The organism is Sphingomonas sp. BK235, assembly GCF_004345855.1.
In the GTDB taxonomy this organism is placed as follows: Bacteria; Pseudomonadota; Alphaproteobacteria; order Sphingomonadales; family Sphingomonadaceae; genus Sphingomonas.
Genome location: NZ_SLXN01000014.1, coordinates 1 through 56087 on the forward strand (window position 1 = coordinate 1; position 56087 = coordinate 56087).

At 63.2% G+C, this 56087-nt stretch carries 57 protein-coding genes and 3 pseudogenes (1 of these 60 running past the window's edge); 35 read left to right on the forward strand and 25 right to left on the reverse strand.

What is annotated here, in order from left to right:
* Positions 1-106 precede the first annotated feature (106 nt).
* The gene (locus tag EV292_RS21050) at positions 107-709 is read left to right on the forward strand and encodes a DUF1772 domain-containing protein (RefSeq protein WP_132911241.1); all 603 of its coding nucleotides are present in this window, start codon (positions 107-109) and stop codon (positions 707-709) included.
* A gap of 1282 nt (positions 710-1991) precedes the next feature.
* Here EV292_RS21050 and EV292_RS21055 read toward each other — a convergent pair.
* From EV292_RS21055 to EV292_RS21075, 5 genes are all read right to left on the reverse strand, one after another.
* Complete coding sequence (locus EV292_RS21055) at positions 1992-3302, reverse strand: amidohydrolase family protein (RefSeq protein ID WP_132911242.1); 1311 nt, start codon at positions 3300-3302, stop codon at positions 1992-1994.
* A gap of 1063 nt (positions 3303-4365) precedes the next feature.
* Positions 4366-5049 carry a PEPxxWA-CTERM sorting domain-containing protein gene (locus tag EV292_RS23255; RefSeq protein WP_243693901.1) on the reverse strand — a complete coding sequence of 228 codons (684 nt, stop codon included), beginning with the start codon at positions 5047-5049 and terminating at the stop codon, positions 4366-4368.
* Between the two features lie 224 nt (positions 5050-5273).
* Positions 5274-5699 carry a DUF3617 family protein gene (locus EV292_RS21065; RefSeq protein ID WP_132911244.1) on the reverse strand — a complete coding sequence of 142 codons (426 nt, stop codon included), beginning with the start codon at positions 5697-5699 and terminating at the stop codon, positions 5274-5276.
* Positions 5696-6181: a hypothetical protein gene (locus EV292_RS21070; protein ID WP_132911245.1), complete on the reverse strand. Its 486-nt coding sequence runs from the start codon at positions 6179-6181 to the stop codon at positions 5696-5698. The genes EV292_RS21065 and EV292_RS21070 overlap by 4 nt, the downstream gene beginning before the upstream one ends.
* A 167-nt stretch (positions 6182-6348) precedes the next feature.
* A complete protein-coding gene (locus tag EV292_RS21075) occupies positions 6349-7452 on the reverse strand; it encodes a histidine kinase (RefSeq protein ID WP_132911246.1) in 1104 nt (367 codons plus the stop codon).
* A gap of 116 nt (positions 7453-7568) precedes the next feature.
* Here EV292_RS21075 and EV292_RS21080 point away from each other — a divergent pair, with 116 nt between their 5' ends.
* Complete coding sequence (locus EV292_RS21080) at positions 7569-8372, forward strand: LytTR family DNA-binding domain-containing protein (protein WP_132911247.1); 804 nt, start codon at positions 7569-7571, stop codon at positions 8370-8372.
* Between the two features lie 7 nt (positions 8373-8379).
* Positions 8380-8763, forward strand: coding sequence for a VOC family protein (locus EV292_RS21085; protein WP_132911248.1), 384 nt, complete (start codon positions 8380-8382; stop codon positions 8761-8763).
* A 323-nt stretch (positions 8764-9086) separates the two neighbouring features.
* On the opposite strand, the gene EV292_RS21090 is transcribed toward EV292_RS21085, so the two are convergent.
* Positions 9087-9572 carry a hypothetical protein gene (locus tag EV292_RS21090; protein WP_132911249.1) on the reverse strand — a complete coding sequence of 162 codons (486 nt, stop codon included), beginning with the start codon at positions 9570-9572 and terminating at the stop codon, positions 9087-9089.
* Between the two features lie 99 nt (positions 9573-9671).
* Here EV292_RS21090 and EV292_RS21095 point away from each other — a divergent pair, with 99 nt between their 5' ends.
* From EV292_RS21095 to EV292_RS21110, 4 genes are all read left to right on the forward strand, one after another.
* Positions 9672-10289, forward strand: a complete 618-nt coding sequence (locus EV292_RS21095; RefSeq protein WP_132911250.1) for a TetR/AcrR family transcriptional regulator — start codon at positions 9672-9674, stop codon at positions 10287-10289.
* A gap of 305 nt (positions 10290-10594) precedes the next feature.
* Positions 10595-11287, forward strand: a complete 693-nt coding sequence (locus EV292_RS21100; protein ID WP_132911251.1) for an HAD-IA family hydrolase — start codon at positions 10595-10597, stop codon at positions 11285-11287.
* A gap of 450 nt (positions 11288-11737) precedes the next feature.
* Complete coding sequence (locus EV292_RS21105; RefSeq protein WP_132911252.1) at positions 11738-13711, forward strand: GAF domain-containing protein; 1974 nt, start codon at positions 11738-11740, stop codon at positions 13709-13711.
* Between the two features lie 53 nt (positions 13712-13764).
* Positions 13765-14103, forward strand: a complete 339-nt coding sequence (locus tag EV292_RS21110) for a response regulator (RefSeq protein ID WP_243693902.1) — start codon at positions 13765-13767, stop codon at positions 14101-14103.
* On the opposite strand, the gene EV292_RS21115 is transcribed toward EV292_RS21110, so the two are convergent.
* The 3 genes from EV292_RS21115 to EV292_RS21130 all read right to left on the reverse strand — a co-directional run bounded on the left by EV292_RS21115 (position 14085) and on the right by EV292_RS21130 (position 16799).
* Positions 14085-14270 (reverse strand): hypothetical protein, encoded by a 186-nt coding sequence (locus tag EV292_RS21115; protein WP_132911254.1) that lies wholly within the window; start codon positions 14268-14270, stop codon positions 14085-14087. The genes EV292_RS21110 and EV292_RS21115 overlap by 19 nt on opposite strands.
* Before the next feature lie 900 nt (positions 14271-15170).
* Positions 15171-15806: a hydrolase gene (locus EV292_RS21125; RefSeq protein ID WP_132911255.1), complete on the reverse strand. Its 636-nt coding sequence runs from the start codon at positions 15804-15806 to the stop codon at positions 15171-15173.
* Positions 15807-15932: 126 nt separating this feature from the next.
* Complete coding sequence (locus EV292_RS21130; RefSeq protein ID WP_132911256.1) at positions 15933-16799, reverse strand: pirin family protein; 867 nt, start codon at positions 16797-16799, stop codon at positions 15933-15935.
* A gap of 116 nt (positions 16800-16915) precedes the next feature.
* Here EV292_RS21130 and EV292_RS21135 point away from each other — a divergent pair, with 116 nt between their 5' ends.
* The 11 genes and pseudogenes from EV292_RS21135 to EV292_RS21185 all read left to right on the forward strand — a co-directional run bounded on the left by EV292_RS21135 (position 16916) and on the right by EV292_RS21185 (position 27154).
* Positions 16916-17941: a LysR substrate-binding domain-containing protein gene (locus tag EV292_RS21135; protein ID WP_132911257.1), complete on the forward strand. Its 1026-nt coding sequence runs from the start codon at positions 16916-16918 to the stop codon at positions 17939-17941.
* Between the two features lie 152 nt (positions 17942-18093).
* Positions 18094-19035: a LysR family transcriptional regulator gene (locus EV292_RS21140; RefSeq protein ID WP_132911258.1), complete on the forward strand. Its 942-nt coding sequence runs from the start codon at positions 18094-18096 to the stop codon at positions 19033-19035.
* Between the two features lie 106 nt (positions 19036-19141).
* Entirely contained in the window at positions 19142-20092 is a 951-nt protein-coding gene (locus tag EV292_RS21145; protein WP_132911259.1) for an alpha/beta hydrolase, read from the forward strand.
* Positions 20093-20135: 43 nt separating this feature from the next.
* Positions 20136-20837, forward strand: a complete 702-nt coding sequence (locus tag EV292_RS21150) for a hydrolase (protein WP_132911260.1) — start codon at positions 20136-20138, stop codon at positions 20835-20837.
* A 50-nt stretch (positions 20838-20887) separates the two neighbouring features.
* A pseudogene (locus EV292_RS23260) lies at positions 20888-21037 on the forward strand (DUF1427 family protein); the annotation flags it as partial.
* 167 nt (positions 21038-21204) lie between these two features.
* Positions 21205-23049: an amidohydrolase gene (locus EV292_RS21160; protein WP_132911323.1), complete on the forward strand. Its 1845-nt coding sequence runs from the start codon at positions 21205-21207 to the stop codon at positions 23047-23049.
* 14 nt (positions 23050-23063) lie between these two features.
* Positions 23064-23960, forward strand: a complete 897-nt coding sequence (locus EV292_RS21165; RefSeq protein WP_132911262.1) for a glyoxalase — start codon at positions 23064-23066, stop codon at positions 23958-23960.
* Positions 23957-24385: a DoxX family protein gene (locus tag EV292_RS21170; protein ID WP_132911263.1), complete on the forward strand. Its 429-nt coding sequence runs from the start codon at positions 23957-23959 to the stop codon at positions 24383-24385. The genes EV292_RS21165 and EV292_RS21170 overlap by 4 nt, the downstream gene beginning before the upstream one ends.
* Positions 24386-24392: 7 nt before the next feature.
* Positions 24393-25829: an alginate export family protein gene (locus EV292_RS21175; protein ID WP_132911264.1), complete on the forward strand. Its 1437-nt coding sequence runs from the start codon at positions 24393-24395 to the stop codon at positions 25827-25829.
* Between the two features lie 10 nt (positions 25830-25839).
* On the forward strand, positions 25840-26541 hold the full coding sequence (locus EV292_RS21180) for a YoaK family protein (protein WP_132911265.1): 702 nt from the start codon (positions 25840-25842) through the stop codon (positions 26539-26541).
* Positions 26542-26578: 37 nt separating this feature from the next.
* Complete coding sequence (locus tag EV292_RS21185) at positions 26579-27154, forward strand: TMEM175 family protein (protein WP_132911266.1); 576 nt, start codon at positions 26579-26581, stop codon at positions 27152-27154.
* A gap of 23 nt (positions 27155-27177) precedes the next feature.
* On the opposite strand, the gene EV292_RS21190 is transcribed toward EV292_RS21185, so the two are convergent.
* From EV292_RS21190 to EV292_RS21200, 3 genes are all read right to left on the reverse strand, one after another.
* The gene (locus EV292_RS21190) at positions 27178-28086 is read right to left on the reverse strand and encodes an EamA family transporter (RefSeq protein WP_165927222.1); all 909 of its coding nucleotides are present in this window, start codon (positions 28084-28086) and stop codon (positions 27178-27180) included.
* A 14-nt stretch (positions 28087-28100) separates the two neighbouring features.
* Entirely contained in the window at positions 28101-29243 is a 1143-nt protein-coding gene (locus EV292_RS21195; RefSeq protein ID WP_132911268.1) for an alpha/beta hydrolase, read from the reverse strand.
* 75 nt (positions 29244-29318) lie between these two features.
* Complete coding sequence (locus EV292_RS21200) at positions 29319-30266, reverse strand: AraC family transcriptional regulator (protein WP_207913506.1); 948 nt, start codon at positions 30264-30266, stop codon at positions 29319-29321.
* A gap of 329 nt (positions 30267-30595) precedes the next feature.
* Between EV292_RS21200 and EV292_RS21205 the strand changes: the two genes are divergently transcribed.
* The 4 genes from EV292_RS21205 to EV292_RS22950 all read left to right on the forward strand — a co-directional run bounded on the left by EV292_RS21205 (position 30596) and on the right by EV292_RS22950 (position 34521).
* Positions 30596-31336: an SDR family oxidoreductase gene (locus tag EV292_RS21205; RefSeq protein WP_132911269.1), complete on the forward strand. Its 741-nt coding sequence runs from the start codon at positions 30596-30598 to the stop codon at positions 31334-31336.
* 85 nt (positions 31337-31421) lie between these two features.
* Positions 31422-32486 carry a hypothetical protein gene (locus tag EV292_RS21210; protein WP_132911270.1) on the forward strand — a complete coding sequence of 355 codons (1065 nt, stop codon included), beginning with the start codon at positions 31422-31424 and terminating at the stop codon, positions 32484-32486.
* A gap of 31 nt (positions 32487-32517) precedes the next feature.
* Positions 32518-33387 carry an alpha/beta hydrolase gene (locus EV292_RS21215; RefSeq protein ID WP_132911271.1) on the forward strand — a complete coding sequence of 290 codons (870 nt, stop codon included), beginning with the start codon at positions 32518-32520 and terminating at the stop codon, positions 33385-33387.
* 111 nt (positions 33388-33498) lie between these two features.
* Complete coding sequence (locus EV292_RS22950) at positions 33499-34521, forward strand: NAD(P)H-dependent oxidoreductase (RefSeq protein WP_132911272.1); 1023 nt, start codon at positions 33499-33501, stop codon at positions 34519-34521.
* A gap of 37 nt (positions 34522-34558) precedes the next feature.
* On the opposite strand, the gene EV292_RS21225 is transcribed toward EV292_RS22950, so the two are convergent.
* Entirely contained in the window at positions 34559-34960 is a 402-nt protein-coding gene (locus EV292_RS21225; RefSeq protein ID WP_132911273.1) for a RidA family protein, read from the reverse strand.
* A gap of 274 nt (positions 34961-35234) precedes the next feature.
* Between EV292_RS21225 and EV292_RS21230 the strand changes: the two are divergent.
* Positions 35235-36181 (forward strand): annotated as a pseudogene (locus EV292_RS21230) (IS630 family transposase).
* On the opposite strand, the gene EV292_RS23265 reads toward EV292_RS21230, so the two are convergent.
* From EV292_RS23265 to EV292_RS21260, 7 genes are all read right to left on the reverse strand, one after another.
* Entirely contained in the window at positions 36166-36597 is a 432-nt protein-coding gene (locus tag EV292_RS23265; RefSeq protein ID WP_243693903.1) for a pirin-like C-terminal cupin domain-containing protein, read from the reverse strand. The pseudogene EV292_RS21230 and the gene EV292_RS23265 sit on opposite strands and share 16 nt — an antisense overlap.
* Positions 36598-36801 (reverse strand): pirin family protein, encoded by a 204-nt coding sequence (locus EV292_RS23270; RefSeq protein WP_243693904.1) that lies wholly within the window; start codon positions 36799-36801, stop codon positions 36598-36600.
* Between the two features lie 154 nt (positions 36802-36955).
* Positions 36956-37258, reverse strand: coding sequence for a GNAT family N-acetyltransferase (locus tag EV292_RS21240; RefSeq protein ID WP_132911274.1), 303 nt, complete (start codon positions 37256-37258; stop codon positions 36956-36958).
* Positions 37259-37287: 29 nt separating this feature from the next.
* The gene (locus EV292_RS21245; RefSeq protein ID WP_132911275.1) at positions 37288-38157 is read right to left on the reverse strand and encodes an SDR family NAD(P)-dependent oxidoreductase; all 870 of its coding nucleotides are present in this window, start codon (positions 38155-38157) and stop codon (positions 37288-37290) included.
* 231 nt (positions 38158-38388) lie between these two features.
* Positions 38389-39123, reverse strand: a complete 735-nt coding sequence (locus tag EV292_RS22955; RefSeq protein ID WP_207913508.1) for a nuclear transport factor 2 family protein — start codon at positions 39121-39123, stop codon at positions 38389-38391.
* Positions 39124-39403: 280 nt separating this feature from the next.
* Positions 39404-40054 carry a hydrolase gene (locus EV292_RS21255; RefSeq protein ID WP_132911276.1) on the reverse strand — a complete coding sequence of 217 codons (651 nt, stop codon included), beginning with the start codon at positions 40052-40054 and terminating at the stop codon, positions 39404-39406.
* 240 nt (positions 40055-40294) lie between these two features.
* Positions 40295-40792, reverse strand: coding sequence for a nuclear transport factor 2 family protein (locus EV292_RS21260; RefSeq protein ID WP_132911277.1), 498 nt, complete (start codon positions 40790-40792; stop codon positions 40295-40297).
* A 248-nt stretch (positions 40793-41040) separates the two neighbouring features.
* On the opposite strand from EV292_RS21260, the gene EV292_RS21265 reads away from it, so the two are divergent.
* The 7 genes and pseudogenes from EV292_RS21265 to EV292_RS21285 all read left to right on the forward strand — a co-directional run.
* Positions 41041-41934, forward strand: a complete 894-nt coding sequence (locus EV292_RS21265; protein WP_132911278.1) for a LysR family transcriptional regulator — start codon at positions 41041-41043, stop codon at positions 41932-41934.
* A 201-nt stretch (positions 41935-42135) separates the two neighbouring features.
* Entirely contained in the window at positions 42136-43128 is a 993-nt protein-coding gene (locus EV292_RS21270; RefSeq protein WP_132911279.1) for an aspartyl protease family protein, read from the forward strand.
* Positions 43129-43350: 222 nt separating this feature from the next.
* A complete protein-coding gene (locus EV292_RS22840; protein WP_165927223.1) occupies positions 43351-43509 on the forward strand; it encodes a hypothetical protein in 159 nt (52 codons plus the stop codon).
* Between the two features lie 60 nt (positions 43510-43569).
* Positions 43570-43869 (forward strand): hypothetical protein, encoded by a 300-nt coding sequence (locus tag EV292_RS21275; protein WP_165927224.1) that lies wholly within the window; start codon positions 43570-43572, stop codon positions 43867-43869.
* A 212-nt stretch (positions 43870-44081) separates the two neighbouring features.
* Complete coding sequence (locus EV292_RS23470) at positions 44082-44345, forward strand: TIGR00730 family Rossman fold protein (RefSeq protein ID WP_347812611.1); 264 nt, start codon at positions 44082-44084, stop codon at positions 44343-44345.
* Positions 44339-44527 (forward strand): hypothetical protein, encoded by a 189-nt coding sequence (locus tag EV292_RS23475; protein WP_347812612.1) that lies wholly within the window; start codon positions 44339-44341, stop codon positions 44525-44527. Before EV292_RS23470 ends, EV292_RS23475 begins: the two co-directional genes overlap by 7 nt.
* Before the next feature lie 339 nt (positions 44528-44866).
* Positions 44867-45571 (forward strand): annotated as a pseudogene (locus tag EV292_RS21285) (alpha/beta hydrolase); the annotation flags it as partial.
* A 150-nt stretch (positions 45572-45721) separates the two neighbouring features.
* Here EV292_RS21285 and EV292_RS21290 read toward each other — a convergent pair.
* From EV292_RS21290 to EV292_RS21305, 4 genes are all read right to left on the reverse strand, one after another.
* Positions 45722-46684, reverse strand: coding sequence for a FecR domain-containing protein (locus EV292_RS21290; protein WP_132911281.1), 963 nt, complete (start codon positions 46682-46684; stop codon positions 45722-45724).
* Positions 46681-47208: a sigma-70 family RNA polymerase sigma factor gene (locus EV292_RS21295; protein WP_165927225.1), complete on the reverse strand. Its 528-nt coding sequence runs from the start codon at positions 47206-47208 to the stop codon at positions 46681-46683. Before EV292_RS21295 ends, EV292_RS21290 begins: the two co-directional genes overlap by 4 nt.
* A 179-nt stretch (positions 47209-47387) precedes the next feature.
* Positions 47388-49721, reverse strand: coding sequence for a TonB-dependent receptor plug domain-containing protein (locus EV292_RS21300; protein WP_132911283.1), 2334 nt, complete (start codon positions 49719-49721; stop codon positions 47388-47390).
* 63 nt (positions 49722-49784) lie between these two features.
* A complete protein-coding gene (locus EV292_RS21305; RefSeq protein ID WP_132911284.1) occupies positions 49785-50408 on the reverse strand; it encodes a porin family protein in 624 nt (207 codons plus the stop codon).
* A gap of 823 nt (positions 50409-51231) precedes the next feature.
* Between EV292_RS21305 and EV292_RS21310 the strand changes: the two genes are divergently transcribed.
* Positions 51232-52407 (forward strand): zinc-dependent alcohol dehydrogenase, encoded by a 1176-nt coding sequence (locus EV292_RS21310; protein ID WP_132911285.1) that lies wholly within the window; start codon positions 51232-51234, stop codon positions 52405-52407.
* Positions 52408-52556: 149 nt separating this feature from the next.
* Complete coding sequence (locus EV292_RS21315; RefSeq protein WP_132911286.1) at positions 52557-53330, forward strand: alpha/beta fold hydrolase; 774 nt, start codon at positions 52557-52559, stop codon at positions 53328-53330.
* 466 nt (positions 53331-53796) lie between these two features.
* Here EV292_RS21315 and EV292_RS21320 read toward each other — a convergent pair whose 3' ends face one another.
* On the reverse strand, positions 53797-53985 hold the full coding sequence (locus EV292_RS21320; protein ID WP_132911287.1) for a hypothetical protein: 189 nt from the start codon (positions 53983-53985) through the stop codon (positions 53797-53799).
* 59 nt (positions 53986-54044) lie between these two features.
* On the opposite strand from EV292_RS21320, the gene EV292_RS21325 reads away from it, so the two are divergent.
* From EV292_RS21325 to EV292_RS21335, 3 genes are all read left to right on the forward strand, one after another.
* Complete coding sequence (locus tag EV292_RS21325; protein ID WP_132911288.1) at positions 54045-54296, forward strand: hypothetical protein; 252 nt, start codon at positions 54045-54047, stop codon at positions 54294-54296.
* 493 nt (positions 54297-54789) lie between these two features.
* Positions 54790-55707: a trypsin-like serine protease gene (locus EV292_RS21330; RefSeq protein ID WP_165927226.1), complete on the forward strand. Its 918-nt coding sequence runs from the start codon at positions 54790-54792 to the stop codon at positions 55705-55707.
* A protein-coding gene (locus EV292_RS21335; RefSeq protein WP_132911290.1) for a S8 family serine peptidase crosses the window boundary here: on the forward strand, positions 55698-56087 show its start. Its footprint extends 1623 nt past the window's final position; the window shows 390 of its 2013 coding nt (coding positions 1-390); its start codon is at positions 55698-55700; the stop codon falls past the right edge of the window. The genes EV292_RS21330 and EV292_RS21335 overlap by 10 nt, the downstream gene beginning before the upstream one ends.

Consider the following 56087-nt stretch of genomic DNA (forward strand, 5'->3'; position numbering starts at 1 on the left):
AGGTGCACCCGCACAAGGCGCTGGGCTACCGATCACCCCGCGAGTACATCGCGCAAACCCGCGAGGCCTCGTCAGGCATTTAGGGGGCAACGACAGGGCGGGCGTTATGGCAAGCAGGCAGGGCATCACGCGAGCGTTCCTCTGGCTAGCCGTACTGACGGGTGGGCCGCTGCTCGGAGCGAAGCTGTTCGATCTCGTTGTGCTGGCCGGCGCATGGAGCGCGCATCCACCCGCCTCGCTGACTTTGATGCCCTATGGCAAGGCATGGCCGGTCGATACCGGCGTTTTCTTCATCCCCTTGTCGGCCGCAATGCTGGTGGCAGGGTTCGGCGCCCTAGCCGCGGGGTGGCTAACGCCGTGGCGTTTTCGCTGGCTGCTCTGTCTACCGTCGATCGGCATCCTGTTGCTGCTGATCCTGACGGTGGTTGCGTTCTGGCCAATGAACGCGGCGCTTTACTATCACGGGATCGGTTCGCCCAAGGACAACATCACCGATACGGAGTCGATTGTAATGGCGCGGCGCTGGGTCGCACTCGACTGGGTTCGCGTCTCGGGCGCGATCGCGGCCTTTGTCGCGCCGTTGCGCGCGTTGACGCTGCCCTGGCCGACGGAGATGGCTCGCAAGGATCCTCCGCTGGTGCAAGCGCTGCTCGCGCTTGCCCTCCTCGGCGTAGCGGGGTTTGTCATCTGGTTCGTCCAGAACCTATGACGAGCCGGTCATCGCAACGCACCTTTCTGACAACCGATTTAACTTGGGCCAAGCGCCTCGCTGGCAGTGTTCGGGCGAATGGGACCCCGTTCCCGGTTGTGGCTAGACCCAGAAGCGGTCACTCAAAGGCCACGCAGCGCTACTCAGTTTCAGACATTCATTCATCCGCGTGTCTAAGTGCCACGTGGTGGTCCTGAGACGCTCAGGAGGCGCATCGGCAAGCAACCTAGAGCATCCTGTCGTTTTCCGACATGACGCCGCGGCTCGCGGAACCGACCTGAGGCTGTGGCGCTAGGCGGGAAAGTGAACCCGCACCTCGATGCCAGGACCGCTGGGCGGAGGCGTCTCGCCTGCAAAGGCGCAGAACGCCAGAGCCATCCTCGCATTCGCAGTGATGTTGACCCTGACACTAGCCTGCCCTGGACGCTCGCCGAGCGGCGCGAACAGGTGCGGTTCCAACCAAGTCGGGACAGGCTTATAACCGTGCTCCCTGAGAAAGGCCGCGGCTTTAGCTATGGTCGCGGTAGGTGATGCACTCGGCGCTACCTTCGATCCCTCAGGAACTGTCCACTCCGTGTTGATCCGATCTCTCAGGCCTCTACGAACAGCGAGATTGTGTAGGAGTTGCGGATCTTCCTTGCCCAAGGTGTAGAACAAGTGACGCTCATTTCCGCCGCACGCGACCAGGCGAGCTTCTGGCGGCAGCATGGTGCCGCTGGTTGCCCCTACCAGATAAGCGTAGGGATCCATCCTCCGGCGTAGGATCGCCAGATTAGCCTCCTCGAGGGCCTGCTGCGACACAGGTTTTCCGCGAAACTCCGGCGGCACAAGCCCCCGAGGCGCACGATTGGGACTGGTTCGGCGCTCCTCGTCTGTTAGGTGATTGCGCTTCTGATACCGGCTCACAGTCTCCAACGATGGAGCGTGCTCGCCGGCGGTGTTCATGCGGTCGCGTTCCGCCGTCGCCGCTGGCGCAGAATCGGTCGTGCCCGACGATTGCGCGTGCCTCGCTGTGGCGAGAGCAGCCTTGAGGCTGTCAATCTGAAGAGCCTGTGCTGGAACGGAGGCGATGTGAGATAAGCAAAGTGCGATTGGCGCGAAAGCATACCGCCGCGCATGACGTATACTAGTCATGTGTTTTCTCTCATTAGATCTGAAGGAGCGCGACGCGTTTAAGGTCGCGATCCGGCTGTGAGCCAATAATGCCCTCACCTCGACGCACCGGCAAACCTCTTTGGAACCTGGGTACGATCAAGTGATCGCGCCCGCAGCAGGCAGGACGTCAGCGACACCCGGCGAACGGCACGACGGCAACTCCGTCCTTCATCACGAACCGAATGCCTCGCAATGCCCTGATTTCCTGCGACGGATCGCCAGCGACAGCGAGCAGGTCGGCGTGCGCGCCGGGGCGCAGAACGCCGAGGCCATCGTCGCGCAGCAGCCGGCCTGCCTCCCATGTCGCCGTGCGTAGTGCCTGCGCCGGAGTCAGCCCGGCATCGACATAGCCTTCGAGCGTTCCGCGCGTGCCGGCTCCTCGACCAGGCGCATACGGGAAGTAGAGATCGGAGCCGAGCGCGATCCGTACGCCTGCCTTGTGGGCGCGCAGCAGCCGGTCATGGAACATCTTCAACTGCTGCGCGATCTCACCGGGCGGCGGCTGTTGCTTCCACGACATGGAGAACTCTTTCACCATCTCGATCGAGGGATCGGTCGGAACGAGCCACACGCCTTTGGCGGCCATCAACTTCAATGTCGCATCGGATATCTCGTAGCCATGTTCGATCGACGACACGCCTGCTTCCACTGCCTCGCGGATCGCAGCATCGAAGGTTGCGTGTGCCGCAACCGGAATGTTGTGTCGCTGAGCCTCGCTGACGATCGCCTGCATCTCAGCAACGGTGAGCCGGGTACGCTGAGGTGACGCTTCAGGGTACATCTTGATGACATCAGCGCCGCGGGCGATTGCGTCGCGAACGGCAGCGCGCGCGTCGTCGGCGCCATTGATGACCCGGTACTCGCCCGAGACAAGCCCATGCGGGTCCATCGGCAAACGCTCAAATTGTCCACCAGCCGGAGCGAGACCGGGACCCGAACCGATGATGCGCGGGCCGATCACCGTGCCGTTGGCGATCGCCTGTCCTAACACGAGATCGAGGAATTGACCGGAATTACCAAGGTCACGGATCGTCGTTACGCCGGCATCGAGGTACTGCCGTGCGCGGGGTATGCCGGTGAAGGTCCGCCCGATAGCGCCACCGTGCGTGTTGTCACGATCTATGGATTGACTCAGCGGCTCGCCGAACTTCTGTTCTGCCAGGATGTGGGTGTGCGTGTCGATGAGACCTGGCAGCACGCTGCAGCCGCGCGCGTTGATCTCAGTCGCGCCTGTCGGAAGCGCGATGCTAGGCGCGACCTCCGTGATCCGGTCGCCACGGATCAGGATGTCGCGAGCCGAAAGCATTTTCCCGCTCTCCGCATCCCAGAAGCGGCCGGCATGGACGAGCGTCACCGGACCGGCCGGTCGCTGCGCTATACCTTCGGTCGCTACGGTGGCGAGCAGCAGGTGCAACAGGATCTTACGTGTGAGTTTCATTGAGACCTCTCCCCTCTTTGCTAGTCAGCAGTTCCCGACCATCACTGCGTTGTGAGCCTAGGCCGAGCGGCTACGCGTCCGGCGCTCAGTCCCGAACGACATGGATAAGTGGCACGGGTGACTTATCCGTGCAACACACCTAGCGCAGATGCCCAGCCCTGCACGATGTTCGCGACCGAGGCGGACTTCGGCGCGATGAAGATGTCTCGACGGGCTCGAGGGCGAGCGATGCCGGTTTCGCCGCCATCACGGACAGCCTACGAAGCCGGTGGCGTCGCTGGCATTCCGGGGAACAGCAATGCCAGCGCCAGGGCGAAGATCATAACAGCCCTGTTCATCACATCGAACTTTCGATCCGACCGGCCGCGACGAGGGCGAATCTTGATGGCTCGCTAGACAGCCTCGGTTCGTTGCTAGGTAGGCGGGGATCATCGTCACCTCGATCCGTGGCGCCGTAGAGCCTGCTGAAGGTGAGTGTGACGAAACGTCTGATCAGCCACTCTTGTGTGAGGTGTGACAGATGCCGCGTGCACGATTTCGAAGCGGCCGCTAGACTCCCTCGTGAGTATGAGGACGCAGGTTCGTCGCCGATGGTGGACAAGCGTGTCGGGTCAACGGCATTGATCATGAAGCGCTCGAGCGTAGTTCCCGAGAATGGATTTACGAGTTCAACCTCAGCGCGGATCCGCTTGGTCGTCTGGAACAGCGAGCCGATCAGAGGCAGCCGTGAGGCTGGTGCTGGCGTGGGGGAACTGGTCGCCGCCTCATCGATGACGATCCGCAACATCGCGGTCGGAAGCGAGGGTTCGTGGTCGGCACTGGCGAGCTCGAACGCAAGCCGCAGTCGATCGCACAGCTGATCGCGATCGCCATACCCCTTCCGTCGTCGCACCATTGTGGCGCCGATGTGGTAGCGCCGCGGAGTGGCAGGAGGCGGGCCACCGCACCACAGCACAGGCGTGCCGAGCAGAACACAGCGCCACGACACAGCGCCCCCCTCGCTCATCATCATGATCTCAACCTTGTGAAACGGGCGAGCCGCTCGCGGAGGGCTCGCCCTTGATCAGACCAGCTGGCGCCGCAGCGTGGGCGCACGTCGCCGCAACGAGGTACCGACGAGCCCGAAGCCCAGGATCATCATCGCCCAGGTCGCCGGCTCGGGTACCGCGCCGGCGCCGACCGCGCGCACATCCCACTTGATGTTGTCGATGCCGACATTCTCGCCGGCGCCGAACCAGAGATCGATGACATTGCCATACCCGGCGTTGAAGGTGACATTCTGGTGGGTGGGATAACCGGTACCAAGCGAGCCGGTCTGGTACCCGCCTGCGCCCGGGTTCACGTTGTAGGTCGCGGTTTGACAGTTTGCCAGATTGACGAAACAGCCGAGATCGAACGACTTGAGCGTGATCTCATAGCCAGCAGCGGCGCTCAGCGTGATGCGGGCGCGGGTACGAAAATCGGTCGAGCCCTTGTTGCTGTACGCCACACCCACAAGATCGCCGAAGCCGCGCTCGTAATAGTAGAGCGGGCCACTTGGAAAACCATCGTAGGTGCTGCCGAAGTTCACCGACACCTCCGCGGTGCTCCCGTGACCCTTGTCGATGGCGGCGTTGTTGGTGCAGAGTTCCCCACCGTTGCAGTAGTTGCCCTGCGTAAAATCCAGCATCTGCACCGCCGCTTCGGCCGGCATGGAGGTCAGCACCGCGAACGCAGCCGTCAACAGAGGCATGATCATCTTGCTCATTATATCTCCCTTTCTCATAGCAGCAGCGATCGCGGCGGCAGACAGCCACGAGCTTCTTGTGTCGTCATCGAAATATCGGCGGCTGAGCTTTTCGACTGTTCCGCCGCCTCGTTTACTATACCGCGCCGGTGCGGCGCTCATCTGTGCCGCGACGAAACAGGACGTCGCGGCGACGAAGCCGTCACCGATGGTCCGCGGCTCTTCGCGCGGCCGGTCACCCAGCCTCAGTCCGCCTCACAGCCGCCAGTACGCTGCCCTCTCAGCCGGATCTCCAGCGGTTCCGGTAGCTCGGGCAGGCGCGAGGACGTTGTCGCATCGAACGCGGTGGGCGAGTAGCTCCCGCTGATCGATGCCGAGCGGACCTGCGCGCCGCTACGGCATGAGCGCGCGAGATCGATCCGCCCTCTGCCGATCTGATCGCGGGCCATGACACAGTATCCCGGCATCGGCCGGAGCGCGAACAGTTCCGCGATCTCATCGGCGCTCATGCACTCGTCACTGACCTTTGACGGTGCGCCCTTGACCGTGGAGGTGACGCGATACGCGCCGGGAATCGGCGCGTCCGACGGGCTTGCAGCGCTGACGGCGCCAAAAGCAAGGTTCCCACTCAACCCGGCGCAGAAGCTGACGATCGCGATCGGGAGCCTCATGCTCCGCACTGCCGCTCAGCGGCGAGCGTCGCCAAGCGCCCAAGTCGCTCCTGCTCTGCCACGCTGTATTGAGGCGCAGTCGGTACACCCGCGGGCGCATTCGACCGCGCCAGTGCCTCAGCGGCCGATTGCCTCGCTCCCTGCGCGGCAAGCGAGCCGAGTGCCGAGCCGCCGCCCGCCGCGATTGCCACGCCAGGAACCATGACCGACGCCATCGTCTTGGCAAAGCCAAATAGGCCTCGCTTCGTTTTCGCGGCTCGCTGCGCCTTGATCGCGCGCGCTGTGGCCGCTTCCTGGAGCGCGCCGAGTTCGGCAGAAATCATCTCGCAGGAAAGCGGCTGCTCTCCGGCGAGCGGCTCGGTACTTGAGACGAGCGCCTGCTTGCTGTCTGCCGCTTGGATCGATGCCCATGAGACGGACGGTTGAGCGAGCATCAGCGCGGCGACGATCGTTGCGCCGACGAGCGGCGATATCTTCTTCATGGCGGTGTTCCTCCTCGAGCTGGGCGAGCCCAGATCGAGGAGCGCGCCAGGTCAGGGGCCCAGACCCAAACTCGGACCGACTCCCCAGAGGCGCGATGCACTTGACGTTGTTCGTCCGCAGCGGCGGCGCGACGGAAACTGATCCCGCTGCGACCAAGACGGCTTTGCTACGCCTGGCTGGTAATAGCCGGTGGGAAGCGCAGGCGCACGCGCCAGCCACCACTCGCGTCCGGCCCCGCCTCCAGCGCAGCGACACTACCGTATAGCGTTTCCAGACGCTGCCGAACGTTGGCGAGGCCCAGTCCGGTGCTCGTGATGCTGCCGCGATCGACGGCAACACCGGCGCCGTCGTCCCGAACATCGATCACCGCTAGACCGTCCTCCTCCCACGCCGACAAGGCGATCGTGACCGGCTGCCGGGCCGGGGCGACGGCGTATTTGATCGCATTCTCGACGAGCGGCTGCAGGATTAGGCTCGGCATCAGGATACGCGCACGAAGGGTACGATCGACGTTGAGCTCGATGTTGAGACGCTCGCCGAACCGGATTCGCTCGATCGCGACATAGCTGTCGAGCGCGGCGAGTTCCTGGCTGAGCGGCACGATGGCATCGACCTCCTCCTCCAGCGTCTGGCGCAGGAAATCCGACAGGCGTTCGATCATCTCGTCCGCCTCGCGTGTGCGTCCCGCACCGACGAGCGAGGAGATGGCATTGAGCGTGTTGAAGAGGAAATGAGGATTGAGCTGCAGTCTGAGCGCCGCCAATCGCGCTCGGTCCGCACGGGCGCTGACCTCGAGCAATGCCATGCGGTCGGCAGCCCGGTCGCGTACCTGCACCGTAAAGGCGATGAGCGTGATGTTGGCGAAGGTCTTGTAGAAGTGCCCCTGCATCACGCGCGCGAAGCGCTCGCGAATGATGTCGGCATGAGCGGCGTCGAAGCGCGGAATGACGCCGAGCAGGCGGTTCTCGACCAGGTTGACCATGCTTTGCAGGGACGCGATGACGAGCGCGACGAAGAAGAAAATGAGCCATTTCTGCCACGGCGTCGCTTCGTGGAGTGCCAGTACGAGCGGGTAGGCAGGAAGAACCAGCAGAGCGACCAATACGACCGCCGGCACGTCCATCGGTATGTCGTATAGCCAGCCGAAGCGACCGCTGAGGGTTTCCGTGAGCTGGTAGACGCCGAGCACGAGGAGCCAACTCGCCAGCGTCATCCAGACGACCTGCCGCCCCTCCGGCGTGATCCAAATGTCGCGGCGCAGCCTCCCCATAGACGCGATCCTGCCCGGTGCCTTCCATCGCAGCAATCCCGTCCCGGCCTCAGGCTGCGACCAAAGTGGACGAGGGTGCGACGGGGCCGCTCGTGCGTGTGGCCAAGGGTGCTAAGTTGACGCCGGCGCTGGTATGCAGCTGCACCGAGGTGAATGTGATGCGGGCAATCCTGATCGACGACGAGGCATTGGCGATCGAGCGCCTCGCGACCGGACTGGCCGCGATCCCCGAGGTCACGGTGGTAGCCACCGCGACCGGAGCGGCGGAGGGATTGTCGCTGATCGAGCAGCTGTGTCCAGACCTCGTCTTCCTCGACATCGACATGCCTGGCATGAGCGGCATCGCGCTGGCCAAGCAGCTGATGGAGCAGGCCACCTCACCAGAGATCGTGTTCGTCACCGCATTCGATCAATATGCGGCTCAGGCCTTCGACATCGAAGCCGCCGACTACCTGCTGAAACCGGTCGGCGCCGAGCGACTTCGCATGGGCGTGGCACGTGCGCTGCGTCGGCGCCGAACCCGAGTCACGGACGATGGTGCTTCCGTTCATGCGGCGTCACCCCTCACACCGATCGGCAGCTACGACAATGCGCTCTGGGTTCCGGTGAAGCAGGGCAGCGTGCTGCTGCCGGTCGAGACGATCAACCTGATCGAGGCCGCCAAGGACTATGTGCTGCTCCACACCGACCTCAAAGCGCATATCCTTCGCGCCAAGATGAGCGAGCTCGAGCAGCGCCTCGATCCCAAAGTGCTGCTGCGGGTGCATCGTTCGTACATGGTACGGCTCGCCACGGTGACGGCAGTCGAGCGGCCGGGTCGTGGCATGCTCCGGCTGCGGCTCGCTGACGACAGCTCGGTGCAGGTCGGGCCGCTTTACATGGACGAGGTCGCGGAAGCCCTTAAACTCACGGCTCATTGAGGTGACGATGGACCACTACATGACCGTGGGCGCGCGCGATCAAGCCGCGTCGGTCACCTTCTACGACGCAGCATTGGGGGCGATCGGCTGGGCGCGCCACGCCGACGTCGCCGGTTGGTCCTGCTACTCGCAGGGCGGTAGCGGGGACGGCATCGTGCTGTTCGTCGGCGCGCCCTTCGACGGCGCGGAGCCGAGCGCCGGGAATGGCCAGATGATCGGCTTTCTCAGTCCGTCACGCGAGCAGGTCGATGCGTTTCACGCGGCCGCGTTGAAGGCGGGCGGCACTTGCGCGGGCGCGCCTGGCGAGCGCGCGCGCTATGGGCCGGGCGTCTATGCCGCCTATGTGCGCGATCCGAGCGGCAACAAGATGTCGGCCGTTCATCGCGGCTAGCCGGGCGGTCCGCCGGCGGCCCTACCTGCGAAAGAAGCCGCGCATCACGCCAACGCGCTCCGCGCGACGGCGTCGAGCCAGGACCCAAGCACCGGCGGTTGCTGCGCCAGCGCCAGGATCGTGACGGTGACGAGGAAGGCCACCGCCCCCTCACGCACAGACCTGCCGGGCGTAGGCGCTGTATGCCGCATCCGCGTAGCAGCGGGACGTGGCTGATTGGATGCCCGTCGCAGCGCTCGCTGCGACAGACCCTGCATCATCTCGATCATGACATTTCCCCTTAGGCCGGCCTCGAACCTTCCGCCGACGCCGGGTGACGCCTCTCAGGTGAGCGATGCCGCAGCGCCGAAGGAGCGCAACATGGCACGCCAGTTGTCGGCCGACATCGTCGCCTTGTACTCGTCCTGCATCTCTGGCGTGAGCACCTCGATCATCTGGCGTCCCTCGATCCAGATCTCGACGACGCCGAACATGCCGCCACGCTTGCGATATTTCGCCGGCCAGCCCTCGCGCGCCGCGATCGACAGCACGGCTTGCTGGGTGAGCGACGTGCCGATCGCCGCATGCGTTGCCGTAAACGGCTCACGTCCGGTCGCTTCCCCTACTGCGTCCGCGTCACCGTCGGCTTCACGCAGAACCGTGTCGATCGGATAGACCTCGAGCGCGCTGCGGTGCTCATCCCTGGCAAGAACGATCCAACCATTGTCGGAGACCGGCGGGAAGAACAGCGCGTCGCCCGCCCACAGCTCAGCGAGCACCTCAGCAACGTGACGCGGGTCGTGCGCAGCGATGGAAACATGGAACAGCATGGTGAGATCCCCCTCTTTGTCCTGAGCGAGATAGCTTAATGGCACAGATTGTGTCAACGGGAATTTGACACAGGCTGTGCCGATTACTAGGTCACCCACATGCGTGACCACTCCACCGAAGTGCCCTCCCCCGCCACCTCGTCGCCGCGCAGCCGGAAGAAGGAAGAAGCTCGCAACCGCATCGCCGACGCGGTCATCCAGCTGATGGCGGAGGGACGGACGGACTTGAACCACGATGTTGTCGCCGACGTGACGGGGATCAGTCGCCGCACGGTGTACCGGTATTACGCCGACCGCGAGGAGCTGCTCGCCGCGGCCAGCACGCGCGTCCGGGAGCTCGCCGGCAGTCGCGTGATCTTTCCTGACAACGAGGAGGATCTGCGCGACACGCGCTCCATCTACATAGGCCTGGACCGCATCGCGCCGATCGCCACGCTCGTGCGCTCGACGCCGCAGGGCCGCGCCATGCGCCTGTCGCAGAAAGCGGAGCGACAGCAGAGTTACCGCGCCGCGACGGCTGATGCCGTGGAGAAGCTCCCGGAGCCCGACCGTACTCTCGCTACCGCGATGTTGCAGGTTTTGCATACGACGCCGTGGCTTGAGATGCGGGACCACTGGGACCTGGACGGTGAGCAGATCGCGCGTGTGACCGGGTGGGCCATCCGCGTGCTGCTGGCAGATCTTCGGACACGAGACGGTAAGCCGCTAGATCAATAAATGCTGGGGCGCAGAGACCCAATATCGGTCCCTCCTAGCCACCTGCCCGCCGTCCAACTTCGGACGCGCATTCACCTCCGTGCTCATGACATCTCAGCGGTACACGGAGCATTGAGTTGGCCTGGCTTCACTAGCATCCTGGACACTGATGGCGGGTGCCGCGCAGGTCTCATGGGTATGATCGGCGGCTTCTGCCGATGGCGCAGGTGGTATCGTGCCGGAAGGCTTCACCGCCCCGATCTTCGCGTTGCGCGTAGACGAACGATCGAGCACGCTGGCGCGGCAACTAAGGATTGAACAGGCTTATGGAAGACGTGTTCTCCGGTACTCAGTTTTCCGCCTTCTTGTTTGACATGGACGGAACCCTTCTCACGTCGATCGAAGCGTCGCGGAGAGTGTGGAGGCGGTGGGCGGCGCAGTTCGGCCTGGATGCGGACACGTTTTTGCCGAGCGCTCATGGCATGCGTGTAAGAGAGGTCATTACCGGACTATCAATCCCGGACATCGATGTCGATCGCGAGGCCGAATACATCCTTGCTGCCGAGATGGTCGATATGGACGGAGTCTCGGAGATATCAGGGGCGGCTGACTTCCTATCGGCGCTGCCAGCCGACCGTTGGGCGATTGTTACCTCCGCTCCTCGTAAATTGGCCGAATGCCGTCTGCGGGCGGCTGGCCTTCCGCTGCCAAGGATATTGGTGACGGCTGAGGACGTTCAACGTGGAAAGCCTGACCCATCCTGCTTTCTCACTGCCGCACAGCAGCTAGGCGCGGCACCAGAGCAATGCTTGGTGTTTGAAGACGCACCTGCCGGGGTAGCAGCCGCAAAAGCGGCCGGTGCTCACGTGCTCACTATCACTGCAGCACACCGCCACGCCGAGCTATCTGAGTTTGTTGAAGCGAATGGTTATACAGATCTCCGCATCGTGCCCGATGTGCAGGCGTCCTCGTGGTCGCTGGTACGAAACACCCAGGAGCTCGCGCGCAACACGACCTGACAAGCCAGGATCATGGAACGAAGCTGAGGGTTTTCGCCACAATGTGACTCCTATGGATCAGCGAATTGCAGTTGGTGGTTTGGATGATGCGAGCACGGCACCTCCCCGCTCGTGGCGAGGACCCAGAACTGGTCATCCAGATGCCCCTATTCGCTTCCCAACTCCGGCCGCTTGTTCATCTCGCCGCTCGAGCCTTCCGGGCGCTCCAGGTGGGGCTCCGGCTGGCCTGATTGGCAGGGAAAGCGGACCGGCCGCTTTCGGGGGAGTGAGCGTGCATAGGAGACGTTGACCGCGTCATTCCCAAAAACGATGAAAAGTTTCGGATGCGGATCGTTTTCCAAGTCGAGTGTGAACGCCGCACGTCGCGATCTTCCAATACGTTGACCCTTCGCCTGAGCTGTCGGATAATAGCGAGACACTCTCGCATGCTGCTGGAGTAGCGGGAGCAAGATGGTGGAAGGTGCACGGCTGGATGCCCTGCAGAGACTAGACGTCCTCGACACAGAGCCGGAGACAGCGTTCGACGACATCGTTGCGCTCGCCTCGCAGCTCTGCAACACGCCCGTCGCGCTGGTCAGCCTGGTCGATCACGATCGGCAGTGGTTCAAGGCGCGGGTGGGCTTTCCTTCCTGCGAGACGGATTTGGACCGCTCGGTATGCCGCTTCGTGGTTGATGAACGGGCGACGATCATCATCCCCGACCTGACGGCCGATCCGCGTACGCGGGATAACCCGCTCGTCACTGATGATCCCGCTATCCGCTTCTATGCCGGTGCGCCGCTCGCGACTCATGACGGGCATGTGCTCGGCGCGCTGTGCGTCATCGATCAGAAGCCGCGGCCCGAGGGCCTGACGCCCGAGCAGCAGCGAACCCTCAGCGCACTGGCTCGCCGGACCGTTGAGGCGCTGGAGGTGCGCCGCCTTGAACGCGAGCGGCAGACAGCTGTTGCCGACCAGGAGCGCGCCGAAGCCGCGCGTGCTAGCGAGGACGAGCGCTGGGAGCGCATGTTCGAGACGCGCAACGACGGCCTGATTCTGGGCCAGGTCGTGCGCGACGAGGCCGGTCGGGTAGCCGACTGGCGCTATGAGCGTGTGAACGAGGTCTTCACGCGGCTCGTCGGTCTGCCCGCAGACCAAGTCCTGGGGCGCACGATCCGCGAGATCCTGCCCGATGTCGAGGAGGAGTGGATCACTGACTTCGGCCAGGCGGTCGACGGTGGCGAGCCGGTTCACTTCAGACGGCAGGTGGGCACGCTAGGCCGCTGGTACGACGGCGTGGTCCAAGTCGCAGGCCCTGACCGTTTCACCGCGTTGTTCCAGGAGGTGACCGATCTCCTCGCCGCCAACGCTCGCCAAGAGGGATTGCTACACCTCGGCGATCTGTTGCGCGACCTGACGGACGTGGATGCGATGGTCGCCGGAGCCGCCAGCATCATCGGCCGGACGCTGGGCGCGTCGCGCTGCGCCTACGGCGAGCTGTTCCAGGGGTATGAATGCGTCCGCTTCGCACCGGGTTGGATGTTGCCCGGCCTGCCTGCGATCGAGGGCGAGTATCGCTTCAATGACTTTGGTCACATTCAGAAAATCATCGTTAGCGGACGCCCGCTGGCGATCACCGATGCGCTGACAGACCCGCGCACAGCCGACGAGGCCGACAAATGGGCGGCGCTGGCGATCCGCGGCTGCGTGAACGTCGCGGTGCTCGACCGCGGCCGCCCGGTAGGGGTACTGCTCGTACACTGGTCGCAACCGCACGAGGCGAGCGAAGCCGAACTCGCCTTCCTGCGCAATGCCGCTGACCGATTGGAGATTGGCATCGCGCGCCAGCGCGCCGAGGATACGCAAGCGATCCTCAACGGCGAGATCGCGCACCGACTCAAGAACTCGCTGTCGATGGTGCAGTCGATCGCCAATCAGACGTTCAAGGGCGTGGTGGATCGCGCGACGCTGAACGCCTTCGCACGCCGTCTGACGGCGCTTGGCACCGCGCATGATGCGCTGCTCCACCAGGCCCTGCGTTCAGCGGACTTGCGCTTCCTTCTCGACAAAGTGTTGAGCGATGCCGGCATCGCCGGGCGCTACACCGCCGAAGGCCCGAAGGTGGAGTTGGGGCCGCGTGCTGCGCTCTCCACCTCGCTCCTGCTCCATGAGCTGGCTACAAACGCGATGAAGTACGGGGCGCTGTCGACCAGCGGCACGATCCGCATCGGCTGGAGCATCAAGGGTGAAGGCGACGACGCAGAGCTGACTCTGCATTGGACGGAGATCGGCGGTCCGCCCGTCACCGCGCCGACCCGGCGCGGGTTCGGCTCACGGCTTGTTAGCCTAGGGCTGGTAGGAGCCGGAGGCAGCAGCCTCGATTACGGACCCGAAGGATTTAAAGCGATTTTTCAAGCGACTATTGCGGAAGTCAGGCGTTCGTAGTGGTTCCCATGCCCCCATCCCCCAACTCCCGTCATCGCACCGCGATCGCGCTCGTGGTCGAAGACGAGCCTCTTCAACGCATGGACATGTGCGATCTTGTTGAGGAGGCTGGGTTTGAGGCGGTGCTGGCGCGCGATGCCGACCACGCTATTGCCATCCTTACCGGACGGCTCGACATCACCATCGTGTTTACCGACATCGACATGCCGGGTTCAATGAATGGGTTAAAGCTTGCCGCCGCAATCCGCGAGCGCTGGCCGCCGATCGAGATCATCATTACTACCGCCGGCCTGGCGCCCGACCTGAGCAGCCTGCCAGCTCGCGCGATCTTCCTACCCAAGCCGCTCGTTCCCGACGATGCGATCAGGACACTTCAGACGCTCGCCCCCTGATCGGTCGTCGCCGATTGCCTGCGCCGGTCAAAGATGGCGGGATCGACTACAAAAGAACGCCTGCTGCCGTAGCGTCTCTTCGCCATCTCCTGCATCAGCTTTCCCGAAAGGGAATTCGCCAAGCGAAGGTAGCCCTTGCCGATCGCGTTGACCGGCGGCAGAAGCATCCGCCTCCCGATAATCTAGTTCCGATTGCTGTCTCCCGCGATCGCTTCTCGGAGATGTAGAAGCGGGACGATCGTGCTGAACGATTGGCTGCTTTTAAAAATGATAGATCGGCCAGCTCAGCGGCTGGGTTTGGGCGCTTGCGGCCACCCTGCCCGCTCGTGGCGAAGACCCAATACCGGTCACTCAGAGCGATCTGCCAGCCGCCCAGATCCAGCCATTCGTTCATCATAAGCAGCTTCTTGCTCGCCGGTATAACGAGTGAGATCCCCGCCGCAGTCGTGAGTTCGCCGAAACTCGGCAGCACGCCTTCGAGCACCCATCTCCTCACTGGTGCGCTGCCGAAGAGCCCCACGATGCAGGTCGCGCCCTCTTCAGCGCGCGCGAGCATCAATGAGGCCTTAAAACTGCGCGCGAACGCCCAAACTCACACGACTTCCGGAGGCTTCGTAGGTGGTCGGAAATGACTGGTCCATCGTGTACCCGGTGGTCTTCGCGTCACCGACGTTGATGCCTTGCAATTCGACTCGGCTGTTGGGCGTCAGTTGTTAGCTGGCCGCCACATCGAACTGACCGTATGCGTCGCGATAGACCGGATATATGTTGCGCTCGATCCGCTCGACGTACTCGCCCTTGCGATTGTACGACACGCGGAGGGACAAAGGACCTCGCTCGTAGAAGATGGTGGCGTTATAGACCGTGTCGGCGAGCCCGATCGGCGCGGTGTCGATACCCAGATCCGATTGGCCGGTCAGCGAGCTGTCGAGGAAGGTGACGCGCGCAGTTCATCTTCCTTGCCAGCCACGGCCTTCAGTCCGACAACGATGTGCATCTCGCTCATGAGATATCTCCTTACGAGCAAGTGACGGCGACAGGAGCCACCGCCACTTGCGCGTTTACCGTCAGCCGGCGTTTGCCGCCTTCTCGGGGTTGAAGCCGTCGAAGCTCTCGAAGACGTCCATGAAGCCCGGGACGGTAGCTTCCCGCGCCCAGTCGCGCTGAAGCTCGCAATACATCTGCACTCGGCTGATCAGCTTCGCGCCCGCCTGCTCTACCCGACGCAGCGCAGCCTCGTGCGCGGCGACGGACGTGCCGCCGACGGCATCGACGGGCACATAGACCTCATATCCTTCCTGGATCGCATCGAGCGCGGGGAAGGTGAGGCAAGCCTCGGTCCAGAGCGCGGTAATGATGAGCTTGCGGCGACCGAGCGCCTTGACGGCATCCTTGAAGCCGGTGTCCTCCCAGCTGTTGATCGAGGTGCGGTCATAGGTCGGCAGATGGCCCAGAACGGCTTGCAGCTCCTGGACCGGCGGCTTGTTGCGGCCGGTCGCGACGTTGACCGTCGAGTGGACGATCGGGAGATTGTAATTCACCGCGCACTTGGCAGTGCCCACGATATTGAACACCAGCTCGTCGCGCGGCATCGAGCGAATCGAGGAAACCTGTACCGGCTGGTAATCGATGATGATGAAGGCTGCGTTGTCAGGGGTGAGAAGGTGATCGGTCTGCGGATTGCGGATAGTCTCACTGGCCATAACTGTTCCCTTTCCTGTTCAAGTCGCGTGTCGCGGCGGGCTTGCGCCCTTGTTCAAGCGGAACGTCGAACGCCTACCGATCCGCAGGAAAAAGGGGCCGGATGCGATCTGCACCCGGCCCCTTGATCATGTTGCAGCGGCGACGAAGCGCCCGCTGTTGAAGTCTTCGGCGGCCCGCCGGATTTCCGCTTCGCTGTTCATCACGAAGGGACCGTAGCCGACGATTGGCTCTTCGATCGGATCACCCGTCAACACCAGCAGCTTGGCGTCGCCATCGGCGTGTATCTCAATGTCGCCGCCTTTCCGATCCAGCAGCACCATTTCGGCCTCGCCCGCCTCCTGCTTACCTCCGATCGTGACGTGGCCCGTGAGGACGATGATCATGGCGGTGTGGCCAGCGGGCAGATCGAGGTTCACGTCTGCCCCGGCGTTCACGCTCACGTCCCAGACGTTGACCGGTGTGAAGGTGCGCGCGGCGCCCTTCGTCCCCCGGTAATCGCCGGCAATGACCCGAACGGTGCCGGCACGGTTGGGGAGCTTCACGACCGGTATGTCAGCCTTCAGGATGCCCTGGTATCCGGCCGGTGCCATCTTGTCCTTTGAAGGGAGGTTCACCCACAGTTGCACCATGCGGAACGGCCCACCGGCCCGTGCAAAGCCCGGCGAGTGATACTCCTCGTGGATGATACCAGCTGCTGCCGTCATCCACTGGACGTCGCCCGGTCCGATCACCCCGCCGTTGCCGGCAGAGTCGCGGTGCTCGACTTCCCCTTCGTAAACGATCGTGACCGTCTCGAAGCCTCTGTGGGGATGCTTGCCAACCCCGCGGCGTTGAGTTGTCGGCTCAAACAGATGGGGCCCGGCGTAGTCGAGCAGCAGGAACGGGCTGACGTGAGCGCCCAGGTCATTGTACGAAAACAGCGAGCGAACGGGAAAACCGTCGCCAACCCAATGCTGCCGGTCGTTACCGTACCGGCCGATTACCTCTGCCATGTGCGTTCTCCGATACCGACGCGCCGCCGTGCGGCTGCGTGTTGGATCGTAGATTACGTTGGGACGCCGGAATGAAAAGATTGCCAGAAGCGACGCAGCGTCCTACGGAGAGGACGATGAAGGACCTGAACGACCTCTACTATTTTGCCGCGGTCGTTGATCACGGGGGGTTCTCTGCCGCCGGGCGCGCGCTTGGCGTGCAGAAATCGTTGCTCAGCCGCCGTGTCCTGACGCTCGAGGAGCGTCTGGGCGTGAGGCTTCTCAACCGATCCTCACGGCGGTTTTCGGTCACGGAGGTTGGGCGCGAGTTCTACGATCGGTGTGTCGCGATGCTGGTGGAGGCGGAAGCCGCCGAGCAGGTCGCGGCGCAGGTGCAGGGCGAACCGCGCGGCATGGTGCGGATGAGTTGCCCCACTGCGCTGTTGTCCTTCCAGTTCGGCGAACTGATCGCGCGCTTCATGATGATCAATCCGGGCGTGCAGATTTTCCTGGAGAGCACCAACCGCCGAGTGGACGTGATCTCCGAAGGGCTGGATCTGGCAGTGCGCGTGCGCTTTCCCCCGCTGGACTCGACCGGTCTGGTTATGCGGCGCCTTGATGAAAGCGTTCAATGCCTAGTCGCTGCTCCGAAGCTAGTAGGAGGGCAGCTGAAGTCGCCGGCGGACCTGCACGGTCTTCCAAGTCTTGATCAAGTTCGTGCGACCCGAGAGCATAACTGGGGGCTCTGCCATGCCGACGGAAAGGTGGCGTCCGTTCCTCATACGCCCCGTCTTGTAACGGATGACATGTCGGTTCTTCGGGATGCGGCGATAGCCGGCGCCGGGTTGGTCCAATTGCCAGCAATCTTTGTTTCAGAGGACGTGAAGAAGGGACGGCTTGTCGACGTGCTGCCGGACTGGCGGCCGGAGTCGGGGATTGTTCATGCCGTCTTCCCATCACGCCGGGGCCTTCTCCCGTCTGTGCGCGCACTGGTCGACTTCTTGGCGCGCGAATGCGCCATACAGCGGGCTCGCTCTGAGAAGATTGTGCCGCCCGGCCTGCATCAGCGCGGCTGGAACGACGGGTCCACAGCTAGCGAAGACGGCGCCGCGAAGAAGATGCCGTTCGACGAGCTTCCTCAATGGCTTAGCCAGATCAGATGAGGTCCACATCTCGCGCTCTTCCAGCTTGCGTGGATCCCGGCCACGGCGGCCGCCGTCACGGCTGTTACGCCCCGCGTGTCATTAACAAGTTGCGTAGATTGCGACTTAGTATTCCGCTGTCAGCGTCGTCGTTGCGGCGTGGGGAACGCTAGATGGACATCGAGAGCTTGCGGACGTTTGTGGAGGTTGCCGATGCGGGCGGCGTGACTGCTGCTTCGTTGCGCCTGGGCGTCTCCAAATCGATCGTCAGCCGCAGGCTTGCCAGAATGGAGGCGGAACTAGGCGTTCAGCTGCTCGCCCGCACCACCCGGGGTGCGGCGCTCACCGAGGGAGGTATCACTTTCCGAGATCATGCCGCCAAGATCTGCGCGGAATACGATATCGCCATGGAGACAATCCTGCCGGCAGGTGATCTGCGTGGAAGCTTTAGGATCGCAGCTCCACTGACGTTCGGTCCAACCCACTTCGCGTCGGTCATCGCGGACATGGCCCGGCTAAATCCGCTTCTGCAGGTCCGATCCTCCTACTCTGATCGCTTCGTCGACCTCATCACAGAGGGCTTCGACTGCGCGATCCGGATCGGGCATCTGACAGACTCAAACCTGGTCGCGCGCAAGGTCGGCTATACACCCGCGATCTACGTAGCGACGCCTGAGTATATCGCGCGCCGAGGTGCCCCGGAAACGCCCGAGGAGTTTGGCGACCACGACGTCGTCATGCACGGGACCGAGTCCTGGTTTGCCTTGGACGGAGACAGGTTGATCACCCTGAAGCCGCATGGTCGGTTCAAAACCGATAATGCCGTTGCCCTCGTTGCAGCCGCTCTTGCCGGGGTGGGCGTGGCGGGCATTCCCAAAGAACTCATCATCGAGCACCTGGACTCCGGCGCGCTGGTTCCAGTGATGAAGCGGTATCCACCACCCGCGCTTGGCATCTACGTCGTGCGCCCACCCGGGCAGCATCCCGAGCGTAAGGTCCGGGTTCTAACCGAGATGATGATCGCCTGTTGCCAGAACCTGTGCAAAGCAATCATGCTGCGTGACGCGCACCGAGTTGGCGCGCCAGATCTCGAGATGTTGAAGTTGCGTTCCTGAAACCGCAACACAGCACCACATGAAGTGAAGCTACCGCCCCTGCGGTGCGAATGGCACGATCGAGAGCAATCGCGATTCTGTCCAAAAGCGCACGCTAGGAGGCGGCATGAGTGTCGAAAATCGGCGGGTTACCTTCAAGAACGATGGTCGGGAGGTCGTCGGCCACCTCCGCCTGCCGGATCGCTTTTCGGACACGGAGCGCCACCCCGCGGTGGTGATCGTCGGCCCTGGTAGCAGCGTGAAGGAACAAGCCGGCGCCACCTACGCGGAGAAGCTGGCCGACAAGGGATATGTGACGCTGGTTTTCGACCCCTCCTTCCAAGGGGAGAGCGAGGGATTGCCGCGCGACACCGAGAACCCGGCGGTTCGCGTCGAAGACATTCGCTGCGGCGTGGACTTTTTGGTAACTCTGCCCTTCGTCGACGAGGAGGCGATCGGCCTGCTCGGCATTTGTGCAGGCGGCGGTTATGCGATCAACGCGGCGCTCATCGAACGTCGCTTCAAGGCAGTCGGCACCGTCGTCGCCAACGATGTCGGGTCTGCGTGGCGACGCATGCAGCCCAAGGCGTCAGCCGTCGAAGAGATGCTGGCGGCCGTTGCGCAGCAGCGGACCGCCGAGGCGCGCGGTGCGGCCGAAAAGCGTGAGGAATGGCTTCCCAGCCCCACGGAAGCAAAGGAAGCGGGGATCGAGGACCCGACACTCCTGAACGCCATCGACTATTATGCCACTTCGCGTGGCCACCATGATCGCCGCACCAACAAGCGTTTGTTCGTCAGCGATGCGCTCCTGATTGGATATGATGGCTTTCACCTCGTCGAGGAATTGCTCGTCCAACCGCTTCAGGTCATCGTTGGTGGGAAACTCGGCACGACCTTCTCGCACGAGGCTGGCAGAGGGCTGTGGGAGCGAGCACGTAACCGCCGCGACTTCGTCGTGATCGACGGCGCCGACCACTACGACATGTATGACGTGCCGGAATACGTGGATCAGGCGGTCGGCCACCTCGTGTCGCTCTACGACGATCACCTGAAATCAGGCGGCACCGCGAACGGCTGAGGATCAGCCACGCCCATCCCCCTCTTCCAGGAAGGAAAAACTCATGAGCATCGCCGCACGCGCCGCACCCGGAAAGACACTGCTGTCACCGGACGACCATACGCTGGTGCTGATCGACTTCCAGTCGCAGATGGCCTTCGCTACCAAGTCGATCGATACCACGCTGCTCCGCAACAACGCCGCCCTGGTGAGCCGAGCGGCCGCGTCCTTCAAGGTGCCGACAGTGCTCACCACGGTCGCCGAGAAGAGCTTCTCGGGCCCGATGTTCACCGAAATCGGCGAGGCGTTCGAAGGGCAGCGCATGCTTGACCGCACGAGCATGAACACCTGGGAAGATGCGGCCGTCATCGACGAAATCAACCGGATCGGGCGTGACAGGATCGTGCTGGCAGGTCTTTGGACTAGCGTCTGCATCGTGGGTCCGGCGCTCTCGGCAATAGATCAGGGCTTCGAAGTCTACGTAATTACCGACGCGTGCGGCGATATCTCGACCGAGGCGCACGAGCGGGCAGTGGAGCGCATGATCCAAGGGGGGGCGCGTCCGATGACCGCGTTACAATATCTGCTGGAGTTGCAGCGCGACTGGGCCCGAACTGACAGCTACGACTCCACGACCGGCATCGCGAAGCATTGGGGCGGCGCGTACGGCCTCGGCATCAACTACGCCAAGACGATGTTCGGCGGGCAGGAGAATGCTGAGGTGTCCGGCGTCGGCATCGCCACCGAGGAAGCCGCGCGAAACTGAGGCGTCGGAGCGGCTGCCGCTCGTTCCCGTAGTGCCGGAGGGTGCAGGACATGAGGCCTTATCTAATCTCGCTCGCGGTGGGGCTGGGAGTCGGACTCCTCTACAGCCTGATCGGCGTCCGCTCGCCGGCACCCCCGGCCGTCGCGCTGATCGGGCTCTTGGGCATGCTGATCGGCGAGCAGGCTGGAATTGCAGCCCGAGGGTGGCTCGGAAGCACCGTCGCACCCGGGACTATGCTGTCTTCGGTTCGAAAGGATCACCTATGAAACGGCTTACCCGGCGCGACACGCTTGCGGGCGTCGCGGCAATCGCCCTGCTGGCGCCGATGGCTCTGGCCCAGAATCACCGAAATCGCCGGAGCGACGCGATGTCCGACCTGATCCTCGTCAATGCCAAGATCACCACGCTGGATCGCGAAAACCCCCAGGCGCAAGCGGTAGCAATCCGGGATGGTCGCTTTCTGGCGGTCGGCAGCGAACAGGACGTGCGGGCCGCAGCACCGGGCGCGACCGTGATCGACGCCAAGGGCCGCCGGATCATCCCCGGGCTAATCGACAGCCACACCCACATGATCCGGGGCGGACTTAGCTACAACATGGAACTGCGCTGGGATGGGGTGCCAAGCCTCGCGGATGCCATGGCCATGCTGAAGCGCCAGGTGGATCGCACGCCAGCGCCGCAATGGGTGCGGGTGGTAGGAGGATTCACCGAGCATCAGTTCGCCGAGAAGCGGCTCCCGACGATCGCCGAACTGAACGCGGTAGCGCCCGACACGCCTGTCTTCATCCTGCATCTCTACGACCGGGCGCTCCTCAACGCTGCCGCGCTGCGGGTGGTCGGCTACACCAAGGACACCCCGAACCCGCCGGGCGGCGAGATTGTGCGTGATGCCGCCGGCAACCCGACGGGCCTGCTGCTCGCCCAACCGAACGCGACAATTCTCTATTCGACGCTCGCGAAGGGGCCGAAGCTTCCGTTCGACTATCAGATCAACTCCACCCAGCACTTCATGCGCGAAGTGAACAGCCTCGGCATCACCAGCGTCATCGACGCGGGCGGCGGGTCTCAGACCTATCCCGACGACTACAAAGTCATCGAGGCTCTGCATGACGAGGGGCTGATGACCGTCCGGATCAGCTACAACCTGTTCACACAGAAGCCGAAGGAAGAGCTCGCCGACTTTCAAGGCTGGGTGAAGCAGTTGAAGCCGGGGCAAGGTGACGACAGATATCGAGTCAATGGCGCTGGGGAGATGCTGGTCTACTCGGCAGCCGACTTCGAGGACCTCCGGGTTGCGCGCCCGGACATGCCGCCGTCCATGGAAGGCGACCTCGAGCCGGTGATCCGCCTTTTGGCAGAAAACCGGTGGCCATGGCGCCTGCACGCCACCTACGACGAGACTATCGATCGTGCGTTGAACGTCTTCGAGAAGGTCGCGATGGACGTGCCCTTCACCGGCATCAACTGGTTCTTCGACCATGCCGAGACGATCAGCGACCGCAACATCGACCGCATTGCTGCCCTTGGCGGCGGTATAGCGATCCAGCATCGCATGGCTTACCAAGGCGAATATTTCGTCGAGCGTCATGGCGCAAAAGCGGCGGAACGGACGCCTCCGATTGCGAAAATGCTGGCAGCCGGAGTACCGGTGGGCGCCGGCACCGACGCAACCCGCGTCGCCAGCCATAATCCTTGGGTATCACTCCACTGGCTCGTGACCGGCCGCACGGTCGGCGGGCTTCGCCTCTATCCCGGCGCCAATCGGGTCAGTCGCGAAAAAGCGCTCGCCATGTGGACGCACGAGAATACCTGGTTCTCGAGCGAAGTCGGTAAGAAGGGGCAGATCAAGGCCGGGCAGCTTGCCGACCTCGCTGTGCTTTCGGGCGACTATCTCTCGGTTCCCGAAAGCGACATCCCGCATCTGCGTTCCGTGCTGACGGTGCTCGGCGGCAAGGTGGTGTTCGGCGAAGGGGACTATGAGCGCCTCGCCCCGGCGATCCCGCGACCGATGCCGGACTGGTCGCCAGTTGCCACCGTCGGCGGCTATCATCGCAGCCCCGAGGCGTCCGCCATGCTCGCAAGCGCGTGCGGTTGCGCGCACGGCTGCGGGGTACACGGCCACAATCACGCTGCTGCGCTTGGAGCCAATGTCCCCGCCAGCGACGTGCAAAGATTCTGGGGCGCGCTCGGGTGCGGCTGCTGGGCGGTTTGAGGGGATCCATGACGATGAAGCGCGTGACCTTGTTGCTGGTCGCCGCCCTGGTGGGCGCGGCGCCGGCCGTTCCGGGCGCCGCGCGCGAGCCGGTCAGCTCCGATTTCGCGATGGGACCACAGTACGACACGACGCACGTCTATGTGCCCGTCGCGGACTTCGACGCGTTCATACGAAGCTTCATTGCGACATTCGGGGGCAAGGCGAACCCCGGCGGCGTATTTCAGGTGACGCCGACGCCGAGCCAGACGCGCTCGCAGGTTGTCGTCACCCCTGCGGGTAGTGTTTCTGTCTTCGGCTTTGAGACGCCGATCCCCTACCCATTCGGCGAGGAGCGCGTCGGTTACCTTGTTAAGGACATGGATGGCGCGGTGGCCGCCGCCCGCGCGGCCGGTGCGACGCGCGTGGTCGAAACCTTTCCCGATCCGATTGGGCGCGACACGCTGGTGCGCTGGCCCGGGGGAAGCGTCATGCAGCTCTACTGGCACACCAAAACGCCGAGCTATCCGGCGGCCACCAACGTGCCGGAAAGCCGCCTATACCTGACGGCGGACACCGCGGACGCCTATGTCGTAAGCTGGACACGATTTGCGCATGCCACGGTCGTCTCCGATGATCGCGCGGCGCCGGGCGAAGAGATCGGTAGGCCGGGCAAGCCGTATCGTCGCATCCGGTTATCGTCGGGGTTTGGCAAGACGACGTTGATCGTCACCGACGGCGCCCTTCCCTGGCCCTACGGTCGTGAACTGACGGGCTATGAGGTCGCTGATCTGCAGGGCACGCTCGCCAAGGCACAGGCGGCGGGCGTGAAGCTGCTTGTCCCAACCCATACGGTTGGGGGTCGGAGCGCCGCCATGGTGCAGTTCCCAGGAGGCTATATCGCCGAGCTGCATTCGATCGCGGCGCGATGAGCACGGACGCCCCTCTCCGTTTCGTGAAGGCGATCCTCGAGTGGCGACCAACCTGGTTCTTTGCGCGATTGCTGCTGGTCGGTGCCTACCTGCTCGGCGGTGTGGTCAAGGCGAGTGACTGGTCAGCGGCGGTCGCCGAACAGGCGCACTTCGGAATGAGCCCACCGGCCCTGTGGGCCGCGTTGACGATTGCCGTTGAGGTCATCGGGCCGCTGCTGATCTTAAGCGGTCGGCTCGTGTGGCTCGGGGCAGGGATGCTCGGCGTATTCACCGCGCTGGCGGCGATCACTGCTAATGCCTTCTGGGTGCTGCCTCCGGGGCCAGAGCGTTTCATGGCGACCAACGCCTTCTTCGAGCATCTCGGGCTCGTCGGCGGCTTCATCCTGGTGGCGATGCTGGCTCAAGCTGAGCGGGACCGTGCGTAGGCGGACGATGAGTCTCGTCCTGGCGCTTTGGGCCGGCACCGCTAATGCGCAGACCAGCTCGGGTGAAGCGGGAGCGGCTGCTCCTACCGCCACCGACGCGTGGCAATCGCCGACGCTGACGATAACCCGATACGACGAGCATTATGACCGCCTCGCCGACCCGTCCGCGCGTGACGATCATTGGACCGAGCCATTCAAGTACATACCACTGGGGAACGGCGGCGCATATCTGACGACGGGCATCGAGCTGCGCGCGCGTAACGAGAACTACCACGAGAATCTTTGGGGCGGTGCCGCCGCTCCGAACGATAGTTATCTCTGGCTGCGCGCCTTGCCCTATGCCGATCTGCATGTCGGCACCGGCAAAGTCGCCGCGCGCGCTTTCGTCCAGCCAATCCTAGCCTATGCGGTCGGGGTCGCGCCCTCGGCCGGGCCGATCGACCAGACACGCGCGGACCTGCTGCAGGGCTTCATGGACGTGCGCATCGGCGCAGACACCAACGCGCCCGACGGCTTGGGGCTAACGCTGCGTGCCGGGCGGCAGATGCTGTCGCTCGGCACTGAACGACTGGTTGGCACGCGCTACGGCCCTAACGTGCCGCTCACCTTCGATGGGTTCCGCGGCTTCGCATCAGTGAAGGGTGCGACGGTCACCATATTGGCGGTACGGCCGGTTACGCCCGGCCTGGGCACGTTCGACGACACGCGGTCGCGCGCCAAGTCGCTTTGGGGTGCTTATGCGACCATCCCGGCTATCGCACCGGGCGTCGGCCTTGATCTCTATTATCTCGGGTACCGCAACACGACGGCACCCTTTGGCGGCGTAACGGGGCGCGAGCTTCGCCACAGCATCGGTGCGCGCTCGCTCGGCGTGGTCGGGGACTGGCATTGGAACGTCGAGGGTGTAGCGCAGTTCGGCCGCTACGCCGGCGGCACCATCGCCGCTTGGACGCTCGGCACCGAGGTGGGCCGGAAGTTTTCAACGGCGCCTCTCACCCCGGACGCGGTGCTGCGCGTCAACGTCGTAAGCGGCGACCGCCGAGCCAGCGACGGCAAATTGGGCACGTTCAACGCGCTGTTTCCGAAGGGAAAATATTTCGGCGAACTGTCGCCGGTCGGCCCCACTAACATCATCAGCGTCAACCCACGTGTCTCGGCCACGCTGTCGCCAACCGTCACGGCCAGCCTCGGCGGCAATGCCTACTGGCGCTACTCGCGCGGCGACGGTGTGTACGACATTCCAGGCAACCTTATCCGCGCCCCCGGCACCGCATCTGCCCGCTTTATCGGCAAGGAGGTCGAGGGGACACTGGGGTGGCAGGTGACGCCGGAACTCGAACTCTCCTCCTCGCTGTCCGCATTCGACGCGGGCGGTTTCATTCGTCAGACCGGCAGCGCACGAACGATCGTCATGCTGGGGCTGGAAGCCAATTTCCGTTTCTGAAGGACCTTCCATGGTTGACAAGATTGCCTTCGACCCGCGCGTGCCCCTGCTCCTGATGCTGTCGTTGACAACGGGTCTCGTCGACGCGGCGAGCGTCCTGGGCCTCGGCAAGGTGTTCACCGCCAACATGACGGGCAACGTTGTATTCTTGGGGTTCGCGCTTGCGGGCACGCCCGGCTTCGTCGTGGCACCAGGCCTCGTAGCGCTCGCGACATTCATGATTGGTGCGCTGGTGGCGGGCCGCATTGGAAAGTCGATGGGGGCGCGCCCGCTCCGCCGCTGGCTGCTGACGGCAGCATTCTTTGAAGCCGCTCTGCTATGGGGTGCCGCGGCGATTTCGCTTCGCTTCGACGTCGGGGACCAGGCTCCGCATTGGGCGCTGTATGCGATCATCGCCACAACCGCGGTCGCGATGGGATTCCGTAACGCAACTATTCGTCAGCTCAAGGTGCCCGACCTGACGACGACGGTGCTCACGCTCACCATCACCGGCATCGCAGCCGACTCTACCTTGGCAGGTGGCGGCAATCCAAACTGGGGACGCCGGATTGGCAGCGTCGTTGCGATCCTCGGCGGTGCGGTTCTGGGCGCGCTTCTGGTTGTTCGAACCGGGTCGCTGGTCATTCCGCTCATACTGGCCGGCACTCTCGTGCTGTTCGGCACGGCATTGTGTGCGGTTCACCCGAGCTCGCTGGAGCCAGCAAAGTCCTAAGGCGCCTGCCCGGCCGAAGCGGAAGGTTCAGGTCACAATGGACAGCAAGCGTCTCGAAGCGTTCACCGACGGCGTGGTCGCAATCATCATCACAATCATGGTTCTGAACCTCGTGCCTCCCCGCTCCAGCGACTTCTCGTCGCTTCGGGCGAGCGTCCCCATGTTCACCGCCTACCTAATCAGCTTTGTCAACGTGGGACTCTACTGGAACAACCATCACCACTTGATGCACGCAACTGAGAAGATCGATGGCCGCGTGCTTTGGCTCAACCTGGCTTTGCTGTTCTGGCTTAGCCTGGTGCCGTTCGTCATCCGCTGGAACAACGACACCGATTTCGCCGTAGTCCCAACCGCGGCGTATGGGGTCGTGCTCGGGATGGCAGCACTCTGCTACGAGTTGATCGAGCGAGCGATTATCGCGTTCAATGGACCGGAATCACGAGTTGCCAAGGGTATCGGACGCGATCGCAAAGGGCTGGTCAGCATCGCCCTGTACGTAGCGGCTGTCCCGCTCGCATTCGTGAGCCGGGGAGTGGCACTGACGATCTACCTCGTTGTGATCTCCCTTTGGATCGTACCTGATGGCCGCATGGTACGCGAACGCAGCGCATAGGGACTGCGCAGCACAGCGGTGCGTTAAGCGGCTTGGCTCCGCCGGTCCCCTATCATCAAGGCAACGCCGGTCAGCGTCATGCCTGCGGCACCCGCCTTTCCCCATCCAACCTGCTCACCGAGAAACCATGCCGAAAGGCAGAGAGCGATCACAGGCGCAACGTAGTTGAAGCTGTTAGCGAGGATGGGCGTCACCTGACGGTTGAGCGATAGGAACACGGCATAGCCGATCAAAGTGCTGGCAATGACGAGAAAGGCCAGGGAGCCCCAGGCCCGGAGCGGGACCGCGGCCGGATCGAACGCGGCCGTCAGGCCGGCCAGCCAGACGCTGAGCCCAAGAACAATGCTGGTGGGAACGAGTTGGGCGGTAAGCCCGATCACGGGATCTTTCGGCATTCGCAGCCGTGCCGCGACCACCGACCCGCCCGCCCATGTTGCGGATGCGGTGAGCGTCATGATCGCTCCGATCGGCCGGAACCCGGCTCCGGCCCACGACAGCCACGCCATAGTGCCTAGGCCAATGATGCCGAGCGAAACGCCTGCGATCTGCCGCCTGTCTGGCGGCTTATGCAGAAACGCCCAGGTGAACAGCGCCAGGAACACCGGCGCGGCTGATCCGAAAACCGAGGCGACGCCGGCGGGGAGCAAGTGCGTTCCCATGATCGCCATTGTCTGACTGCCGATCAGCATGATTGCACCGAGCAGCGCAGCAGCGGCAAGTTCTCGGCGCGACGCAGGGTGTCGTCGCGACCGCCAGATGGCGACGGGCAGGATGATGAGCGACGCGCTACCGAATCGCAACGCCGCCAGCATCAAAGGCTCGAACGCCTTGCCGCCGATCTTGAAGGCGAGGAAGTTCCCGCCGTTATAAAACCAGGTCCACCCTACCCCAAGGACAACAAGTGCCGAGACGTGACGCGCGCGAGTCGACATGTCCGATCTCGCCGTCAAAGCTGCTTGGCGTGAATCCATTCGGCAATGGCACCGGCCAGTTCCGCCTTGCGCTCCAGGGGCAGCCAATGGGCCCCTCTCAGTCGAGTGACGGTCAGGTCCGCGCAGGCGGCACGCATCGGTCCGCCGTAGCGATTGCCAATGATGCTGTTCATCTGGTCCCAGTCACCGTTGACGAACAACACCGGCATCGACAGCCGCGCGCCGTCAGGCGAACGGCGCATATATGCGATATTAGCATCGTCGTTGAGATACCAGGAGCACGGCCCGCGAAAGCCGTTGCGTTCGAACGATCCCGCCAGTGCTGCGAAGTCTTCTGCCGGCCACAGCGCCGGATCAGGTTGGGTTGGCGGGGCGCGGTGCACCGCGCCAAAGCGGCCGCCCTTGCTCGTCACCTTCGCGTTCGCTGCGGGCTTGCCCAACATGGCGGGATCGCCGCGGCGATAGATTGAGGCGAGCGATGACGCCTTGTCCGCGTCCAGGTCGGCGACCGCGGTTTTAAAATTGGTTGTGTACCAGCGGTAATAATCCCATTGGCCGTCGGGATAGACTTCGGCAGGGTAAATCGTCCGGTCGACCAGCGGCACCAGCGTCGGGAGCGCGTTGGCCGTTGGAAAATAGGGGACGGAGATCAGCACCGCCCTCTTGACCCGCTGCGGTTCGTGCGCCGCGAACGCGCCGACCAACACGCTGCCCCAATCGTGCCCGACCCAGACCGCCGGCTTCCCGCCGAGGTGATCGTGCAGCTCGACCATGTCGGCGACCACCTCTGCGTGCGCGTAGGCAGCGGGGTCGGCAGGAATGGAGGAGCCGCCATAGCCCCGCATGTCAGGGGCGATGCATCGCCAGCCCTTGGCTGCGAATGCCGTCATCTGCGCGCGCCAGATGATCCCCTGTTCGGGCCAGCCATGAAGGAACAACATCAGCGGCCCGTCAATAGCGCCGGTTTCAAGGTAGTGGGTGGTGTGCCGGAGCGTTCGGAAAGTCTTGGACACGGGCGCAACGAGAGGAGATACCCAGCTCTTCGTCGGCAGGGCGGCGGACACACCAAGCGCCACGATGACCACCCGCCGATCGACCGGCGGTTCAGTGGAAGCGGAGGAGACTCCGCCGGCGGAGCGGTTGTTGGTAGCGGGCATAGTATCAAGATAGTGTCTCCCACCCCACGCGATTAGCCGCAGCATGTGAGCAACTGTGTTGCTCGACCCGGAACATCATCGGTGGAGGTCGATCATAGGCGAGCTCCCGAACATATTCTTATACTCTCGGCTGAACTGAGACGGGCTCTGATAACCGACCTGATACGCCACGCTTCCGACCGTCGCCAAGCCGCCGGCCAGCAACTTTCGAGCCTCCGTCAGCCGGATGTGGCGTTGAAAGGCGAGAGGGCTGAACCCGGTTATGGCTTTGAAGTGGCGATAAAAAGAGGTGACGCTCATACCGGCGGATGACGCGAGTTGAGAAATGGTGACGGGCTCGTTGTTGTTGGCCCCTAGCCAGTCAGCTGCGGCCTTGATCTGCCGTACCCGATCGTTGCGCTGAACGATTTGACGAAGCGTGTCGCCCATCGAGCTCTGGAGCAGGCGGTAATAAAGCTCGCTCTCATAGTGGGGCGCGAGCATCGCGACATCGCCGGGCGTATTCACGAGCGAGACCAGACGAGCAAAGGCGTCGCCTAGGTCCCCGCTCAGATCTCCTGCGGCAACGGCGCAGGTCCAGCGGTCTTCCGCCTTTGGCATCTCGAGCACGAGCCGAGTGAGCCTGTCGACGTCGAGGTGCAGGCTGATCCCGACATAGGGCAGCTTCGCCTTGGCCCCGATCATCTCATAGGAGAACGGCAGGCCGAAGGATGAAGCCGCGCAGATCCCGGGTGTCATCTCGAAGCGATTGGCGCCCATCGTCAGAACCTTTGTTCCACGCAGCACGACGTAAAACATCGGTTCGAACACCGATGACGTCGGCGGTGTCGCAGTGGCGCTGGACCAGACCGTAAGGCGCGGAAGCGGTGTGGGCTGTCCGCTCAATCCGGGCGATGAGCCCGTGTACGGGGCAGCATCAGTCAGAAGGCGGTGGATCGTGCGCTCTAGGTCATACATGTCCACGAGATAGGGCTTTGGTAGGATCATGCAAACCAAAGGCATCATCGGGAAAGCGGCGAGCAAGCCCTCCGCCTATCTACGGGTCGTGAACGTGTAACGTCCGGATGGAAGAGCCAGTGTCCTGATTGCAATACCCAACTTCGCCTGGAGGCCGTAATTTACCGACCGTGCGACCCCGAGATGGATCGGCGGCGCCATAGGTCTGAGCTGCGGCCGCTAGCTCTGAGCTGCAGATTCGGCGTTCCACTTCACGCAACACAGCTTGGCACAGGGCGACGCTAAGAATCGCCGATCGCGACTGCTAAGTTCGCGCATGACGAAGTCGTGTGCCTTTCCCATCCCCGGCGAAACGCGGGCGATTTGAACCAAACATGGTAGAAAAGGACGATAAGATGATTGATCTTAAGGGCAAGCGCGCTCTGGTGACCGGCGGGTCTCGCGGTATTGGCGCGGCGATCGCTCTGGTGCTTGCAGAAAACGGGGCAGACGTCGCGTTTACTTATCAGAGCGCAGCCGACAAAGCGCAGGGTGTCGTCAAGTCTATCGAGGCGGCGGGGCGCCGCGCGGTCGCTATTCAGGCGGATAGCGCCGATCCGGAGGCTATCGCCCGCTCGGTAGACGAGGCGGTGGCCGCGCTCGGAGGCATTGATATTCTGGTGAACAGCGCCGCGATCGGCCACTCCGGAATGATCGCCGACATCGATATCGGCGAATATCAGCGCGTGATGGACGTCAACGTTCGGGCACCTGTGCTCTTCGCGAAGGCCGTGATCCCGCACCTTGGCGAAGGCGGCCGCATTATCACGATCGGCTCGGCGCTTGGCGAGCGCGTTCCGTTCCCAGGCATCACGACCTATGCGATGTCGAAGGCAGCACTGACCTCATTCACTCGTGGTCTCTCGCGCGAGCTGGGGCCTAAGGGGATCACGGTCAATCTCATCCAGCCTGGGGCAACGAACACGGACTCGAACCCAGCGGATGGCGACGCCGCCGACTTCCAGCGCAGTCTGACGTCGCTGGGCCGGTACGCCGAACCGCGCGAGATCGGTAACGCTGTTGCCTACCTCGCCAGCCCGGCAGCAAGCATCATCACTGGTACGACGCTGACCGTCGACGGTGGTGCGATCGCCTAAATCGTGAAGGCAGCGGCGCGCTTGACGGCTCTCGTAGCCGTGGGTGCGCCGCTCCGGAACAAAGCGGCTCTTCCAGAGACTAGTCATGGAACATTCGAACGCCCTCGCGCTGATCCGCTGCGGGATCAGCACCTTCGCCGAAAAGCGAAGATCGTTCAAAGACATCGCGCACATGCGCCGTGCAGCTCTGAAGTCCGCAATCGCATCCCTCTGCTTCCTCAGCGCCGGTGCTGCCACAGCTCAGGATAGCAGGATTGTTCCTACCGGTGCGGTCGAGCGCGCATACTTCGCTGACGGTCCTTCCGCGGTAATGCGCACGACGTCTTCGGTGCCGTGTGATCGCAGAGGGCACCTATGTGACGTCTGGTATCCGTCCGACATCCAGTCGGGCAAGCCCCGGCCGGTCGTAGTCTGGGCCAACGGCACAGCCGACGCCCCCGTCGAGCCGAAGGTCTACGACTATCTTCTGTCCCACCTCGCCAGCTGGGGCTTCGTCGTGGTCGCCACGCGCGATCCGAAGACCGGATACGGTGACACCGTCCTGGACTCGCTGGATTACCTGAAGGCACAGGCGGACGCCCCGGCCAGCCCGATCCATCGGCGCGTGGATCTCGATCGCGTTGGCGTGGCAGGCCATTCTCAAGGCGCAACCGGCGCGATCAATGCGATGCTGAAAGCGCAGGGGCGGATCAGGACGGCAGTAGCTTTTCAACTTCCCAGTCAGCGGTGGTGCTCGCCAGCCGACCTTTGCGTCCTCACCGAAAACCTGAGGGCAGCGAAGTCCGGTTCGATCTTCTACGTTGGAGGCACCTTCGACGTGATCATCTCGCCGGACAGGCAGAGCGACGGCGAGAAGCTGAACTCTCTGACGGCATATTATGAGGCGACGCCGAACGTGCTGCTCAAGGCCAAGGGGCTGGTGAAGCTCGCCAATCACAATGACCTTCTCGGCAAGCCAGGTTGCGGCTCGGCCGTGGTCGGCAGCCCGCTCACCTGCACGCTCGGCGTTTACGGCTATCTTGGATTACCGACAGCGTGGCTGGCATGGCAGCTTCAAAGCTCGAGCGAAGCCGGCACCGCGTTCCGCAGCGACAAGGGTGAGTTCTTCACGGCTCGAGCATGGAGCGGGCAGGCTAGCAACGTCCGGTGACACCGGGTGCAGTTCCATTACGGAGATTTGTATGACTGCCGTGCATTACCGAACGCAGAAGGTCGGCGAGGTTGAGGTGTTTTACCGGGAAGCGGGCCCTGCCGACGCTCCCGTCCTGCTGCTCCTTCACGGTTTCCCGACCGCCAGCCACATGTTCCGCGACCTGATCCCGGAGCTTGCGGATCGCTACCGGGTGATCGCGCCCGATCTCCCCGGCTTCGGGCAGACCAAGGCGCCGGACCGCGGCGCATTCACCTACAGCTTCGACAACCTGGCTGAGGTCATCGACGGCTTCGTTGAGGCCGTCGGGGTCGAACGCTTCGCGCTCTACATCTTTGACTATGGCGCGCCGACGGGTCTAAGGCTGGCGATCAAGCACCCCGAGCGGATCACGGCGATCATCTCACAGAACGGCAACGCCTACGACGAGGGCTTCAGCGACGAATGGGGCGCGTGGCAGGCCTATTGGCGCGATCCAAGCGAGGCAAACCGCGAAGCGTGCCGCGACTCTCTCTCACCCCAGACGATACGCAATTGGCAATATGGCACCGGCGCCGATCCCGAGCTGCTGAGCCCTGACGGTCGGGAACTCGACATCGCTTACATGGCGCGACCGGGGGCGGAGGAGGTGCAGCTCGACCTCATTCTGGACTATCGTACGAACGTCGCGCTGTACCCCCAATTCCAGGCTTACTTCCGGGAGCACCGACCCCCGTTCCTCGCCGTCTGGGGCCGGCATGACCCTGCCTTCGTTCCAGCAGGAGCGCTCGCCTACAAGCAGGATCTGCCCAATGCCGAGATCCACTTGCTCGACGCAGGACATTTCGCACTCGAGACCCATCATGGTGAGATCGCGCAGCACATCCGCGATTTTCTCAGGCGGGTCCTTTCTTCCCGGTAGCGCGGGATCACCTGAGGAGCGTTCCCCGTTCCGCGACACAGCTCACCGGCGGGGTGAGGCTACAGGACCGACTGGCGCACTGATAATCCGTCTCTAAGCACAGGAGGGTACATGCGCCAAATCCTCGTTATCAACAGCAGCGTAACCGGGCCCGCGTCGGTGTCGCGCATCCTCGTCGAGCATACCGTTCAGAGCCTGCTTGCTGCCGATCCGACGGCGGCGGTTGTCTATCGGGATCTCGACGCCGATCCCATCCCCCATCTAACCTCGGCGACGGTGGCCGGGGTACGCGGTGTGCCCTCCTCCGACGACGAACTGGCATCCCAAGCACGATCGGACGAGCTGATCGAAGAGCTTCGCGCTGCCGAAGTCCTCGTCATCGGAGCACCGATGTATAATTTCAGCATACCGACGTCGCTGCGCGCCTGGTTCGATCACGTTCTGCGCCCTCGGGTGACCTTCTCGTATAGCGAGCGCGGTCCGCAGGGCCTGCTAACCGGTAAGCACGCGATCGTCATCGAACCGCGCGGCGGGCTTTACTCCTCGGGGCCCGCCAAGGTGACCGACTTCCAAGAGCCCTACTTGCGGCAGCTATTGGGGTTCGTCGGGATCACCGACGTGACGTTCATTCACGCGGAAAAGATTGGTTTCGGGCCTGAGGCACGGAAGTCGGCGCTTTCCGCGGCGAAAGCACGCATTGCGCAGCTCTCTGCCCGCATTATGGCCGGCGAAGCCGAACCCGCCGGAGGCGCACTGAGCTCAGCAGCCGACATCGATTTCGCCGCCATCATGGGTGGGAACCTCAAGCGCGTATTTGGCGAGCACGACCCTGCTCGCCGCCTAGTGGCTATTCAAGAACTCTACGCTCCTGACGCCATCCTGCACGAACCCGACCGATCGGTTCAGGGCCACGAGGCAATCTGTCAGGCTGTCACCGAGCTTTTGGACCATCTGCCTCCAGATTTCGCCTTCACGGCCGTTCGGCCGGCGCTTGGCCACAATGGCGTCGGGCGTTTGCAGTGGACCGCCGGACCACCGGGTGGCCCCGAAGCGGTCACCGGCTTGGACGTAGCGCACATCGAATTAGGCGGCATCAAGACGCTGCATGTGTTCCTCGATCCGCAGAGCGCGTAGGCGCGGGGCGAAGCCCGCGCCACATCCGCTGCACCCCTCAGCCTATAAAAGCCGTCACCCTGATCTCGATCCGCATCGTCGGCAGGCCCAAGGCCTCAACGCCGGTCTGCGTCCAGATCGGCGCCCGATCGGGCATGTAGCGCCGAAACAGCTGCGATATCGTCGCGTTCACCTCGGGCGGAAATCCGCCAACGTGATAGGAATTGACGTGCACCACATCCCTCCAGCTGGCCCCGGCGGGAGCGAGCACCTTCTCGACATTGTGGAACGCCTGCGTAATCTCGTCCTCTAGGGAGGCGGGTATGTTCAGGTCGTCGTCCCATCCGCCCTGCCCGGACGTTTCAACGCGATTGCCGACCTTGAGCGTCTGTGACATATGCAGCGCGTCGAACAGTTTCTGCCCAGCGCCATCAGTGACGAACGTTTCCACTTTTGCCATTACGAGAGCCTCTACCTAACTTGGTGCTGGTCCGCCGGCCGCGACTTCAATTCTATTCACGACATCGGTGGAGCCGGCGGCGCGGCATCGTCCGGGAGCGGTATGAATTCGGCATGGTCGGAATCTGGTAACTTCATCCGTCCAGCCTTCCAGTCTGCCGCGGCCTGCGCGAGCCGCTCCTTAGAGCGGTTTCCGGCCTTTCTGAATCATCGAGGATTCACACGGGCGCGGTTTTCTGATTCAGGCTCTGGGCCGGGTCAGGAGGCCGGCACGGATGCCGCGAGTGTTGTCACAGGATCTTCGGGAGCGGGTGGTCGCCGCGATTGATGGCGGGATGTCATGCCGGGCCGCGGCAGCGCGGTTCGGGGTAAGCGCAGCCAGTGCGATCCGCTGGCGGCAGTTGGTCGTTCAGCACGGCACGCCGGCGGCCAAGCGGCAGGGTGGCGACCGCCGTGCGGCCCGGATCGACGCCCACGCGACCTTCATCCTGGAGGCGATCGAGACGAAGGACGACATCACGCTGGTCGAGTTGCAGGTGCTGTTCGCCGAGCGCGGCACGCCGGTCGGGATCGGAACGCTGTGGCGGTTCTTCGACCGGCATCGGATCACGCGCAAAAAAAGACGGCCCACGCCACTGAGCAGGACCGCCCCGACGTCCTGAAACGCCGCGAAGAGTGGTTCGATGGCCAGCTCGACCTCGATCCCGAACGCCTGGTCTTCATCGACGAGACCTGGGCGTCCACCAACATGGCGCGTCGCCACGGTCGCTGCCGACGCGGCGAGCGGTTGCGCTCGGGCGTGCCTCACGGACACTGGAAGACCACCACCCTCGTCGCCGGCCTGCGCCGCACCGGCATGATGGCGCCGATGGTGCTCGATGGCCCGATCAACCGCGACGCTTTTGTTGCCTATGTCCGCCAAGTGTTGGTGCCCGACCTCTGACCCGGCGACATCGTCATCATGGACAACCTGTCGAGCCACAAGGCGCCCGCCGCACGCGACGCTATCGACGCAGCTGGCGCCAAGCTGCTCTTCCTCCCGCCCTACAGCCCCGACTTCAACCCAATCGAGCAGGCGTTCTCTAAGCTCAAGGCGCACCTGCGCAACGCCGCCGAGCGCACCATCCACGGCCTGTGGGACGCCATCGGCCGCATCCTCGACCTCTACCCACCACAGGAGTGCGCCAACTACTTCACCAACGCCGGTTACGATGCAGACTGATCGGAAACCGCTCTAGAGGAAGAAACGAAGTTCCAGTAAATGTAGCGCTCGCCGACCGGCTCGCCACCAAGCAGCATGATCGTGGATCGCTCGGTCGCTGTGACGCGCGATGCAGAGCCGTCCAGGACCAACATCTTCCCCGCATCGAAGCGGCGGCCGTCGACCTCGACGGCGCCCGAGGCGATATAGACCGCGCGCTCGCTATGTCCGCCTGGCACCTCGGCGCTTGCGCCTGGTGCCAGGTCAAGGTGTGCGTAGAAAAGTGGCGAATGGGTTTGCGCACCTGCGGTGAGCCCATACGCGCTGCCCGCGATCAGGTGGCCCGTGACACCGCCTTCGGTCCACTGCGGAAGGTCGCTCCCGGAATGATGAGAGAAGGATGGTTCGGTCTCCTCGGCCTCGCGAGGAAGGGCCACTCACGCCTGAATGCCATGGATGCTGTCCCCCTGGGCACGTGCGCGCTCCAGCCGCTCGCTATGGGTAATTCCGCGGCCCGCCGTCATCCAGTTCACCTCCTGGGGACGGATCGCCTGCTCGTAAGCCAGACTGTCGCGGTGCATGATCTCGCCGGCGAACAGGTAGGTGACTGTGGAGAGCCCAATGTGCGGATGCGGTCGCACATCTGCGCTGCGGTCAACGCCGCGCGGGACGTCGATCGGGCCGATATGGTCGAAATGAAGGGACCCACCATCCGGCGTGTCGCGAAAGGCAAGACCCGGCCGACCTCGAAACTGCCACCAAGGTTCCGTCGCCGTTGCTCTATCACCAAGTCTATCATCGTCTCTGCTCCTCGGCCGAGGTGTCCACTACGTCTGCATATTCGGGATGGCGCGCATAAAAGGCGGCCATGAAGGGGCAGCGGAGGACCGCTTTGCGGCCGCTTTCTCGGAGCAGGTCGAAGACGCCTCGCGCGAGCTTCGAACCGATCCCCTGCCCCGAGAATCGCTCCGGCACGATGGTGTGCGTGAGGGTAAGCCGTTCGCCCTGCAGCCGGTAATATGCGGCAGCAATCTCGTGGCTACCTTCGATGGCAAGCTCAAAGCGCCCTTGGGCCGGATTGTCGTCTACTGTGCTCAAGGGGATCCTCTCCTGGCCCTTGGGTGAATCTAACTCAGCCCCACAAGGCTGAGCCGGAATGCCTCAAGGTCGGCATCGTTCTTCGTTTGCGTCGCAGCCGCGATCTCGGCCGCCCGGGCGCCGACCGACTCCTGGCCGGCCGACAAGCCCTCTTGAGCGATCTCCACCACCCGAGCCGCAACCTCGACAAGATCTCCGCCGCCGATCGCCAGTTCCTCGAGACGTGTCGCCGCCGCGGTCATGCGTTTTCCATAGAGGTCACGCTGCGTCGGGGTCAGGTCGGCGATGGCCGGAACGGTTTTTGACGTTCGGTCTGTGTCAGCAACCGGGCGAATAAGGTCTGTGGTGACCGTCACCACATCCACACCTGAAGGTCGTACCTCGGCTCGATATGCTGCGGAGAGCGCTCTCAGCGCCGCCATCGAGGCTGCAGATGGGCCACTGAATGGTACCGCCAGCCTGGCGATCCAGGAGCTGACCTGGATGATCCGGCCGTGCGCTATGCGGAGCGACGGAAGAAATGCGTTGATGACAGAGACGGCGCCAAGCACGTTTACCTCGAGTTCGCGTCTGATCGTGTCGAGAGGCACAGCCTCTAGCGGACCGTTGTCGATGTGATCCGGAAGGTTCACCAGGACGTCGAGACCAGCGCCATCGAGCGCGTCTGAAACCCCGTCAGCCCAAGCCCGCATGCCTGCAGTGTTGGTGATGTCGCACGCTGCAAGGCTGACACGCCCACCTGAGGCAGCTTTGAGGTCATGAACCTCCGCCGCAGATTTCGCGGTTCCGAAGACCACATATCCTGCGCTGGCGAACTGGAGGGCGGCCTCTCGCCCCAGTCCGGTTCCCGCGCCCGCGATGACAACAGACCGGAAACGCTTGGATGAAGGTCGCGGCATCACTGATCTGCGACAATGCGGGCTTCAAACATTTCGGTTCGGGGGCGCCAGCTAATGCCGAACTCTCCCGGCCCAACGCGTTCAGCGGTTCCTACGCTTTGCCTTTGATCCGCCACCCGATCGCTCCCGGACAGAAGCCAACCCGTCACGGGGTCGGGAAACATTGCGGCAGATTGATCGATACCGGCGTCCATCTTCCGTCCTTTCGAGGTCAGCTCGCCTGCCAAATGCCTAGGTGCGCACGACCACCTGACGCGCGCGCTCATCCGCATCGAACATCGCTGGCCCGCCCGCTGCGAGTACCGTCTCGTTTTGGAGGACGTCCCAGTGCTCGGCGAGGCGCTCGTTCTCGACGCGGAAGATGTCGACCACCACTTGCGGCGAGGGCGCCCATCCACGGATGCGACCATGAATAGTAACGTAGTCTCCCTCAGCGATCATCATTCCAGGCTCGTAAAAGACGTCCTCTGTCAGCTCCGAGACGAGCTTCTGCAGAGCGTCCCGCCCCTGCGGGATGACTGGATTATGCTGGACATAATCGGGGGCGTAGAGCCGCGCGACCGCCGACGCATCCCGACGTTGGAAGAGCGCGGTCATTGCCTCGAGCACAAGCGCCTTGTTGCGCTCGGGACGATCATCGCCGGGAAGGTCCGCAGGTCGGGTGACCTCGATTGAGCCCACCATCCTCAGAAAACGGCCCCCCGGTAAAGTGACGAACGAGTGCACGACTCCTCGATCGAAGTCCTGCACGTTCGTGACCGTCGCGCCGCTTTCCTCGACCCAGCTCACCAAAAAGATGCCGCTTGTCAGCGGCAGCACCTGAATCGAGACTGTCTCTTTATGCGCAAATGGTCCCTCGGCAATATCGAACGACATCTGCGTGACGGAGTGAAGCTGCAAGCTGACTTTGAAGTCGGGGTAGGTGACATTCATCTCCTGCCCGACTGGATATCTGGCGACCGACATTTGTCATTCTCCTGGGTTGAGCCGCCGCAGTCTTGCCAACTCAAAACTGATTTCGACCAACGATGCCCATCGTGAACGGCGGACCGTTCCCCTCCTGTCTGCCGCGTGCAGAGCGCGCCTAGTCCCGGTTCCGCGAATGAAGCGACCCGGATCGGAAAAGTCTCAGCGAGACGACCGATCAACCTGATCGCGCCATGCCTTTAGGATCGCGGAGGGCGCGGAAGCTGGCGAGGTATGAGCTTGCGGCAGCCCAACCTGCCGGCTCCGCGTCTCGCCCATCTCAACCCTCGGCCGAGACCGGCGTATTGAGAAGTTGCTGTTCCCACATGTAGGCGATGCCGCTGCCGCCAACATGGTCGATCATGACCTGAGTCAGCGGAACGGCCGTCCCGAGACGCGCCCAGTCACGCTGCCACTCGGCTGCGAGGGCGAGCCAGGTGATCATGTTGATGCCGCCCGCGATCATGCGCTGAATGGCAACCTCGTGCGCCTCGACGGACGTACCGCCGGATGCATCGGTCACCACGGTGACGTCCCATCCTTCGCCCGCCGCCTGGATGGCCGGCATCGCTACGCAGACCTCCGTCCAAAGGCCCGCGATGATAAGCTGCTTGCGTCCGGTCGCCTTCACAGCATCAACGACGGCCTTATCCTCCCACGTGTTGATGAACGTTCGGTCGATCATTTCTTGGTCCGGAAATACGTCGGTCACATGTTTGAAGATGAGGCCGCCACGGCCCGCTATGACGCTCGTGAGGATCGTCGGGACGCCGAAGACCTTGGCCGTTTTGGCGAGCGCGGTGGTGTTGTTCACAACCGCTTGCGGATCGTGGCTATTCAGGTTTGCCAGCTGGTAGGGCTGGTGGTCGATAAGCACGAGCACCGAGTCTTCGGGGCGAAGAAGCGAGTCGAGGCCGTTGCGAAAGGTCATGGCTGTTCCTTTGCTGCCGTATCTGTCGTCCAAGGGGGCACTAGGACCGGGCATCACCCCACAATCGAGTATCATTGGCTCTTAGGACGCGGTAGCTTCACACCCTGCTCTGCTGTGTTGCGCACCTAGGAACGCCGAGCTTCTCGAGGTGTAGTTTCGCCCGGGAATCATGGTCGGACATGACCGGATTTCCCGACGCGAATAGCCGTGCCGCATCGTCGAAAGCCTTTAGCCTAGCTCTCAGACATTGATTTCCGAACCGTCGGGATTTGCTTTGATGAGGTACTCACCGCTCTCCCGGAAGCTGCGGACGGTCGCGAAGGTATCTTCCATGAACTGCACGTAGGATAGCTTGCCGTTCTTGCCGCGCGCCAGAACCGCGAAGGGTGATGTCACCGCTTTGCCCAGTACGGTGGATGTGTAAGTGAAGGTGCCAAAGATGGCGGCGCCATTCTCATTCTCGAAGCTGTCCTGGATTTGGAAGTCGTCTGTTGTCCAGTAGCGTCCAACATCGACAAAGGTCTGAACAAGCCCTTCGGTGCCATGGTTCGTTCCGGCCCAAGGCATGATCCGCTTCAGCTCGGGATGGCTATAATTGAGTGACACATACACGAAGTCATCGGTCGTGAATTGTTTGACGAAGTCCAGATCGGTGGGATTAGCCAAGATCGATTGCAGCACCGACAAGGACGATGCCTCCGATGCGGGCTCAGCCGTGGAGTGTGAATCAGCGGACATGGGGAGTTCCTCCTTCGGGTTGTTGTAAGAGCTCGAGATTGAGTTGCTTCACGCCTGACTTGCGGGGGACGATCGGCTGGCCTCGATGCGAGCCTTTCGGCTCACCGCGGAGTCGGTCGCCATCGTTAGCTCCGTTCGGGTAAGCGCCTGTATCCTCGGAAACCTCTCCAGAGAGAGGGTGCCATCGCATTTCCGAATGCGGTAGCATCACGTCCTGCTATGCTGTGTTGCGCACTTGGGAACACGGCATGGATATCGAGGAACTGCGGACGTTCGTGGAGGTCGCGGATGCGGGCGGGGTTACTGCTGCGGCGCTTCGCTTGGGAGTGTCGAAGTCGATCGCTAGCCGGCGCCTCGCGCGCTTGGAGGCAGAATTGGGCATCCAGCTGCTCGCGCGCACCACACGAGGCGCGGCGCTGACGGAGGCCGGGATCACGTTCCGGGACCATGCAGCGAAGGTTTGTGCCGAAATCGACATAGCGCGGGAAACCATTCTACCCGCTGGCGCGCTGCGCGGCCGGTTCAGGATTTCGGCTCCGCTCACTTTCGGGCCAACTCACTTTGCGTCTGTCATCGCAGATTTGGCGCGGCGTCACCCGGACTTGAATGTCCAGGCGTCCTACTCCGATCGGTTCGTCGACCTTATCGCGGAGGGGTTCGACTGCGCCATTCGTGTCGGCCACCTTAGTGACTCGAACATGATGGCACGACTGGTGGGTTGGACGACGGGAAAATATGTCGCCGCTCCCAAATATGTAGAAGAGCATGGCTCGCCGCAGACGCCTGAAGAGTTTGTCACCCATCAGGTCGTCATGCAGGGAACCGAAAGTTGGCCGGTGGCGGACGGCGACAAGGTCGTTATGATGAAGCCTCAGGGGCGGTTCAAAGCCGACAATGCGGTTGCACTCGTAGGCGCCGCGCTTGCGGGCATTGGCCTGGCGGGGTTGCCTGAGGCGTTGATCAAGGAACATCTCACTTCGGGCGCGCTGGTTGAGGTGATGCCACGCTATCCGCTACCCAAGCTTGGAATTTACGTGATCCGGCCGCCCGGTCAGCATCCTGCTCGCAAGATCCGCGTCCTGACGGAGATGCTGGTAGAGTGTTTCGGCGACTCTGCTCTCAACACGCAAGAGACACGCTGATCGCCCGCTGGCGTTCCGGGTCGTGCAACACAGCACCACCGGAGGCGGCACTACCATGAGCGCTACGTGGACGGCAGAGTAGCCGCAGACTGACGCGCAGACGCGTGCGAAAATCGCGCGGGTCGACGCGCGTCGCCTGGTGCTCCGTGTTTCCAAAGGTCGCTGTCGCGCTTCCGGCCTGGACGCGTTCAACGACGAAGGATGAGAAAAGCCGTGCAGATGAAATTTGGGCTGGTGCTCACCGCACTTCTTGGAGCCGTAGTCTGGACCGGACGGGCCAATTCACAAACGGCAACCTCACCGAATAAGCAGGAACAATGGCAGTCCGAGGCTAACAATCAAGATCGTCCAGCACATGCACCTCGCAAGCCCGCAAGCATTCCGTTCAAGCTCCGCGACAACCTTGTTACGCTGGACGTAACGCTCAACGGTCGACGGCAATCCGCGGTCCTCGACAGCGGCTCCGGTGCTCTCGTCGTCGCTCAGCGAACGACAACAGCGCTGGGTCTGGCGGTCAAGGAATCGATAGGTGACGCGGCCGGTGCTGGTGCTCAGGCGCAGCAGCTGCTTCCGATCGAAATTGCAGCTCTGAAGGTCGGACCGTTAGAGTTCGAGAAGCTGCCGGGGGTCTCTGTGAACCTCGAGCAACTCTCGTCGTCGGCGGGCTTCCCCATCGATGTCATCATCGGCGCTCCTGCCTTCAAATACGGTGCAGTGCGGGTCGATTACAGGCGAGAACTGATCACTTTCGGCCCCAGTGGAAGCCTCGGCAAGTGTGCAGCGCCGATCCCGCTCACGATTGTCTCCGAAATCCCCATGGTCGAGGCCGAAATCAGGCCAGCGCCGAACGCTAACCCGGTGAAGCTCAAGCTCGTGGTCGATCTCGGCACACGGCACCAGGCCTTGATGATCGGCGGCCCCTTCGTGCGCAGCGAGGCGGGTAAAGCGCTGATTGCTTCGGGCAAGGTGCAGCAGGTCGGTCACGGTACAGGCGGCGAGGTGCAGGGCAGCGTGGCTCGCTTGGCGGAAATGCGCCTTGGCGGAACGGTCATTCCCGGCGTTGAAGCAGCGTTGTCATCCGGTGTGAAGGCGTTCGAGATTGGCCTTTTCGACGGGTCGCTCGGCGTTCCGTTGTGGAAGGCCGGCGCCATTACCTTCGACTATCCCGCCAAGACCCTCTGCATCGAGGGCTGACGATGCGCGCAGTGACCGTGCTGGAGGAAGGGGGCGATCGCCGGCTTGGCATCAGGAGATTTGCCCCCTGGCACCCGCCCGGGACGAAGTGACCGTCGCGGTCCGCGCGATATCGCTCAACAACGGCGAAGTCCGTGAGGCGCTCGCAGCGCGAGCCGGGCATCGCCCGGGGTGGGATTTCGCCGGCGTCTTCTCGTGACGGCCGCTACCGGCGGGGTCGGCTTGATCGCGATCCAGCTGGCGGCCGCGACAGGCGCTCACGTTACGGCCTTTCTTCGCTCCGAAGCCGATGCGGCGATGCTGCGTCGCCTGCCGGTTCATGCGATCGCCGTCGGCGAGAGCGAGGCGGAGGTATGCGGCCCCTACGACCTGATCCTGTAGGGTGTAGGCGGAAAGCTTCTCGGCAGCGCCCTTGCCTGGCTCGCTCCCCGCGGCATGTGCGTGCAATTTGGTGACGCCGCTGGAGATGAGCTGACGACGTTTAATGCCAAGGCATTCCGTCTCGGCTCGGGCGGCGGATATGGCGGGACATCGCTCTATGGCTTCTTCCTCGGTGAGGAGCTCACCCGACCCGAACCTGCGGTCGCGAGCACCATTCTGGCCGAGCTCGCCGCGCGGCTTGCGAACGGCACGCTCGACACGGTGATCCATCACAGCGGATCATGGCACGATATCGACGAGGTATCGCGCGCACTCCTGTCCCGCCGGTTCAAGGGAAAGGCGGTCCTGACCATCGACTGACCCGGCGCTGCCGCTGGACCCTGCGCTGCCAGCCGCCGCACCCGTTTCTGAAGTTGTTCACTGATGAAAGTAGATCCTTGAAACGTATTTGCATGTTTTCCTGTTCGAGCGCCGGCCGTCTTGAACAATATCGTGCCGCTGCGACGCGCCTTGGTACGCTCTTGGCTTAACGAGGCATTGGCCTGGTCTACGGTGGGGCATCTGTCGGCCTCATGCGGGCCGTCGCGGATGCCTCGGTCGCCGCTGAAGGCACGGTGACAGGCGTTATCCCACAGGCTCTGGTTGACCGGGAGGTCGCGCATACGGGATTGCCGGAACTGCGCGTAGTTGGCTCGATGCACGAGCGTAAGGCCCTCATGGCCGAACTGTCCGATGCCTTCATCGCCCTCCCGGGCGGGATTGGCACTTTCGAAGAGATCTTCGAGGTGTGGACGTGGGCCCAGCTCGGCAGCCACCGAAGCCCTGCGCGGTGCTGAACATCGAAGGCTTCTACGACAAGCTGCTCGGCTTTCTCGATCACGTCGTCGACGAAGCCTTCCTCAAGCCCGTCCACCGAGGCATGTTGCTCGCCTCTAGCGATCCGGCGGCGCTGCTCGACCTGATCGGAAGCTACCGGGTTCCGAGCGAAACAAAGTGGATCAGATCTAACGAGCGCTGAAGGTGGAACGCCGCGCGCGCTGCCCCGTCGGGGAAGGAGTTATCACGCTACATGACCGATCAAGAAGTTGGGGTGGCGGTGCCAGCGCGCCGCATACCGTTTCCCGCCTCCATAAGTGCTGAAGCGCGAGCCAGGCTCGAGCAGCTCGTCGGCCCAGACGGGACACCCTTGAACGCGCGTAACACGATGCCCCTGCCTGAGGATCATGCCGGTTGGATGGCGGTCAAAGCCGCCGCAGACGTGCAATATGCCGCGGCCGTAAAAGGGCTGGCGGGGACACTTTGATCTGAGGTCGAGACCGTCCAAACGGATAGCACAACGCTTCATGTCGCAACGCCGCAGGCCGTGTCCGACCCGAATTACGCCTACATCGACTTCCACGGCGGCGCCCTGGTCTTCGGCGGCGGGGATGCCTGCATCGCTCAGGCGAGGATGCAGGCGGACCAGCTCGGGGTACTGTGCTACGGCGTTGACTACAGGACGCCGCCGGAACACCCCTACCCGGTCGCGCTCGACGACGCGACGGCGGCCTACCGCTACGTTCTGGAGCGCCACGCGCCAACTCGCGTCGTCGTCGGCGGGCGATCGGCAGGCGGCAATCTCGCTGCGGCCATGCTCCTGCGCGCCAAGGAGGAGGCCCTCCCCATGCCGGCAGGCTTGGTCCTGCTTTCACCTCAGGTCGACCTGACCGAGTCCGGTGACAGCTTCCAGGTTAACCGGATGATCGATGTGGTCCTGCCCGGTTCGCTGATGCGTAACAACCAGCTTTACGGCGGGGGCGCAGAGCTGTCACATCCCCATCTGTCTCCACTTTTCGGCGATCTCACCGGCTTCCCCCCGAGCTTCCTGCAATCGGGCACGCGCGACCTGTTCCTGTCCAACACGGTACGAATGCACCGAGCGCTGCGCCAGGTCGGTGTGGGCGCGGAACTGCATGTGTTTGAAGCGATGCCGCACGGCGGCTTCATGGGAAACACGCCTGAGGACCGCGAACTCGCAGGCGAAGTTACCCGCTTCGTGCACAGCTGTTGGCAGGGGTTGTAAAGACGGCGTTCCGGCGAGATGTCTACAGAGCAGCCTGCCGTGGAGTTCCAATCTTTCCTATTTTGGCATTCTTCGCACGAAAGCCACTGCAAACTTTCTTGGCGTTATGGGGCTCGGTGTCACTTATGGGGAGCGGAACTGCAATCGTGATCATCTCTCCGGTTCCCTTCGCTTGATGGTCCAGCCTGAGCTCGTCTTAACGGTTCGGGCCTCAAGCAGATCGGCTAGACGTTGTAGCGCTTCGGCAGGCGGCTCATCGAGTGGGATCGCTCCGGTAAACCGCATTCTGGCGACTTCCGGAGAGAGGGACACCGGCACACCAAGCGACCTAGCCAAATCCGACCCAACGCTGACCATTTCGGCATTGGCGTACACGAGGCTGCCTCTGGTCCAGCTGCCGACTGTCCTCGCCGGGCTCTTGGCGAGAACCATCTTGGAGCCGTTGATGGTGACCGCTTCACCGGCGTTGACCAAGACGTTTCCCTCATCCGGGTCTATTGCGACCGCACCCTCAGACACGGCGAGGCGAACTTTTCCGGGTTCCGCGCTGATGTTGAACGCCGTACCGACGTCCTGGAATATTCGGTTCCCGACACGTACCTCGAACGAACGCTCAGCATCGTGCGTCACGCGAAGGAAGATCTCTCCCTGCTTCAAGACGAGCTGACGCTCTTCCGGTCGCTTCACCGTCAGCTCCGTTCCGCCGTTCAGCATGAGCGACGTGCCGTCTGCGAGGCTTACGCTGCGAGTCACTCCGGGCGCAGTCCGCAAGATCAAGTCCGGCTCCGCATTTTCGGAAGATAGAACGAGGCCGGTGATCGATGCGGCAAGCGCCCCGCTGGCCGCCAGCCACCAGCCCATGCGGCTCCGCCGCGGCGGGCCGCCGGCTTCGAGGTCGTTTGCGGCCTCGGGGACGGAACTCGACGCAAGTTGCTCGACGACGCGCATTCCGCTCGTCAATGCCAGCGATGCCCGCCGATACAGCGCCGGATGTGCGGAATCGGCTTCCAGCCAGTCGATGTGCGCCTCCCACTCGTCGAAATCGGGTGATTGCAGCCGCGCTGCCCAGTAAAGCGCCTCGTTCAGCGGCCCGCTCCCGGCATCGTTGCTCATCGCGACAGCTCCCAAGGAGCATCCAGCTCGACCTGCGCCGATGCTATCGCACGATATGCCTTCTGCAGGTGCTTTTCGACCGCGCTCAGGGAAAGGCCCTCTTCAGCAGCGAGCTGCTTTTGCGAGACGTCATCGATCCGATGCCGCCGGATGATCCTTTCGGTCCTTGGACCGAGGCTTCGCAACAGCTCCTCCATGATACGAAGGCTTTCCCGCGACATAAGGATCTGTTCCGCGTTTGGGGACTGATCTATCTCAAACCCGTCGGCACCATCCACTTGCCAAGACCGATCGCGCTGCCCCCGTCGCAGGTTGGAGCGCATGTCGTCGAGCGCGAGGTTGTGCGGCATCTTCATCAGATAGGCTCGCGACACCTGACCAACATTCGGCGCACGTTGGACCTTGAGCCACAGATCCTGCAACAGGTCGTCGGCGCGATCATCTCCCCCGAGCGCACGAAGATATCGCAGGATCATGGCTCGGTTGTCGACGAACAGCTTAGTCAGAGGCGCTTCGACGCTCATGCGGAGCTCACCATGCGTTGTCGATGTGACGAGCCCCAGCGGAAACGCCGGGTCGGCGTGGCGCCCGCCACCCGGCCTTCTGGCCGCTCGTGTTGCTAATCGCCCGGACATCTCGCGGCAACTCTCCCTGCTTGTGCGGAAAAAACGCCACCGATCTGCCAAACCCGTACGACATGGTCTCAGAAGGCCGCGTGGAAGTTCAAGCTCACGGCGCGAGGACGCTGTGGCGTTGACTGGCGTTCGCTACTCAGGGTGAACGGGTTGCCGTAGCCAAAGAGGCTTGATCGATCGTTCAAGAGGTTCTCGACGGATAGCGAAACCGAGTGTAGGCCGCGCCTCAGACGCGCTCCAAGGCTCGTGGAGACAACATCACCTTGAGTGATGCCGTTGAGAAACCCGAACCCCAGACGCGACTTTCCACGGTAGGCGAAACGTCCCTCCAGGCCGAGTTCCCATCCATTGGCGAAGGACCGCTTCCAATCAGCGCCGGCGAAGCCGGTAAGGTCGGGAACGCTAGGTACCTCGGCAGCCGCCGTTCCGGGTCCGATGTCTATGACTTCGGTTACCGAACTGCCGGCCCGGAGCGTAAGGCCGTGGCGGATGAGCCACGCTACGGACAGGTCGACGTTCAACAAGGTCAAGCCGTTGGTGTTGGCGGCGTAGAGGAATCCGAATTCGTCCGCCAAGCTGCCTTGGGTACGGTTCCATCTTGCCGCGGAGACAGCGGCGTTGACCTCTACGGGATTATCGCCCTCGACTTTGTGATCGAGCTGCAATGTAGCGACCCGTATCAGATCTGGCTGGTAATAGTTGGAGTAGAACCCGGGCACAATGTTGCCGGCGAACTCTTGATCCACTCGGAAGACTGAGTATCCACCCGACCGGAAGCCTTGCTTAAGGCCGAAGGAAACCGCCGTTGTCTGGCTGGCCAGCCAGGTAAGCTGCGCCATGGGAGAAACATTCGATTCAGTGGGGCCGCGTCCAGGCAAGAGGTCCGCCACCACGTTCAGGTTTGTGGAAGCGCGTTGCCAGGAAAGGGTTCCCCGAAGCCCTGCCGTCAACAGCAGCTCGCCCGAACGCACCGCAATCTGGCCGAACAGCGCGGCATTGACCCGGTCGCTTCGCAGGTTCGCCGCGATATCGCGCAGTATGGGCAGATCGCCATCTTGCCTTGCGGCATCGTGCTCCGCGAAAACGGCTACTCCAGCAATCCATCCAGCTCCTCTCGGGGTAGACCGCGCGAGCCGGGTTTCGTGGTTGAAGGTAGTGAGCCGCCGAGCGTCCCGGAAAGAGGCTGGCGCACCCGCTCGGGCGCTCGCATCGTAGGTCGCCTCGACCGCGTTGACTCCGAACGACGTAGTGGTGACGAGTTCTGCATCTCCCACGGGTCCGCGCGCTTCCACGTCGAACAGGCTAAACGTGTTCCGAGAGGGTTGCGCGACCTTGCTTGCTCGGGTGAGTGGTCCGCCTTCGCCCGTGACGTAGTTGCTGTCGTCCGAATCGACACGCTGATGTGTCGCGATCGTGTCGATCGTCCATGCGCCGGAACTAATCCGTAGCTGAGCCCGACCGCCGTAAGTTGCCGAGCTGTTGACGTCCTTCAGGCTACGCCTGACGTCATCGATATAGCCAGGGTCCGTTGTGCGATAGCCTAGCACGCGAATGGCGGCTTGGTCGTCGGCGATAGGCAAGTTGACGACTCCAGCCGCAGCCATGCCGAGCCCGCCCGAACGAACGCTGGAGATCGACGCGTCGACGAACCCGGATGCCCGGCTGAGGTCCGGACGCTCGGGCTCGATGCGCAAGACGCCGCCCAGCGTTCCGCCGCCATAGAGCGTTCCCTGCGCGCCCTTGAGCAGCTCCACGCGGTTCACGTCGTAGAGCAGGAGGCCGGGATCCGGCGCGTTGAAGTTGATCCGGGCCTCCCCGAGGTACTCGCCCAGCACGGCCTCCGTCGCGCCGGCGAAGCTCGAGTCCGCGATCCCCCGAAGGAACAGCTTGTCCCGCCCGCGCCCAAGCGCGGTCGACGAAAGCGAGGGGATACGTGCCGCCAGCTCACCCGGACTGCGGCCACCATCGTGAACGCTCAGCGGCGTGTCGAATCGCGCGTACTCGACCCCGCCGCCCGACAGCAGAAGGGGCAGCGCCCGCTTCGTCGCTATCACCACGATGTCTTCGGCGGGACGTTGGATCGGAGCGGGCGAGGGAGGCGCAACCTTGTTCGGAGGATCGAGCCGGACCAGCCGATACGTCCGTGGACCGAGCCTGCGCACGCCTATCCCTGTGCCACGCAGCAACCGCCGCAACGCGGCCGCTGCCGACATGCTTCCTTTCAGGGGGCGCGTGCGAAGCCGCGGATCCACGTGAACCTCGCCGCCGATCGTGACCTTCGCACGCGAACTCAGTCGCTCGATCGCTTCCATCACCGGCAGCGAGGGCAGATCATACGCTTCCGGTCCGACCGCGAACGACCGGACCGGGAAGCAGGTGATCAGGACGAGGGCGGCCGCCACGCGTTGCGCCGGCCGATAGCCCGCCCAGCGCACCGGGCTCAGAGCGCTCGCTCCGGCATGCGTTCAGAACCGGATGCCGACCCCGCTGACGATCTGGTGCCGTTCCGAGCTGGGGCCACCGGAACCACTTCGTGCGTAACGATACTCGGCCTTGATGAAAGCGTGGTCGTTGATGGCGCGCTCGAGGCCCGCTCCGACCCTGAAGCCATCCTCGGTCCTGTGCGAGCGCGCCGGAGCGTCGACGCCATCGATTGCGCCGTCGAAGGTCGTTCTCGTGCGAATGTTCTCGTAGCCACCAAGGACGTAACCCAACGTGCGTTCACCCAAGACATATCCGAGCCGAGCCCCGGCAAACAGGGCGCGTTGCCCCTTCTCGCACACGCGACCAGCCAGGCTTGGCGTTCCCGACGTCGCTGCGAGATCGAAGGTCCCGCAGTTCTTGTTGGTCGTCCCACTCACCTCGCCGACCACGCCCACCACGACGTTTCCGGTGCGCAAGTCATAGCCGCCTCCCGTGCCGTAGAGCAAACTGTCGTCCTTGAGGCTTCGGTCGAGCACCTCACGCTTGTCGTGGCTCAGGCCTGCGATCGCCTCGACGTGCGGACCCGAGAAGGACTGGGCGTGGGCGTGAGCGTTGGACCCGCACGCGAGCGCGATGAAGAATAAGACACGCAAAACGTGAAACATGGAAGCTCCTGATTATCCAATCGGCTGCGAGCGTTTCCCGCCGCCGCAGGACGCAGCGTCACGACGCCCTGCCTCGATCTAACGACACGGGCGCGTCGAACCCGCACTTCCGATTTCCACACAGATGCGACAACGTGTGAAAATCGGCTTGAGTGCTGGGGAGGCAACGGCAGACAACGCTTCGAGACCGTAGCGGGAAAAATCTCGAGTGTTACGGCAGCTTTACGGCACCGCGCTAGAAACGGGATCCAATCACCGACCGCCTCGCATAGGCGCGACACTCTGCCGGCGGTCGAGTGTGCTTGGCGCCGTTCTCGTCAGCGAGGGTGCCGTCGCCTCGCTTCGATGGCATATCCGCCTGATGGATGAGACGCGCGCTGCCGTAACCTCTACAACACGGCCGCGTGCAATAGAGCGGTCGGCACGCTCCTGCACTCCATGTTGATGTGCCACTATTGTTCACGGCGAGGTCAGTGGAGGCAGACCGCTGCGAGCATGTGGCTGAGGCTGAAACTAGCCCGACGCATTTGCGGCGTAGACGCGGCCCATAGCGGTCTCTGCCCCCCCCGCGCCGAGAACCCACAACGTGACTCCAAGGCGGAAGCGAATTGCAGTTAGTGGTTTATATGGCGCCAGCGCGGCCCCTCCCTGCTCGTGGCGAGGACCCAGTTGCGGACGTTCGAGTGTCGTTTACTCCTGCTTAAAACCGGAAGTCCGTTCACATAGGCTAATAGGTGTGAGCCCGTTCCGTGCGACGAGACGTTGAGGTGGTTCAGTCGCTTTTCCGATCCTGGCAGAGCTCCTGCTCACACGGAGAAGAAACATGCGCGCACTTTGCTGGCACGGTAAGGGCGACGTCCGCGTCGACACGGTCGCCGATCCCGAGATCAAGCACCCACGCGACGCGATCATCAAGGTCACCGCCTGCGCGATCTGCGGCTCGGACCTGCACCTGCTCGACGGCTACCAGCCCACGATGGAAGCAGGCGACATCCTCGGTCACGAGAACATGGGCGAGGTCGTGGCGCTCGGCTCCGAAGTCACTAACCTGAAGATCGGCGACCGTGTGGTGGTGCCGTTCACGATCAGCTGCGGCGACTGCTGGTTCTGCCGCAAGGGCCTGTTCGCGGCCTGCGACCGGACTAACCCGAATGCCGAATTGGCCGCCAAGGCGATGGGGCACTCGCCCGCCGGACTGTTCGGCTTCAGCCACATGCTGGGCGGCTATTGCGGCGGTCAGGCCGAGTATCTCCGCGTGCCGATGGCGGACACCGGGCCCATCAAGATTCCCGACAGCGTCACCGACGATCAGGCGCTGTTCCTGTCCGACATCTTCCCGACCGGCTACATGGCCGCCGAGAACGCGCAGATCGAACCGGGTGATACGGTCGCGATCTGGGGCTGCGGACCGGTCGGCCAGTTTGCCATCCGCTCCGCGCTGATGATGGGTGCCGGCCGCGTGATCGCGATCGACGAGGTGCCCGAGCGGCTCAAGATGGCGGAAACCGGCGGTGCCGAGACGATCAACTTTGCCGAGACGGACGTGTTTGACGAACTTCAGGCCCGTACCAAGGGACGCGGCCCCGACAGCTGCATTGACGCCGTCGGCTGCGAGGCCGCCGGCCATGGTGCGGGCGACGCCGTTATGGACAAGGTGAAGGCGAGCATGATGCTTGCCACCGATCGTGTCCATGTGTTGGGCCAAGCGATCATGAGCTGCCGCAAGGGCGGCACGGTGTCGGTACCCGGTGTCTATGTTGGCATGGGCGACAAGCTGCCGATCGGTGCGGCAATGAACAAGGGACTGACGATCAAGCTCGGCCAGACCCATGTGCAGCGCTACACCAAGCCGCTGCTGGAGAAGATCGTGGCCGGGGAGATCGACCCCAGCTTCGTCATCACGCACCCTGCCAGCCTTGAGGACGCGCCGGAGATGTACGCCAGGTTCCGCGACAAGGAGGACGGCGTCATCAAGGTGGTCATGCGCCCGCACGGCTAAGCTGCGCATCCCTCATCGTCGTGGCGGCGTGCGATCCCTTTTTAGGGATCGAGCGCCGCGATGACCGGCGCACGGCAGCTCGCAGATCAACTGGTGCCAGGCACGGACGGTGCTCGTTGAGCCGTCTCAGATAACTGAAATGGAACGAGATGCACGAGATCAACCGCGGCTCCGGCCGCAAGCTGCTGCTTGTCCACGGTCTGGGCGGAACCTCACGATCATGGAGCCCCATTCTGGACTCGCTCGGCGCCAGTCGAGCGGTGATCGCGATCGACCTGCCCGGACATGGCGCCACCCCTGCGGAGCCCGATAGTGGGACGTTCGACGGTCTGGTCGGGAGCGTCCAGCGCTATATCGTGAAACACGAGCTGACCGGGATCGACGTCGTCGGCAGCTCGATGGGTGCCCGGCTAGCGCTCGAACTTGCCAGGCGCGGCGTCGTCGGCAACGTCATCGCCCTTGACCCGGGTGGGTTCTGGCGTGGTTGGGAGCGCACCTTCTTCAAGACCACGATCGGCGTCTCGGGCCGCTTGTTGCGGGCGATCCGGCCCGCCTTGCCGACGCTGGGCCGTAACGCGGCCTCGCGCACTGCCCTGCTCGCCCAATTGTCCGCGCATCCCTGGGCGCTTGACCCGCAGATGGTGGCGACCGAGCTGACAAGTTTCAGTACGACACCGACGTTCGATGCGCTGGTTCATGACCTTGCGACCGGACCCGAGCAAACCGGTCCTGCTGCCGACAGCACTGGCCGGATCGTGATCGGATGGGGCAGGCACGACAGGCTTTGCCTGCCGAGTCAGGCGGCGCGCGCAAATGCTGCGTTCCCGTCCGCAGAGCTGCACTGGTTCGAGTCCAGCGGTCATTTTCCGATGTGGGACATGCCGGAGGAGACGGTCCAGGTCATCCTCAAAACTACACAGTAATAGTAGCGAGAAGTAACGCGACCCACAAATGGACATTGAACGGTGGTTTCGCGCTCCCCAACTTCGGACGTCCATTCATGTTAGCCCGGTACCTCGGTCAGCGATGGCGGAAATGGCGAGAGGTGGGACATTGCGGTCATTCCACGGCGATCGTTGAAACGGCGGCTTTCGCCAACACCGGACGTTCCGAAGACGGCATACGGCAAGGAACGGCCGAGACAGGCCGGTAAAGGTCTGGCGGGTTGAAGACGAGACGAGATTCGCGGCCTCAACGATCGTCCCGCAAACGATCGTATCATGGGACTGCCGCGTCAGTGACAGCCCGTAGAGCCGAGGTCACCACGCCAAGGCTACCTCGCAGCGGCTGCATGGTGGCGCACCACAACCACGGCAGAAAGCCCGACAATCACGAGCCAGAACAGCGGCCAGCCGGCGAAGTGCAAGAGTGCCGCACACAGCACGGTGCCTAGGCCGGTGAGACCCGGCGGACGCCGCGTAGCAGCGAGAACCCGGCCGGCATGCCGATCACATAGGTTGCGATGCCGAGCACGTTGGGGATGGCAAGCTGCCGCTGAATGTCGATATCCGCTGTGAAGCTGACGCCAACACCCACGATCGCGAACCCTCCGACGAGCAAGGCCGCCGCCTGCGGCACGCCGCCCGGGCTGAGCTTCCAGAACGCGGAGGGGAAGGCATTGTCGCGGGAAAGCGCATATGCAAGTCGCGAAACATGCCATGAGTCATGGATCCGCCGCATTTCTTGCCATTGTCGTCGAGATAGCACTACTGGCGGGCTTCATATTCGGCGACAGCCTGAAATTCAAGAATATCGGAGTTCGCAAGACGTTCCGCGATACTCCTATCGCGCTGTGGGTCGCCCTCGTGCCCGCATGGCTTACGGCAGAATCAACGCTCTATGCGCCGGTCAAGGCAGTGGCGGCGGAGGAGGCTGATGCGGCGGCCTAGGCACGCTATCGAGCCTCGCTGAAACAATATGCCGGAATCGATGAGCCCGATTCCTGATCGGCATTGTCATATCGTCGTCTTCGGAGCGGACGGGGGAGGCGGCGTCGGGCGGAAGGAAGAGCCGGTAGAGGATGCACAGAATCCGAACGCCCGATCATCTTGCCGCGCCTTCCGGATTCGGAAGTCCGCGCATGATGACACACCGCAGACACTGCACATCATTCAATAATAACCGGCACTGCAGGTGCAATTATTTCGCTTGATAGCCTATTGCCATGGATTTCTCCTTGCATTAAACATGTATCTGACCTGTGATTGCGATGGGGGCATCGTGTTACACTGGACTTTTTTTACAGCGCCTGTAGCAATGCTGTCTATCGCCGTCAGCATCGCTGCGACAGGTAGGCGCGACCATCCCGAACCGGTTGCGTCGAACACCCTTCCGGACGCCGTTTTTGCAGCAGAACCGCCGTGCCGTGACAAGGCGGACTGCGTGACCTTCGAACTGGTCGCCGACGTCGTGCCGTCGGGCGGCGTAAGGCTGGCAAATGGCTTCACCGCTCGGATGGAAGACTGGCAGGCAGTCGCCGTCACGGCCTTTGCCGCTGGCAAGGATGCGCTCGGTCGCCCCGCCTATGCGACATGCACCGCGGCACTTGTGGGCGAGAAAGTGCTGCTGACTGCGGCGCACTGCCTCGATACCGGCAAGGATAAAGAATTCCGCAAGGCCTTTCTGCAAGTCGACGGACGGTCGCTTGACGTGACCTGCGATCCCGATCCCCGTTACTTCGCGGCGAAGTACAAGGGCCGCTCGCCGCGATCGAGCTTTGATTTCGCACTTTGCGAACTGAGCTGGACGGGACTGAAGCCCGCCACCCTGGACAGCATGACGTTCGAGACGGTCGATACCGAGACGTCCCTCCGGCCAATCTCCGGCGGAGGGAAGCCCGTCGTTCTGACCGGCTACGGATGCTCGGGCCTCCAGGTCGAAAATCATCGCCTGACCTTTACGGCCGACACCGGCATTTTCCGGATCGGCCAGGAGGCGATCGAGACCGGCGTGAGCGCAAGCGGCACCGAACCGGGCTACGTCATCCTACGATCCGGCAAGGGCGTGGAGCCGGCACTGTGCCCCGGCGATTCGGGCGGCCCCCTTATGAGCGGCCTGAAGGTGGTGCCACCCCTTAAGCCGGATGGAGTGGCGACGCTGATCAGCGACGGTGATCGCCGGGTTCGCGGCGTCAACTCGTCGATCGACTTCGAGGATCGCGCACAGGGCCCCTACGACTATATCTCCCGCGTCTCCGCGCTGGCCGGTACGGGCTTCGATTCCTACGCACGCGGTTGGCTCAAGCGGCATGCCAACGCTTCGATCTGTGGCCTGTCGACCGGAGCGGCACGATGCATCTGAGGCGGATCCTGGGCCTGGCGATGGGGCCGCTCGCCCTGGCAGCGGCGGCACCTGGCCTGTCCCAGGATGTGCTCATGGTGCGTGCGATTACTCCCCTGAGCGAGCCGTTCGTTCGCGCAGTTGCCCGCTACGCCGAACCGCAGGCACTTCCCGCGGCGGCCTCCGAGATCGTCAAGAACCAAACCGCTGCCCAGGTCATCACGAGCAAATGCGGGAGCCTTCAGCCCGGATATTATGACGAATTCCTCAAACTGAATGCAGAAACGCTCGGCAGAAACAACGCCGCCGCATTCCCGCACGATCGCCCGCTCGGCGACCTAGCCGGACAGCTGAAGCTTCCGGAGTGCCTGCTCGTCCGCCCCGGTGCCGGCGTACCCGCA

Excerpts from the sequence above, each read along its gene's own strand:
- EV292_RS21050 (WP_132911241.1), top strand. The coding sequence starts at position 107 with ATGGCAAGCAGGCAGGGCATCACGCGAGCGTTCCTCTGGCTAGCCGTA.
- EV292_RS21055 (WP_132911242.1), bottom strand. The coding sequence starts at position 3,302 with ATGAAACTCACACGTAAGATCCTGTTGCACCTGCTGCTCGCCACCGTA.
- EV292_RS23255 (WP_243693901.1), bottom strand. The coding sequence starts at position 5,049 with ATGAGCAAGATGATCATGCCTCTGTTGACGGCTGCGTTCGCGGTGCTG.
- EV292_RS21065 (WP_132911244.1), bottom strand. The coding sequence starts at position 5,699 with ATGAGGCTCCCGATCGCGATCGTCAGCTTCTGCGCCGGGTTGAGTGGG.
- EV292_RS21070 (WP_132911245.1), bottom strand. The coding sequence starts at position 6,181 with ATGAAGAAGATATCGCCGCTCGTCGGCGCAACGATCGTCGCCGCGCTG.
- EV292_RS21075 (WP_132911246.1), bottom strand. The coding sequence starts at position 7,452 with ATGGGGAGGCTGCGCCGCGACATTTGGATCACGCCGGAGGGGCGGCAG.
- EV292_RS21085 (WP_132911248.1), top strand. The coding sequence starts at position 8,380 with ATGGACCACTACATGACCGTGGGCGCGCGCGATCAAGCCGCGTCGGTC.
- EV292_RS21090 (WP_132911249.1), bottom strand. The coding sequence starts at position 9,572 with ATGCTGTTCCATGTTTCCATCGCTGCGCACGACCCGCGTCACGTTGCT.
- EV292_RS21095 (WP_132911250.1), top strand. The coding sequence starts at position 9,672 with ATGCGTGACCACTCCACCGAAGTGCCCTCCCCCGCCACCTCGTCGCCG.
- EV292_RS21100 (WP_132911251.1), top strand. The coding sequence starts at position 10,595 with ATGGAAGACGTGTTCTCCGGTACTCAGTTTTCCGCCTTCTTGTTTGAC.
- EV292_RS21105 (WP_132911252.1), top strand. The coding sequence starts at position 11,738 with ATGGTGGAAGGTGCACGGCTGGATGCCCTGCAGAGACTAGACGTCCTC.
- EV292_RS21115 (WP_132911254.1), bottom strand. The coding sequence starts at position 14,270 with ATGCTTCTGCCGCCGGTCAACGCGATCGGCAAGGGCTACCTTCGCTTG.
- EV292_RS21125 (WP_132911255.1), bottom strand. The coding sequence starts at position 15,806 with ATGGCCAGTGAGACTATCCGCAATCCGCAGACCGATCACCTTCTCACC.
- EV292_RS21130 (WP_132911256.1), bottom strand. The coding sequence starts at position 16,799 with ATGGCAGAGGTAATCGGCCGGTACGGTAACGACCGGCAGCATTGGGTT.
- EV292_RS21135 (WP_132911257.1), top strand. The coding sequence starts at position 16,916 with ATGAAGGACCTGAACGACCTCTACTATTTTGCCGCGGTCGTTGATCAC.
- EV292_RS21140 (WP_132911258.1), top strand. The coding sequence starts at position 18,094 with ATGGACATCGAGAGCTTGCGGACGTTTGTGGAGGTTGCCGATGCGGGC.
- EV292_RS21145 (WP_132911259.1), top strand. The coding sequence starts at position 19,142 with ATGAGTGTCGAAAATCGGCGGGTTACCTTCAAGAACGATGGTCGGGAG.
- EV292_RS21150 (WP_132911260.1), top strand. The coding sequence starts at position 20,136 with ATGAGCATCGCCGCACGCGCCGCACCCGGAAAGACACTGCTGTCACCG.
- EV292_RS21160 (WP_132911323.1), top strand. The coding sequence starts at position 21,205 with ATGTCCGACCTGATCCTCGTCAATGCCAAGATCACCACGCTGGATCGC.
- EV292_RS21165 (WP_132911262.1), top strand. The coding sequence starts at position 23,064 with ATGAAGCGCGTGACCTTGTTGCTGGTCGCCGCCCTGGTGGGCGCGGCG.
- EV292_RS21170 (WP_132911263.1), top strand. The coding sequence starts at position 23,957 with ATGAGCACGGACGCCCCTCTCCGTTTCGTGAAGGCGATCCTCGAGTGG.
- EV292_RS21175 (WP_132911264.1), top strand. The coding sequence starts at position 24,393 with ATGAGTCTCGTCCTGGCGCTTTGGGCCGGCACCGCTAATGCGCAGACC.
- EV292_RS21180 (WP_132911265.1), top strand. The coding sequence starts at position 25,840 with ATGGTTGACAAGATTGCCTTCGACCCGCGCGTGCCCCTGCTCCTGATG.
- EV292_RS21185 (WP_132911266.1), top strand. The coding sequence starts at position 26,579 with ATGGACAGCAAGCGTCTCGAAGCGTTCACCGACGGCGTGGTCGCAATC.
- EV292_RS21190 (WP_165927222.1), bottom strand. The coding sequence starts at position 28,086 with ATGTCGACTCGCGCGCGTCACGTCTCGGCACTTGTTGTCCTTGGGGTA.
- EV292_RS21195 (WP_132911268.1), bottom strand. The coding sequence starts at position 29,243 with ATGCCCGCTACCAACAACCGCTCCGCCGGCGGAGTCTCCTCCGCTTCC.
- EV292_RS21205 (WP_132911269.1), top strand. The coding sequence starts at position 30,596 with ATGATTGATCTTAAGGGCAAGCGCGCTCTGGTGACCGGCGGGTCTCGC.
- EV292_RS21210 (WP_132911270.1), top strand. The coding sequence starts at position 31,422 with ATGGAACATTCGAACGCCCTCGCGCTGATCCGCTGCGGGATCAGCACC.
- EV292_RS21215 (WP_132911271.1), top strand. The coding sequence starts at position 32,518 with ATGACTGCCGTGCATTACCGAACGCAGAAGGTCGGCGAGGTTGAGGTG.
- EV292_RS22950 (WP_132911272.1), top strand. The coding sequence starts at position 33,499 with ATGCGCCAAATCCTCGTTATCAACAGCAGCGTAACCGGGCCCGCGTCG.
- EV292_RS21225 (WP_132911273.1), bottom strand. The coding sequence starts at position 34,960 with ATGGCAAAAGTGGAAACGTTCGTCACTGATGGCGCTGGGCAGAAACTG.
- EV292_RS21245 (WP_132911275.1), bottom strand. The coding sequence starts at position 38,157 with ATGCCGCGACCTTCATCCAAGCGTTTCCGGTCTGTTGTCATCGCGGGC.
- EV292_RS22955 (WP_207913508.1), bottom strand. The coding sequence starts at position 39,123 with ATGTCGGTCGCCAGATATCCAGTCGGGCAGGAGATGAATGTCACCTAC.
- EV292_RS21255 (WP_132911276.1), bottom strand. The coding sequence starts at position 40,054 with ATGACCTTTCGCAACGGCCTCGACTCGCTTCTTCGCCCCGAAGACTCG.
- EV292_RS21260 (WP_132911277.1), bottom strand. The coding sequence starts at position 40,792 with ATGTCCGCTGATTCACACTCCACGGCTGAGCCCGCATCGGAGGCATCG.
- EV292_RS21265 (WP_132911278.1), top strand. The coding sequence starts at position 41,041 with ATGGATATCGAGGAACTGCGGACGTTCGTGGAGGTCGCGGATGCGGGC.
- EV292_RS21270 (WP_132911279.1), top strand. The coding sequence starts at position 42,136 with ATGAGAAAAGCCGTGCAGATGAAATTTGGGCTGGTGCTCACCGCACTT.
- EV292_RS23470 (WP_347812611.1), top strand. The coding sequence starts at position 44,082 with ATGCGGGCCGTCGCGGATGCCTCGGTCGCCGCTGAAGGCACGGTGACA.
- EV292_RS21290 (WP_132911281.1), bottom strand. The coding sequence starts at position 46,684 with ATGAGCAACGATGCCGGGAGCGGGCCGCTGAACGAGGCGCTTTACTGG.
- EV292_RS21295 (WP_165927225.1), bottom strand. The coding sequence starts at position 47,208 with ATGAGCGTCGAAGCGCCTCTGACTAAGCTGTTCGTCGACAACCGAGCC.
- EV292_RS21305 (WP_132911284.1), bottom strand. The coding sequence starts at position 50,408 with ATGTTTCACGTTTTGCGTGTCTTATTCTTCATCGCGCTCGCGTGCGGG.
- EV292_RS21310 (WP_132911285.1), top strand. The coding sequence starts at position 51,232 with ATGCGCGCACTTTGCTGGCACGGTAAGGGCGACGTCCGCGTCGACACG.
- EV292_RS21315 (WP_132911286.1), top strand. The coding sequence starts at position 52,557 with ATGCACGAGATCAACCGCGGCTCCGGCCGCAAGCTGCTGCTTGTCCAC.
- EV292_RS21325 (WP_132911288.1), top strand. The coding sequence starts at position 54,045 with ATGCAAGTCGCGAAACATGCCATGAGTCATGGATCCGCCGCATTTCTT.